This window comes from Streptomyces sp. NPDC042371, assembly GCF_056437465.1.
This window is the reverse complement of sequence record NZ_JBWKAP010000010.1, coordinates 1-57,671: the sequence shown is the minus strand read 5'-3', so window position 1 is coordinate 57,671 and position 57,671 is coordinate 1. Positions and strand designations below refer to the sequence as shown.

Annotated in this window: 40 protein-coding genes and 1 pseudogene (1 of these 41 running past the window's edge); 22 read left to right on the top strand and 19 right to left on the bottom strand. The window is 72.0% G+C overall.

All coding sequences use genetic code 11. The features are described 5' to 3' along the window. The 5 genes and pseudogenes from AC068B_RS28755 to AC068B_RS28735 all read left to right on the top strand — a co-directional run. Positions 1-814: the 3' portion of an ABC transporter substrate-binding protein gene (locus AC068B_RS28755; RefSeq protein ID WP_478674537.1), read on the top strand. Its footprint begins 554 nt before the window's first position; only the last 814 of its 1,368 coding nucleotides appear in the window; the start codon falls outside the window, past its left edge; the stop codon is at positions 812-814. Next, positions 814-1,767, top strand: coding sequence for a carbohydrate ABC transporter permease (locus AC068B_RS28750; RefSeq protein ID WP_478674536.1), 954 nt, complete (start codon positions 814-816; stop codon positions 1,765-1,767). Before AC068B_RS28755 ends, AC068B_RS28750 begins: the two co-directional genes overlap by 1 nt. 3 nt (positions 1,768-1,770) lie before the next feature. Beyond that, on the top strand, positions 1,771-2,652 hold the full coding sequence (locus AC068B_RS28745; RefSeq protein ID WP_478674535.1) for a carbohydrate ABC transporter permease: 882 nt from the start codon (positions 1,771-1,773) through the stop codon (positions 2,650-2,652). 57 nt (positions 2,653-2,709) lie between these two features. Beyond that, positions 2,710-4,272, top strand: a complete 1,563-nt coding sequence (locus tag AC068B_RS28740) for a glycoside hydrolase family 13 protein (RefSeq protein ID WP_478674534.1) — start codon at positions 2,710-2,712, stop codon at positions 4,270-4,272. Positions 4,273-4,330: 58 nt separating this feature from the next. Then, a pseudogene (locus AC068B_RS28735) lies at positions 4,331-4,603 on the top strand (hypothetical protein); the annotation flags it as partial. Between the two features lie 62 nt (positions 4,604-4,665). Here the strand turns inward: AC068B_RS28735 and AC068B_RS28730 are convergent. After that, positions 4,666-6,273 (bottom strand): alpha/beta hydrolase, encoded by a 1,608-nt coding sequence (locus AC068B_RS28730; protein WP_478674533.1) that lies wholly within the window; start codon positions 6,271-6,273, stop codon positions 4,666-4,668. Positions 6,274-6,537: 264 nt separating this feature from the next. Here AC068B_RS28730 and AC068B_RS28725 point away from each other — a divergent pair, with 264 nt between their 5' ends. Next, positions 6,538-8,850 (top strand): hypothetical protein, encoded by a 2,313-nt coding sequence (locus AC068B_RS28725; protein ID WP_478674532.1) that lies wholly within the window; start codon positions 6,538-6,540, stop codon positions 8,848-8,850. Here AC068B_RS28725 and AC068B_RS28720 read toward each other — a convergent pair. Continuing rightward, the gene (locus AC068B_RS28720) at positions 8,832-12,059 is read right to left on the bottom strand and encodes a helix-turn-helix transcriptional regulator (RefSeq protein ID WP_478674742.1); all 3,228 of its coding nucleotides are present in this window, start codon (positions 12,057-12,059) and stop codon (positions 8,832-8,834) included. The genes AC068B_RS28725 and AC068B_RS28720 overlap by 19 nt on opposite strands. A gap of 304 nt (positions 12,060-12,363) precedes the next feature. Between AC068B_RS28720 and AC068B_RS28715 the strand changes: the two genes are divergently transcribed. From AC068B_RS28715 to AC068B_RS28705, 3 genes are all read left to right on the top strand, one after another. Beyond that, a complete protein-coding gene (locus AC068B_RS28715) occupies positions 12,364-12,576 on the top strand; it encodes an EF-hand domain-containing protein (RefSeq protein ID WP_468557276.1) in 213 nt (70 codons plus the stop codon). A 532-nt stretch (positions 12,577-13,108) separates the two neighbouring features. After that, complete coding sequence (locus AC068B_RS28710; protein ID WP_478674531.1) at positions 13,109-13,792, top strand: TetR/AcrR family transcriptional regulator; 684 nt, start codon at positions 13,109-13,111, stop codon at positions 13,790-13,792. Further along, the gene (locus tag AC068B_RS28705) at positions 13,789-14,208 is read left to right on the top strand and encodes a Dabb family protein (RefSeq protein WP_478674530.1); all 420 of its coding nucleotides are present in this window, start codon (positions 13,789-13,791) and stop codon (positions 14,206-14,208) included. Before AC068B_RS28710 ends, AC068B_RS28705 begins: the two co-directional genes overlap by 4 nt. Before the next feature lie 34 nt (positions 14,209-14,242). Here AC068B_RS28705 and AC068B_RS28700 read toward each other — a convergent pair whose 3' ends face one another. Then, complete coding sequence (locus AC068B_RS28700; protein ID WP_478674529.1) at positions 14,243-15,073, bottom strand: helix-turn-helix transcriptional regulator; 831 nt, start codon at positions 15,071-15,073, stop codon at positions 14,243-14,245. A 120-nt stretch (positions 15,074-15,193) separates the two neighbouring features. Here AC068B_RS28700 and AC068B_RS28695 point away from each other — a divergent pair, with 120 nt between their 5' ends. Next, positions 15,194-16,255 (top strand): aldo/keto reductase, encoded by a 1,062-nt coding sequence (locus AC068B_RS28695; RefSeq protein ID WP_478674528.1) that lies wholly within the window; start codon positions 15,194-15,196, stop codon positions 16,253-16,255. 26 nt (positions 16,256-16,281) lie between these two features. Here AC068B_RS28695 and bla read toward each other — a convergent pair whose 3' ends face one another. Further along, complete coding sequence (gene bla / locus AC068B_RS28690; protein ID WP_478674527.1) at positions 16,282-17,268, bottom strand: class A beta-lactamase; 987 nt, start codon at positions 17,266-17,268, stop codon at positions 16,282-16,284. 167 nt (positions 17,269-17,435) lie between these two features. On the opposite strand from bla, the gene AC068B_RS28685 reads away from it, so the two are divergent. Beyond that, positions 17,436-18,095, top strand: a complete 660-nt coding sequence (locus AC068B_RS28685; protein WP_478674526.1) for an NADPH-dependent F420 reductase — start codon at positions 17,436-17,438, stop codon at positions 18,093-18,095. A gap of 286 nt (positions 18,096-18,381) precedes the next feature. Here the strand turns inward: AC068B_RS28685 and AC068B_RS28680 are convergent, their stop codons facing one another. The 7 genes from AC068B_RS28680 to AC068B_RS28650 all read right to left on the bottom strand — a co-directional run bounded on the left by AC068B_RS28680 (position 18,382) and on the right by AC068B_RS28650 (position 25,794). Continuing rightward, the gene (locus AC068B_RS28680; RefSeq protein ID WP_478674525.1) at positions 18,382-18,936 is read right to left on the bottom strand and encodes a glycoside hydrolase family 25 protein; all 555 of its coding nucleotides are present in this window, start codon (positions 18,934-18,936) and stop codon (positions 18,382-18,384) included. A gap of 90 nt (positions 18,937-19,026) precedes the next feature. After that, positions 19,027-20,292, bottom strand: coding sequence for a YncE family protein (locus tag AC068B_RS28675; RefSeq protein WP_478674524.1), 1,266 nt, complete (start codon positions 20,290-20,292; stop codon positions 19,027-19,029). Further along, positions 20,292-21,080, bottom strand: a complete 789-nt coding sequence (locus AC068B_RS28670; protein WP_478674523.1) for a polysaccharide deacetylase family protein — start codon at positions 21,078-21,080, stop codon at positions 20,292-20,294. Before AC068B_RS28670 ends, AC068B_RS28675 begins: the two co-directional genes overlap by 1 nt. A gap of 410 nt (positions 21,081-21,490) precedes the next feature. Beyond that, positions 21,491-22,099 (bottom strand): ATP-binding protein, encoded by a 609-nt coding sequence (locus AC068B_RS28665; protein ID WP_478674741.1) that lies wholly within the window; start codon positions 22,097-22,099, stop codon positions 21,491-21,493. A 168-nt stretch (positions 22,100-22,267) separates the two neighbouring features. After that, positions 22,268-23,035 carry an enoyl-CoA hydratase/isomerase family protein gene (locus tag AC068B_RS28660; protein ID WP_478674522.1) on the bottom strand — a complete coding sequence of 256 codons (768 nt, stop codon included), beginning with the start codon at positions 23,033-23,035 and terminating at the stop codon, positions 22,268-22,270. Positions 23,036-23,123: 88 nt separating this feature from the next. Continuing rightward, complete coding sequence (locus AC068B_RS28655; protein ID WP_478674521.1) at positions 23,124-24,359, bottom strand: L,D-transpeptidase; 1,236 nt, start codon at positions 24,357-24,359, stop codon at positions 23,124-23,126. A gap of 223 nt (positions 24,360-24,582) precedes the next feature. Beyond that, positions 24,583-25,794: a L,D-transpeptidase gene (locus AC068B_RS28650; RefSeq protein WP_478674520.1), complete on the bottom strand. Its 1,212-nt coding sequence runs from the start codon at positions 25,792-25,794 to the stop codon at positions 24,583-24,585. 154 nt (positions 25,795-25,948) lie between these two features. On the opposite strand from AC068B_RS28650, the gene glgX reads away from it, so the two are divergent. From glgX to AC068B_RS28635, 3 genes are all read left to right on the top strand, one after another. After that, complete coding sequence (gene glgX, locus AC068B_RS28645) at positions 25,949-28,246, top strand: glycogen debranching protein GlgX (protein ID WP_478674519.1); 2,298 nt, start codon at positions 25,949-25,951, stop codon at positions 28,244-28,246. 87 nt (positions 28,247-28,333) lie between these two features. After that, positions 28,334-29,287 (top strand): LysR family transcriptional regulator, encoded by a 954-nt coding sequence (locus AC068B_RS28640; RefSeq protein ID WP_478674518.1) that lies wholly within the window; start codon positions 28,334-28,336, stop codon positions 29,285-29,287. A 106-nt stretch (positions 29,288-29,393) separates the two neighbouring features. Continuing rightward, a complete protein-coding gene (locus tag AC068B_RS28635) occupies positions 29,394-30,806 on the top strand; it encodes a carbohydrate-binding protein (protein ID WP_478674517.1) in 1,413 nt (470 codons plus the stop codon). An 18-nt stretch (positions 30,807-30,824) separates the two neighbouring features. On the opposite strand, the gene AC068B_RS28630 is transcribed toward AC068B_RS28635, so the two are convergent. The 5 genes from AC068B_RS28630 to AC068B_RS28610 all read right to left on the bottom strand — a co-directional run bounded on the left by AC068B_RS28630 (position 30,825) and on the right by AC068B_RS28610 (position 36,068). After that, positions 30,825-31,457 carry a response regulator gene (locus AC068B_RS28630; RefSeq protein WP_478674516.1) on the bottom strand — a complete coding sequence of 211 codons (633 nt, stop codon included), beginning with the start codon at positions 31,455-31,457 and terminating at the stop codon, positions 30,825-30,827. Next, on the bottom strand, positions 31,447-32,664 hold the full coding sequence (locus AC068B_RS28625; protein ID WP_478674740.1) for a sensor histidine kinase: 1,218 nt from the start codon (positions 32,662-32,664) through the stop codon (positions 31,447-31,449). Before AC068B_RS28625 ends, AC068B_RS28630 begins: the two co-directional genes overlap by 11 nt. Positions 32,665-32,732: 68 nt before the next feature. Further along, entirely contained in the window at positions 32,733-33,506 is a 774-nt protein-coding gene (locus tag AC068B_RS28620) for an ABC transporter permease (protein WP_478674515.1), read from the bottom strand. Then, positions 33,503-34,405, bottom strand: a complete 903-nt coding sequence (locus AC068B_RS28615; RefSeq protein WP_478674514.1) for an ABC transporter ATP-binding protein — start codon at positions 34,403-34,405, stop codon at positions 33,503-33,505. The genes AC068B_RS28620 and AC068B_RS28615 overlap by 4 nt, the downstream gene beginning before the upstream one ends. A gap of 82 nt (positions 34,406-34,487) precedes the next feature. Continuing rightward, positions 34,488-36,068, bottom strand: a complete 1,581-nt coding sequence (locus tag AC068B_RS28610; RefSeq protein WP_478674513.1) for a glycosyltransferase family 39 protein — start codon at positions 36,066-36,068, stop codon at positions 34,488-34,490. 237 nt (positions 36,069-36,305) lie between these two features. On the opposite strand from AC068B_RS28610, the gene AC068B_RS28605 reads away from it, so the two are divergent. The 5 genes from AC068B_RS28605 (at position 36,306) to AC068B_RS28585 (ending at position 45,407) form a co-directional block, all read left to right on the top strand. Continuing rightward, complete coding sequence (locus AC068B_RS28605; protein WP_478674512.1) at positions 36,306-38,213, top strand: ABC transporter ATP-binding protein; 1,908 nt, start codon at positions 36,306-36,308, stop codon at positions 38,211-38,213. Then, the gene (locus AC068B_RS28600; RefSeq protein WP_478674511.1) at positions 38,210-40,102 is read left to right on the top strand and encodes an ABC transporter ATP-binding protein; all 1,893 of its coding nucleotides are present in this window, start codon (positions 38,210-38,212) and stop codon (positions 40,100-40,102) included. The genes AC068B_RS28605 and AC068B_RS28600 overlap by 4 nt, the downstream gene beginning before the upstream one ends. Positions 40,103-40,106: 4 nt before the next feature. Next, positions 40,107-40,907 carry a hypothetical protein gene (locus AC068B_RS28595; RefSeq protein WP_478674510.1) on the top strand — a complete coding sequence of 267 codons (801 nt, stop codon included), beginning with the start codon at positions 40,107-40,109 and terminating at the stop codon, positions 40,905-40,907. A gap of 486 nt (positions 40,908-41,393) precedes the next feature. After that, positions 41,394-43,469 carry a M4 family metallopeptidase gene (locus AC068B_RS28590; RefSeq protein ID WP_478674509.1) on the top strand — a complete coding sequence of 692 codons (2,076 nt, stop codon included), beginning with the start codon at positions 41,394-41,396 and terminating at the stop codon, positions 43,467-43,469. Positions 43,470-43,787: 318 nt separating this feature from the next. Continuing rightward, entirely contained in the window at positions 43,788-45,407 is a 1,620-nt protein-coding gene (locus AC068B_RS28585) for a M4 family metallopeptidase (RefSeq protein ID WP_478674508.1), read from the top strand. Between the two features lie 93 nt (positions 45,408-45,500). Here the strand turns inward: AC068B_RS28585 and AC068B_RS28580 are convergent, their stop codons facing one another. From AC068B_RS28580 to AC068B_RS28570, 3 genes are all read right to left on the bottom strand, one after another. Further along, a complete protein-coding gene (locus AC068B_RS28580) occupies positions 45,501-46,055 on the bottom strand; it encodes a hypothetical protein (protein ID WP_478674507.1) in 555 nt (184 codons plus the stop codon). A gap of 33 nt (positions 46,056-46,088) precedes the next feature. Next, the gene (glgP, locus tag AC068B_RS28575; RefSeq protein ID WP_478674506.1) at positions 46,089-48,719 is read right to left on the bottom strand and encodes an alpha-glucan family phosphorylase; all 2,631 of its coding nucleotides are present in this window, start codon (positions 48,717-48,719) and stop codon (positions 46,089-46,091) included. A gap of 76 nt (positions 48,720-48,795) precedes the next feature. Next, positions 48,796-50,097, bottom strand: a complete 1,302-nt coding sequence (locus AC068B_RS28570) for a carboxylesterase/lipase family protein (protein WP_478674505.1) — start codon at positions 50,095-50,097, stop codon at positions 48,796-48,798. Positions 50,098-50,186: 89 nt separating this feature from the next. Between AC068B_RS28570 and AC068B_RS28565 the strand changes: the two genes are divergently transcribed. The 3 genes from AC068B_RS28565 to AC068B_RS28555 form a co-directional block, all read left to right on the top strand. Beyond that, the gene (locus tag AC068B_RS28565) at positions 50,187-53,075 is read left to right on the top strand and encodes a protein kinase domain-containing protein (protein WP_478674504.1); all 2,889 of its coding nucleotides are present in this window, start codon (positions 50,187-50,189) and stop codon (positions 53,073-53,075) included. Positions 53,076-53,163: 88 nt separating this feature from the next. Then, positions 53,164-55,479 (top strand): protein kinase domain-containing protein, encoded by a 2,316-nt coding sequence (locus AC068B_RS28560; RefSeq protein ID WP_478674503.1) that lies wholly within the window; start codon positions 53,164-53,166, stop codon positions 55,477-55,479. Between the two features lie 266 nt (positions 55,480-55,745). Then, on the top strand, positions 55,746-57,671 hold a 1,926-nt coding region (locus AC068B_RS28555; protein ID WP_478674502.1), incomplete at its 3' end, for an alpha-1,4-glucan--maltose-1-phosphate maltosyltransferase.

Sequence of the window (57,671 nt, the reverse complement as noted above, 5' to 3'; positions counted from 1 at the left end):
CGCCGCCAAGAAGATCGCCGCACTCGGCGACAACACCGTGGGTTACGCCGACTTCTCCAAGAACAACCAGGGCGGCTGGCACTACACGGCTGAGCTGTACTCCCGCGGCGGCCGGATCGCGACGGAGAGCGACGGCAAGTGGAAGGCCGCGTTCAACACCCCCGAGGGCAAGGCCACCTTCCAGGACCTCTCCGACATGCGCTGGAAGGACGGATCGATGGGCAGCAAGCAGCTGCTCCAGGTCGAGGACGTCCAGCGGATGATGGGCTCGGGCAAGCTCGGCATGTATGTGTCGGCCGCCGACAACATCACCGTCATCGCCAAGCAGTTCGGCGGGAAGTACGAGGACTACGCGCTCGCCCCGGCGCCGGACGCGAAGGCCACGCTGCTCGGCGGGGAGGGCTACATGATGAACCCCAAGGCGTCCCCGGCGAAGATCAAGGCGGGCGTCAAGTGGATCCAGTGGCGCTACCTCAACCCCGGCCTCATCGAGAAGAACGTCGCCGACTACGCCGACGCCAAGCTCCCGGTGGGCATTCCAATGCCCACCGTCCCCGACGTCTTCCAGGGCTCGGTCCGCGACCGGATCGAGAAGGTCAAGAAGGACAACGCCAACATGCCGACCGGCAACTACCAGGCGTTCATGGACTCCGCGCCCAAGGTGCCCGGCGTGATCGAACCGCCCAGGGCGCAGGAGGTCTACGCGGTGCTCGACTCGGCGATGCAGTCCGTCCTCACCAAGAAGGACGCCGACATCGACGCGCTTCTCGACGACGCCGAGAAGAAGGTCAACGCGATCTACAGCGCCTCCTGATGAGCACGTCGCTGAGGACCGCACCCCGGCAGGGCGCCGCCACGGCCCCGCCGCCCCCACCACCCGGCAAGCCGCGGACGGCCCGCCGCCGCGCGCTGCGCGAGAACCTGACGGCATACGGCTTCCTGAGCGCGGCCGTCGTGATCTTCGCGCTGTTCTCGTGGTGGCCGATCATCCGCAACGTGCTCCTCGGCTTCCAGCGGGTCAACTTCGCCACCGGCAACACCTGGGCCGGTACCGCCAACTTCGAGAAGCTGTTCAACGACCCGCTGTTCCTCACCGCCTGGAAGAACACCGGCCTGTTCACCCTGTACGCGCTGGTCCTCGGCTTCGCGGTGCCGTTCCTGACCGCGGTGCTCCTCAACGAGTTCCGGCACGCGCGGGCGTACTTCCGGGTCCTCGTCTATCTGCCGGTCATGCTGCCACCGGTGGTGGTGGCGCTGATGTGGAAGTGGTTCTACGACCCGGGCCCCGGCCTGTTCAACGAGATCCTCCGCACGCTGCACCTGCCGACCTCGGCCTGGCTGGACTCCTCGTCCACCTCGCTGATCTCCCTGGTCACCGTCTCGACCTGGGCCAACATGGGCACGACGACCCTGATCTACCTGGCCGCGCTCCAGACGATCCCCGGCGAGCTGTACGAGGCGGCGGAGCTGGACGGCGCCAACGTGTGGCAGCGGCTGCGCCACGTCACCATCCCGCAGACCCGGTTCGTGCTGCTCGTCCTGCTGCTGCTCCAGATCGTCGCGACGATGCAGGTGTTCACCGAGCCGTACGTGATGACCGGCGGCGGCCCGGAGGACTCCACGGTGACCGTGATGTTCCTCGTCTACCGGTACGCCTTCGTCTACAACGACTTCGGCACCGCAAGCGCACTGAGCCTGCTGCTCCTGATCGCCCTGGGCGCCTTCTCCGCCCTCTATCTGCGGGTCACCCGCACCGCCAAGGAGTGACCGATGTCCGCCTCGATGCGCACACTCGTCCGCCCCGCCGTCCTGAAGACGCGCAAGGGACGACTCGTCTACTGGTCGGTCCTCACCCTCTCGCTCGTCCTGTTCACGGTGGCCTTCATCGTGCCCCTGTACTGGGCCGCGACCGGCGCCATGAAGTCGTCGACGGAGCTGGCGCAGAACCCGCCCACGTACGTCCCCGAGAGCTGGCACCCCGAGAACTACACGAAGGCGTGGCGGGAGATGGACCTCTCCCGCTACTTCCTGAACACCGTCGTCCTGGCAGGCGGGGCCTGGCTGGTGCAGCTCGCGGTGCAGATCCCGGCCGCCTACGCGCTGTCGAAGCTGCGCCCGCGGTTCGGGAACGTGGTGCTCGGCCTGATGCTCGTGACGCTGATGATGCCCGCCACCGCGCTCCTCGTGCCGGTCTACCTCACCGTCGTGGACGTCCCCCTGTTCAACCGGAACCTGATCAACAGCCCCAGCGCGATCTGGCTGCCCGCCGCCGCCAACGCCTTCAACATCTACATCCTGAAGAACTTCTTCGACCGGATCCCCGACGAGCTCCTCGACGCGGCGAAGGTGGACGGCGCGGGGCCGCTGACGACGATGTGGCGCGTGGTGCTTCCGCTGGCCCGGCCGATCATCGCCGTGGTCTCCATCCTCTCCATCGTCACGGCCTGGAAGGACTTCCTCTGGCCGCTGCTCGTGCTGCCCGACCCGGCACAGCAACCGCTGAGCGTCTTCCTCCAGCGCGTCGCCCAGGACACCCCGCTCAACAGCCTGGTGGCCGGGCTCGTGATGGCCTCGCTGCCCCTGGTCGCCCTCTTCCTCGTCTTCCAGCGGCACATCATCGCCGGGCTCGGCGCCGGCAGCCTCAAGGGCTGAGCTCTCCGGAGCGGCTCTCTGGCGCACGTCTTCGGAGCACGTACGAAAGGACTCCCCTTGCCCAGCACGGAGTGGTGGCGCAGCGCTGCCATCTATCAGGTGTACGTCCGGTCCTTCGCGGACGGCAACGGCGACGGCACCGGCGACCTGGCCGGTGTCCGGGCCCGCCTGCCCTATCTGGCGGAACTGGGCGTGGACGCCCTGTGGTTCACCCCGTGGTACCTGTCGCCGCTCGCCGACGGCGGTTACGACGTCGCCGACTACCGCACCATCGACCCGGCGTTCGGCAGCCTCGGCGAGGCCGAGAAGCTGATCGCCGAGGCCAGGGATCTCGGCCTGCGCTGCATCGTGGACGTCGTGCCGAACCACGTGTCCGACCAGCACGAATGGTTCAAGGCGGCGCTGGCGGCGGGGCCCGGCTCACCGGAGCGGGAGCTGTTCCACTTCCGGCCCCACTCGCCCGAGCCGCCCAACGACTGGGTGGGCGAGTTCGGCGGGGTGCCGTGGTCCCGCACCGAGGACGGCGAGTGGTACCTCCACCTCTTCGCGCCCGAGCAGCCCGACCTCAACTGGAGCCACCCGAAGGTCCGTCAGGAGCACGAGGACGTGCTGCGCTTCTGGTTCGAGCGCGGCGCCGCGGGGGTGCGCATCGACTCGGCGGCGCTGCTCGCCAAGGCCGAGGGGCTGCCCTCGATGGACCGGGACCGCCCGCACCCCTTCCACGACCGGCCCGAGCTGCACGACATCTACCGCTCCTGGCGGCGGATCGCCGACGAGTACGGCGCGGCGCTGATCGGCGAGATCTGGCTGCCGGACGCGGAGCGGTTCGCCCGCTACCTGCGCCCGGACGAGCTGCACACTGCCTTCAACTTCGACTTCCTGTCCCGGCCCTGGGACCCGGCACAGCTGTGGGAGTCGATCGACCTGACGCTCTCCACGCACGCCCCGGTCGGCGCGCCCGCCACCTGGGTCCTCGCCAACCACGACGTGACCCGCACGGTCACGCGCTACGGACGGGCCGACGACACCGGCTTCGCCTTCGAGCGCAAACGGTTCGGCGTCCCCACCGACCTGGACCTCGGCACCCGCAGGGCACGGGCCGCGGCGCTGCTCACCCTGGCGCTGCCCGGCTCGCTCTACCTCTACCAGGGCGAGGAGCTGGGGCTGCCGGAGGCGGAGATCCCCCGGGACCGCATCCAGGACCCGATGCACGCGCGCTCGGGCGGCATCGACCCGGGCCGGGACGGCTGCCGGGTGCCGCTGCCCTGGGACGACGCCCCGGAGCGGAGCTGGCTGCCGGTGCCGCGGGACTGGTCCGGGTTCGCGGCCGAGCGCCAGGCCCACGAGCCGGACTCGATGCTCTCCCTGTACCGCACGGCGCTGCGGCTGCGGGGTGCCTTCACCGAGGCGGGACCGCTGCGCCGACTGCGCGCCGACGAGCCGCGGGTGCTGTCCTTCGCGCGCACCTCCGAGCGGGACGGCGCCACCTTGATCTGTCTGGTCAACTTCGGGCCCGACGACGCGGCGCTGCCCGCGGACACCGAACTCCTGCTGGCCAGCGGTCCCTTGTCCCCGCGGGGGCGGTTGCCGCAGGACACCGCGGTCTGGCTGCGGGCCTGAACGCCCGCAGCCGGACCGCACACCCCCCACGGCTTCACCTCCCCACTCCCCCCACTCCCCCCATGCGGGCGTCACCATCCGGGACACCGACATCCACGACTCGACGTACGACGACATCCAGTTCAAGTCGGGCGGCGGCGCCACACCCGACGTGAAGATCGACAACGTCAAGATCTCCAAGTCCGACAACGGCGCGGGCGTCCGCGCCCACGGCGGGGCCCGCGGCAACGCGGCGCTCTGCAACGTGACGATCACGGACTCGGCCGACGGCGACGTGCTCGTCGAGCCCGGGTCCCAGTTCGCGGTGAAGGAGGGCTGCGCCGCCAAGTAGCCCGTCCGTCCGGAGCTCCGGCGGGTGCCATGGGTCCCCGGCGGAGCTTCTGACGGCCCGCGTCAGCAGGTCGTGTCGGCGCGGACCCGCTTCAGGCCGATGAGGTAGTCGTCCACCGCGTCCTCGACGCAGGCGTTGCTGCGGCCGTAGGCGGTGTGGCCGAGGCCGTCGTACGTCAGGAGCATGCCGCCGGGGAGCTGGTCGGCCAGGCTCTCCGCCTCCTCGTACGGGGTTGCGGGGTCGCCGGTGGTGCCGACGACCAGGACCGGGGGCACGCCGTCGGCCTCGACGCGGTGCGGGCGTGCGGTGCCCGCGGGCCAGTTCTTGCAGGGGAGTTCGTCGACGACGCTCGACGTGCCGTAGACACCCGCACGCTTCTCGGCGGCGCCGAGCGCCTTCCAGTAGGGGCCCGCGGTGCGCGGATGCGGTACGTCCAGGCAGCTGACGGCGACGATGGCCTCGTCGTCGTTCTCCGCCGAGCGGGCGCCGCGTGCGGCCCGTGCGGCCCGGTGGCCCGCGCCCGCCGTGGCCGGGTCGTCGGACTCCGCCAGCGCGGCGAGCTCCGTCCCGTCCCCCTCCGCCGCCGCGTCCAGCGCCCGCGACAGGTCCTTCCAGTCGTCCTCCGGGCTGTACATCGCGGCCGTCACGACATCGAGGAGCGTGCGGGAATCCACCTCGTACGCGTCCTCGTCCGTGACCGGCAGCGGCTCGCGGGCCGTCTGCTCGTACAGGTCGTCGAGCAGCTCCGAGATCTCCTCCGGAGTCGAGCCGGGGCAGTCGTCGCCCGCGATGTCCGCGCAGTACTCGGCGTAGTCGTCGACGGCCCTGCGGAACCCCGTGCCCTGGCTCAGCGCGCGCTGCCGCCAGTCCAGGGACGGGTCGACCCCGCCGTCCAGGACGAGGGCGCGGACGCGGTCCGGGAACTGTTCGGCGTACGACGTCCCGAGGCTCGTGCCGTACGACCAGCCGAGGTAGGTCAGCTGCCGGTCGCCGAGGGCCGCGCGCAGGACGTCCATGTCACGGGCGGCGTCCTCGGTCCCGACGTGGGGCAGGACGGCGCGGCTGCTCCGCACGCAGGCGGCCGCCTCTCCGTCGGCGTCCGCCAGGGCCCGGGCGCGTTCGGGACCGGTGCGAGGGGTGATCGGCTCGGGGCCCTCGCCGCCCTCTTCCTGGTCGGTCTCCTCGTCTTCTTGGTCGGTCGCCTCCCCGTCCGTCTCCGCGCACTTCACCGCCGGGCTGCTGCCCCCGACGCCCCTCGGGTCGAAGGAGACGATGTCGAAGCGGGCGCGCACCGCGTCGCCGAAGGCGTCACCGCCGTCCGCCTTCAGGTCGCTCACCCCGGAGGCGCCCGGGCCGCCGGGGTTGTAGACGAGCGAGCCGATGCGCCGGTCCGGATCGTCGGCGGCCGCCTTCACCACCGGCAGGACGAACGTCTTGCCGTTCTCCGGGTGCGCGTAGTCCCGCGGAACGGTCAGGCGGGCGCAACGCAGCTCGTCGCCGCACGCCTTCCAGGTGAGCTCCTGCCCGTAGAACCGCTTGAGCTCGGGCCGCCGGTTCCCGGCCGCTTCCTCACCCGCGCCGCCCGTCGTGCAGCCCGCGAGCAGGACGGCGGCGAGGGCGGCCGGGCCAAGGCGGAAGGGTCGGCGTCGTTGCAGGCCGGGGCGGTTCAACGGGGCTCCAAGGATCGGTGGGCAGCACCCAGCTTGCCCGAACGCCGCCGACGATGTCGGCCGTCCGCTCGCCTTCTCTCCCTGGCTGGTTTGCGTAGCCGATTGCGTAGTTCTACGGATGCCGGGGGCCGCCCGGATTTGAGAGGGTGAACCAGGATGTATGCGCATCCATGGCGCGTACGCAGGGCCATGGTGGAGCCGTGACCTGCTCCCCGTGCCGCATCCGCACCTCACCCGGACCGTCCCGAACTAGGAACACACCACATGGGCCCGCAGGGCGCGATCAGGAACCTCCACGCCCGCCCCCGCCACGAGATCCTGGCCGACATCCACCGGCTGGACGCCGAGCCGTACGGCAGGGCGCGCGGCGCCCGCGCCGAAGCGCTCGCCGACGAGGCCGCCGCCACCGGCGACCGCCCGCTGCTCGTGGCGGCGCTGACCCTCCTCGTCCACTCGTACAGTTTCGGCGCCGAGTGCGCCAGGACGTTCGAGCCCTTCGCGCGGCTGCTGCGCCTGTACGACGAGCACCCGGCGGACTTCGGCGAGGACGACGTCCGCCGGGTGCACTGGATGTTCAAGTGGGTGGTGACCGACGCGCGGCAGCAGCCCGACGTCCCGCTCGCCGAGGCCGAGGAGTGGCTGACCCGGATGCGGCGCCGCTACCGCGCCGCGGGGTACTCCGAACGGGCCGTGCACGTCAGCGAGTTCAGGCTCGCCCGGCATCTGGGCGACACGGCCCGCGCCGCCCGCGCGTACTCCGCGTGGACGGCGGCCGCGCGGGACGACATGGCCGACTGCCTCGCCTGCGAGTACGCGACGCAGGGCCTGCGCCAGCTGGACCTCGGCGACGACCGGGCGGCCCTGGAGGGGTGGGAGCCCGTCCTCGGCGGCACCCACAGCTGTCACCGCGAGCCGCACGAGACCCTCGCCCGGTCCCTGCTGCCCCTGGTGCGCGAGGACCGCACGGCCGAGGCCCGCACCCACCACCTGCGCGGCTACCGGATGGCGCGCTCCGACGAGGCGTTCGGGCCCGTCATCGGGCTGCACGTCGAGTTCTGCGCGCTCACCGGCAACGAGCCGCGCGGCCTGCGGATCCTCGCCGAGCAGAGCCGGCGCTGGGCCGAGACGGGCGACCCGCTCGACCACCTGGAGTGGCTGGGGAGCGCGGCGCTGCTGATGCGCCGCCTGGTGGAGACGGGGCACGGCGAGCGCCCGGTGCCGGGGCCGCCGGGCGGCACGTGGACCGCGGCGACCCTCCTCGACCACGCCCGGGACACGGCCCTGGACCTGGCGGGCCGCTTCGACCGCCGCAACGGCACCACGGCGGTCTCCGACCGCGCCCGAGCACGCATGGCCGCACACCCCCTCGTCGACGAACTGCCGTTGGGGATCCGTCCGTACGAGGCACCGCCGAAGCCACCGACTCGCCTGCGGCCGCAACCCCTTGACGGAGCGTCACACTTCGCAGCCCTCGACCGGCTCTCGCCGCCCGAACAGGCCCGCCTGTGCCTGACCCTCGCCCAGTCCCTGCCTCCCGCCGACGACGGGACCGGCCCGCAGGCGGAACGGCTCCTGATCGACGCCGCGCGCTTCGCCGACCTGCCCGGCGGGAGCCCGCACCTCGGCGCGCTGGCCCGGCTGCGGCTCGGCGGGCTCTACTGCGAGGCGGGCCGCCACGAGGATGCCGCGGCCGTCCTGGAGGGCGTACTGCCCGACCTCGGGGACGCCCACGAAGCCGACGACCGCGCACAGGCCCACACCTGGCTCGCCCGCAGCTACCTCCGACTGGAGGAACCCCGCCTGGCGGCCGAGCAGTTCACCCTCGCCGCCGACCTCGCGCGGGACTCCTCCGACGGACCGTACGAGGCGTCCCTCACCCAGCGGGCCGCGCAGGCACTGAGCCTGGCCGGACTGCGCGCGGAGGCCGCACGCGCCTACGAACGGGCCGAGGGACTGTGGCGCGCACTCGGCGAGCACGGCGCCCTGGTCCGCACGCTGCGGGCGCGGGCCTGGGAGACCCTGTACGCGGAGGGACCGGCCGCGGCCGACGCGGTCATGGCCGAGGCCCTCGCCACCAACCGGCGCCGCGCCGAGGAGGCGGAGCAGGACCCGGAGCGCACGGAGCTCTGCGTCGAACTGGGCCGCACCCACGTCCAGTTGGGGCGCCTTGCGATGGAGCAAGCCGACGGTCCGCCGCTCGCCGAGCGGGGCACCCATGACCAGTACACCGCCAACGTACGCGCCTTCGAGGCCGCCCTCGGACACGCGGAACGGGCCATCGAGGCACTGCGGGCCTGCGGCGGCCCCGGCCTCGCCGACCTGCACCCCATCGAACTTCTCGCCGCACGCCTGGCGTTCGTGCTCGGACGACGCGAGGAGGCGGCGGACCGGGCCCGCCGCCTGAGCACCGCCGTACGCGAACGCCCCGACCCCGACGGCACGTTGGCCACCCTCGCCGAGGAATGCGACCTCCTCGCCGGGTCGGGCGGTGCTGTGCCGCGCGCCCCCGCCCCGCTACGGAAGCCCGACGACCCCGCCCCGGGCCCGGGCCCGGCCCCTCACTCGCACGAGGGCTGACCGGGCCCGGGTCCGGGTCCGGTGGCGCAGCGCGTCACCAGGGAGGCCAGAGCCGCGCGTGAGGCCACGCCCGTCTTGCGGTAGATGCGGCCGACATGGCTCTCTACCGTGCGCGTGCTGAGGCAGAGCCGTTCGGCTACGGCCTGGTTGGTGAGCCCCTCGGCTACCAGCCAGGAGATCTCACGCTCACGCGGCGTCAGGGCCACGAACGGGTCCGCCGGTACCGGCGGGGCGTCGGCGCGCGAACCCGGCGCGGTCGAGGCGGGTGTCGGGAGGTGTGGCGCGGGGGCCGCGAGCGGGGCGGGCGGGCGGGTCGTCGGCGTGCCGGTCCGCGCGGAGGAGGGCCACTGACCGACGGGGCCTCCGTCCGCCCGACCCTCTTCCCTGCGGCGCCGACCCGCGTACTCCTGACCGGCCCCGCCTTGGTCCCGCCGCCCCCGGCCCGCACGGGCCGCCACGTCGAGGAGCAGGCGCGCCCCGCCCGTCTCGGCGAGGCGGCGGCCCCGGCGGGCCATCGCGGCGGCCCGGGCGCCGTCCCCCGTGGCGGCCACGAAGGGCGCGCCGAGCAGCAGGCTCTGCGCCTCCCGCAGCACCGCCCCGGCCCGCCCGCACTCGCGCGCCGCCTCGGTGAACGCCCTTGCCGCGGCGGCCTGTTCACCGCGCTGCGCCGCGACAAGACCGGCGCTGCGCAGCGCCGCGCCCCGCTGGACGGGCAGGCCGAGCCGGTCCGCGTCGGCGAGCGCGCGGGCCGCCCAGCGCTCCGCGTCCAGGACGTCCCCGGTGGCCAGCGCCGAAGCGACGAGCAGCTCGAAGAAGTTGGGCCGCATCGAGGGCTGCACCCGGGACAGGTCGCAGTCGCCGCCCGCGTCCAGCAGGACGTCCCGCACGCGGTACGGATCACCGGCGCCCAGAGCCGCGTACGCGAGCAGGCACCGGGACACCGTCGCCCACCAGCCGTCCACCGTCCCCACGGTGGCGGCCGCCTCCTCGGCCGCGGCCAGCACGTCCGGGTCGCCCGCCGGGCGCGCCTGCATCAGGATCATGGCGCGGACGCCGCGGCTGAAGCCGAGGAGCTCGCGACCGCCGAGGGCGCCCGCGACCGCCACGGACTCGTCGGCCCACTCCAGGGCCTCGACCACGCGTCCCGTCGTGAGGCGGGCGTACGCGCCGATGAGCAGCAGCTGCGACAGCGCGAAGGGGCGGCCGGTGCGCCGGGATATGTCGACGCCGCGTTCGGCGTGGCGCAGCGCGGCGGCGCAGTCGTCGAGGAACACCTCGCTCCACGCGAGGCGCACCAGGGACTCGCACTGTCCCGCGAGGTCGGCGTCGGTCGTCGCGTCGGTGAGCGCGGCGGCCTCGGCGGCGTGCCCGCGCGCCGTGGCGATCTCCCCCTCGTACGCCTCCCCCAGCGCGGACAGCGTCAGGACCTCCGCGACGCCGAGCTCGTCACCGCGCTCCCGGGCGTCGGCCAGGGCCTGCGCCAGCTCGTCGCGTACTTCGGGGTAGCGGTTGGCGAACAGGGCGCGGGCGCCCCACTCGACGACGAGGCCGGTGCGCTGGGCGGGCGGCGGCCCCGGCCGCCGGTCGAGTTCGCGGCGGAGCAGGGCGCCCGCCGCCGCGTACCGCCCCAGATGACGCTCCATGAAGGCGCACTGCACGACGGCGGACGTGCGCAGCGCGTCCCCGCCCGCCGGGTCGGGGCGGTGTGCCGCGATCAGCCGGTGGAGGAGGTCCCTGCTCTCCATGACGGCACCGGTCATGCCGAGCGCAGTCGCCCGCCTGAGCATCAACTCGCTGCGGGTGTCGCTGTGTTCGGGTGTCTCGGGCAGGACGCGGAGGACCGCGCCGAGGAGCCGGGCGCAGACCGCGGGGGCGGTGGCGGCCGCCTGCTCGGCGGCCTCCGTCAGGATCGCGGCCGCCTTGGGGTCCCAGCGGGACAGGGACTCCTCGACGTGGTGGGCGCGGTCGGCGAGGGGCGCGCCGGTCCTGGTGAGTTCGGCGGCGGCCGCGCGGTGCAGCTCGTGGCGGCGCCAGGGGTCGACGGCGTCGCGCAGCCGGGCGCGCAGGAGCGGGTGGCGAGGGGCGAGGCAGCGGGCCCGCCGGTCCGGCCTGAGCAGGTCGCGGTGGAGCAACTCGCGCAGCGCCGTGATGAGTTCACCCCGGTCGGCTCCGGTGACGGCAGCGATCAGATCGGTGTTCGCGTGCTCGCCCAGCACCGCGACGGCCTCCACGGCGGCGCGCTCCAGGGGGGTCAGTGACGCGAGCTCGTCGAGGAGCGGCACCGCGTGGTCCCCGCGGAGGAGGGCGAGGAAGTACAGCGGGTTTCCCTCGCTCGCCTCGTACAGCTCCGCGGCCCGCTCGCGCGGCGAACCGACGACGAGCCGCCCGTCACCCGCCTCGCCCGGTCCTGCCGCCCCTGCTGCTCCTGCCGCCCCAGCCATCCCTGCCGCCTCGGCCGCCGCTGCCAGCTCGCCCAGCTCCCGCCTGCCGAGCGGGCCGAGCGCGGTCCGCAGTACGGCCCCGGAGTCGCGTCCCCGCAGGAGTGCGGCGGACAGCGCGGACGAGGACTGCCGCTCGCGCCGGGCGACGGCCAGCAGGAAGGGGGCGCGCACGGGGTGGCGTACGAGGTGGTCGAGGAGCTCGACGGTCGTCTCGTCCGCCCAGTGCAGATCGTCGAGGACGACGACGAGGCCCCGCCCGCCCAGACCGCCGAGCGCCTCCGCGGTGTCCCGGCACAGGCCGAACAGATCCCCGGCCGCGTCCGCGGCCCCGTCGCCCCGCACGGCCGCGGGCAGCCCGGCCAGCGAGGGGAACGCGCTCCGTGCGCGGGGGTCCAGCTCGGTGAAGGCGTCGGTGAACGGCCGCAGCGGATGCTCCCGCACCCGCTCCGACGCCCTCCCCCGCAGCACGGTCACGCCCCGGGCCCGGGCCATCGCCCCGAACTCGGCGAGCAGTCTGGTCTTGCCGATCCCCGGGTCCCCGACGACGTCGATGACGGTGGCGAGGGCTGGGACTGGGACTGGGGTCGGGACTGGGGTTGGGACTGAGGCGGAGGCTGGGGCTGTGTCAACGTCCGCGCCCGCCGCGCCCGCCGCGCCCATCGCGCCCATCGCGCCCATGTTCTCCAGGAGCGCTTCGAGGCGGCCGAGTTCAGCGGCCCTGCCCACGAACGGCGCCCGCTGCGTCTGCCCCGCCGAGCCTCCGGCCATCTCCACCACGTCCCGTCCCCACGTACCCACGTCCCCACAGGAGACTCGCGGCCCCCTCGGTGACGTTGTACCGCACCGGTCCCGTGCGCGACGCGGCCCCGGATCTCAGTTCGCGCACAAGAAACGGAAGAAGATCTCGGTTCGGACACGACGCCCGCGAGGAACGGAACCTCCGCCCCCGCCACCGGCCGGATCTCCCTGGCGCGGCGGAAGCGCTGGCCATGGGCGTACGCCTTGTCAGTCGGTCCCGGAACGGCCGTTACCCTAACCCCCGTCAGTAGTGCACCAAGAAGGGGTGGATCCGGTGGCGGACATCGAGGAAGCGCGCAAGACGTTCGAGCAGTTCGACGCGGACGGCGACGGCTTCATCACGGCGGCGGAGTGGAAGAGCGCCATGGCCAAGATGGGCGACTTCTACCAGACCGAGGCGGTGGCCGAGGCCGTGATCGCCGCGAAGGACAGCAACGCGGACAAGCGTCTCTCCTTCGACGAGTTCTGGGCGAGCCTGAACAAGTAGTCGACGCGGGAAGGGCCCGGCACACCTGGTGTGCCGGGCCCTTCTCACGTCTTCCGCCTTCCGCCTCCCGGGCCGCGTGCTCAGGCCTCGCGGACGGCATCGATGTCGGAGAAGTCGACCATGGGGTCGACGCCCTGCGCGTACAGGTTCAGGGCGAGGGTCACCAGGTCGACGTTGCCGGTCCGCTCGTACGCGCCGAGGACGCGGCGCGGGTGGCGCAGGCCGAACTCCAGTCGACGCTGCGCCTGCCGCTCTCCCGTGACCGCGCCGAGGACCCTGCCGATTCGGCGCGGAGGGTGCCGACCCGCTCGTCGTAGCGGGCCGACATCCTCCGCGGCAGAGCGGAACGCCGAGAACGGTCAGCGCTGCCGCGAAGCGCACCGAGACGTCGATGACGTCGATGGCCTCGCGTTCGAGGTGATCCGAACCGCCGGTTTCGAGGCGCCAGGCACCGCCGACCATGACGGCTTGACAGGTTCGGGAGCGCGCACAACACTAACGGTGTTAGCTTTTCTAACGCCGTTAGGAGTTCATGGTGGGGAAGCGGGAAGAGGTACGTCAGCGGACGTTCGCCGAGATCCTGGAGACAGCGGGCCGGATGGCCGAGGCCGAGGGCTGGCGGGCGGTGACGATCCGGCGGATCGCCGCCGAGATCGGCTACAGCGCACCGGTGATCTACCAGCACTTCCCGAGCAAGGACGCCGTACTGCACACGCTGCTGGAGCGGGTCAACGGCGAGTTGGCGGAGCGGATGCGGGCCGCGGTGGCCGGTGAACCGGCCGCACAGGGACCGCACTTGGCGGCGGCGGCGTACCTGGAGTTCGCCCGGTCACGGCCCGGCCTGTACCAGCTCATGTCGGGCGCACCGGGCACGGACGTCGACGCCTCCACCCGCCGCGCCGCCGCAGCCGACGTGATCACCTTCACCAGGCAGCTCATCGGCGCGTGGGCGGCCGAGACCGCGGCAAGGATCGCGGCCGAGCCTGCCGGTGTCGAGGACGCCTGCGACCTGCTGTGGGGCACGCTGCACGGCCTCGCGTGCATCGGATCGATCGACGACATCGGCTTTGACCGCGCCCTGCGCCTCGCCGACCAGGGAGTGACAGCGCTGCTCGACTCCTGGTCATCCGCGACCGCGAATCCCGAAGCCCGCCCGCAGACCACCACCCGCCCCCAGACCTCCATCCGCACGCAGACCACCGAGGGAGAGAAATGATCTACCACCACAACCGCTTCACCTTCAAGACGACCGTCACCGCCGAACAGCGCGAGGAGGCCCTCGCCAGCCTGCGCAACCAGGGCGAGTCGATCGATGCGGTCGCACGGTACGTCGTCGGCAGGGACATCGGCGGCGAGTTCGAGTACGGCGCCGTCTTCGTCATCGAGGACCTCGACGGCTACTGGGAGTACCTGATGGCGCCCTCACACGCCCACACCGACCGGATCGGTCTGCCGCTGCTGGAGTCCTTCGTCTCCTACGACACCACCGACAGCGACGACCCCGACATAGCCCAGAGGATCGCCGACCTGCATACGCGACGCTACGCGGGCGACCCGGCCCTCACCAAGCTGGTGGCCGACCTCCCCTCCTACACCGGCAGCAGCGCGCCGACCCCCACCAACTCCGGCTGACGGAGCGCACGGCGGACGAACAGGCTCCTCGGCATCACCGTGGGCGCAACCGGTCCAGTGCCGACTGGCTCTCGTCGTCCGCGGCGCGGTAGATCACCAACAGCTGGTCCGGATCCTGAAGTGGCATGAGCACTTCGAAATGTACGGAGACCACCCCGACGTCGGGATGCCGCAGCACCTTGTGCCCGCGGCCGTTGACCTTGACGTCCCGCTCTCCCCAGAAGTGCGCGAACTCCTCGTCACGGATGGTGAATTCGGCGATGCGGTCGGCCAGCTCCCGGTCCTCGGGATGCGCGGCCCACGCCGCGCGCAGGTGGGCGACCCCCTCCCGTACGACGCGTTCGCGGTCGACGTAGAAGTCGCGCATGCCCGGATGCATCAGGCACAGCCACATCGCATTGCGCTGCGGCTGGGGCAGCGTGTCGAAATCCAGGAGCAGACGCGCTATTTCGCCGTTCCAGGCCAGGATGTCGTAGCGGTGGTTCATCAGCATGGCGGGCAACGGCGACAGGTCGGCGACCAGCCGGGCCAGCTGTGGCGGCGCGGTGGTGGCGGACTTGCCGACGTTGCGGGGGCGTTGCCGGGCCAGGTCGAAGAGGTAGGTGCGTTCGTCGGGGGTCAGGCGCAGCGCTTGGGACAGCGCCTCCACCACGTCCGCCGAGGGCCGCAGCCCGCGGCCCTGTTCGAGGCGCACGACGTAGTCGATGCTGACCCCGGCCAGTTCGGCGACCTCTTCGCGGCGCAGGCCCGGGGTCCGCCGGGGCTTCCGGCGCGAAGCCAGACCGAAATCCTGCGGATCCAGGCGCTCGCGCCGGGTCCGCAGGAAGGCGGCAAGCTCCTGTGTGGCGTCCACGGTGCTGGTCATCGCGTTCGATGCTACTGCCAGGGTAGGACCGGCTTTCCCAGGAACTTCTCTCCCTTACCCCCGGCTCGCGGCAGTCACAGGCTTGGTTCCGGCAACGGATCACAAGCACAGGAGGACACGATGTCGCTCACTCTGGACACCTACCGGCTGCTGGGCCGCTCCGGGCTGCGGGTCTCACCGCTGGCGCTGGGCGCGGCGACCTTCGGCACCGAGTGGGGCTGGGGCGCCGAGCGGGACGAGGCGCGCAAGCTGTTCGACCTCTACGTCGAGCGCGGTGGCAACTTCATCGACACCGCAAGCACCTACACCAACGGCAGCTCCGAGCGGCTGCTGGGCGAGTTCACCCGCGGAAGCCGCGAAAGCCTGGCGCTTGCGACGAAGTTCTCGACGCTGCGCAGGCCCGGCGATCCGAATTCCGGGGGAAATCACCGCAAGGCCCTGTTCGGCTCGGTGGAGGACAGTCTGCGCAGGCTGCACACCGACTATCTGGACCTGCTCTATCTGCACGTGTGGGATGCCATGACGCCGGTCGAGGAGATCCTGCGCGCCATGGATGATCTGGTCCGCCAGGGCAAGGTCCTGTACGTCGGGATCTGCAACGTCCCGGCCTGGCAGGTGTCGCGCATGCAGGCGATCGCCGATCTGCGCGGCTGGTCACCGCTGGTCGCGCTGCAGACCGAGTACAACCTGATCGAACGTACCGGGGAGCGTGACCTGATCCCCATGGCACGCGAGATGGGACTGGGCGTGGTCCCGTTCTCACCGCTGGCCGGCGGGGTGCTCACCGGCAAGTACCGCCGCGACGACCTGACCGCGACACAGGCCGGGGCCGACGGCACCCGCAAGGAGTTCAACGTAGCCAATGGCGCGCTCACCGAGCGCAACCTCGCCATCGCGGACGTCGTGAAGGAAATCGCCGCGGAGCAGGGCAGGACCCCCGGCCAGGTCGGGCTGGCGTGGCCCCTGCAGAACCCGGGCGTGACGGCACCGATCATCGGCGCCCGCACCCCCGCGCAGCTGGCGGACAATCTGGGCGCCCTGGAAGTCGAATTCCCCGCCTCCCAACTGGCCCGCCTCGAAGGGGCCAGCGCGATCGGGCTGGGCTCCCCGCACGACCTCCTCGCCAGCGACAGGGGCCGCGCGTTCAACAGCGGCGACCTGAAGATCGAGCCGCGCCGCTGAGACCCGTCCGAGCGTAAAGGTGGTGTCTAGGCCAGCTCGGCCACGATCAGTTCCGTGGCCTCCGCGATGAAGGCGTTCACGGGTGGCGCGTCGCGGCCCGGGCGGTCCGTCATGACGGCCAGTACGAGGGGGTCGGCGTCCGGGGGCCAGAGCACGGCGATGTCGTTGGCCCGGCCCCAGTTGCCCGTGCCGGTCTTGTCCGCCACCCGCCATCCCTGGCTCTTGCCCTTGCCCTGGTCCTTGCCCTGGTCCTTGCCCTTGGGGAGTCCCGCCCTGATCCTCCGCTCGCCCACCTCCGTGGCGTTGCGCAGGAGCCAGTCCTCCAGGAGGGCGCGCTTCTCGGCAGGCAGCGCGTCGCCGAGGACGAGAGCGCGGTAGTCGGCGGCGACGGCCCGTGGCGTGGTCGTGTCGCGCGGGTCCTTCGGGCGTACGTCGTTCAGTTCGGGCTCGTAGTGGTCCATGCGGCTGGTCTTGTCCCCGAGTCCGCGCAGGTAGGCGGTCAACCGCGCCGGGCCGCCGATCTCACGCATCAGCAGGTTGCCCGCGGTGCCGTCGCTGTACCGGACGGCGGCGTCGCACAGCTCCCGGAGCGTCATGCCGGTCGCGATGTGCTTCTCGGTGACGGGCGAGATGGAGTCGACGTCGGCGGCGGTGTAGGTGACGCGCTCGTCCAGGCGGTCGAGCGGACGGTGGTGCAGGACAGCCGCCGCGGCGAGCGTCTTGAAGGTGGAGCAGAACGCGAAGCGCTCGTCCGCGCGGTGGGTGAGGGTGGCTCCGGTGCCGGTCGCCAGGGCGTGGACGCCGAGGCGGCCGCCGTGCTTTCGCTCCAGCGCGGCGAAACGGGAGGCGAGGCGGGAAGCGGGGCGTGAGCTGTCCGGCGCAGGGTCCGGGGCGGAGCGTGTGGCGGAGCGCCCGGAGCCGGGCCGGTCGTCCGTGCCGCACGCGGCGAGCGGCAGGAGCGCCGCGGCCATCAGGAGGGCGCGGCGGGGCGGACCGGACTGCTCGATGCTCATCGACCACTGCTCGCTTCACTCGATGGACGCGTCGCCGCGGCTGTTCCGGCGTACCCGCACCCTACAAACAGAACAGTTGGTCGACCTTGGTGCGCGATCCGGAATACCCTCGCCGTTCCGGAGGTTGCCTCCGTTAAGACAGCGGAACACTGGAAGGGCAGTCAGTCATGAAGATCGGCATCATCGGCGCGGGCAACATCGGCGGCAACCTCACCCGCCGCCTCACCGCCATCGGCCACGACGTCTCCGTCGCGAACTCGCGCGGCCCGCACACCCTGACCGCCCTCGCCGAGGAGACCGGCGCGAAGCCCGTCACCGTCGCGGAGGCCGCGCTCGGTGCGGAGGTCGTCGTCGTGACCATCCCGCTCAAGGCCGTCCCCGGCCTGCCCGCGGGCTTCCTCGACGGCGCGGCGGAGAACGTCGCCGTCATCGACACCGGCAACTACTACCCGCAGCAGCGCGACGGAAAGATCGCCGAGATCGAGGACGGCCTGACGGAGAGCCGCTGGACGGAGCGGCAGATCGGCCACCCCGTCATCAAGGCCTTCAACGGCACGTACGCCCAGGACATCCTCGACAAGCCCCTGCCGAAGGGCGCCCCCGGCCGCGTCGCCCTGCCCGTGTCCGGCGACGACGAGGCCGCCAAGAAGACCGTGCGCGACCTGATCGACGAGATGGGCTTTGACACCGTGGACAACGGCGGCCAGGACGACTCCTGGCGCCAGCAGCCCGGAACTCCCGTGTACGGCAACGCCGGCGGGACGGACGAGATCCGCAAGGCGCTGGACGCGGCGTCCCGGGAGCGTACGGCGGAGTGGCGCGCCTGAGCACCTGACAGCCCCTAGGACGTGGCCGACTCCCGCAGCACATCCTCGCCGCCGGAGTCGGCCACGCCCTTGTCCCGGTCACGCGGCGAGGCGGACCCACCCGAGGTCACCCCGCGACCCCACCCTCCCCGTACAGCCGCGCCGAGTCATCCACATGCGCGAGCCTCCGCATGGTACGAAGCACTCCCACTTCACCTGCGTACATTCGACCTGCTGAACACCTACATCACCGACCCACCCGCGCGGCGGCTCCGCGAGGAACCACCGCCGGGCATGAGGTGAGCGGTCAAGCGGACGTCGCCCACTCCCGCAGCGCGTTCTCGCTCGCGAAGGCGGCCACGTTCTTGTCCAGCGGCGTCGACGTGTGCTGGTGGATCTTCCACTTCGCCTGGATGCGCGGCTTGCCCGCCGTCACGTAGTCGGCGATCCACAGTCCATCGCCCGCGTAGGACGTGTCATCACGGTTCAACCAGAAATCTCGATTCGCGTACAACATGACCCGGTGCGAGGGCCTCAGTCGCTTTACCTCACGAATGAACCGGTCTTTCTCCGCATTCGACGCGGCCGTGTGCTCCCCCGTCCACTCCCAGTCCGCCGCCAGCAAGTCACCCGCCTTTTCGGGCGCCTTGCTCACGAAATACTCCGCCTGTGCCTTGATGTTGCCCGGCCACAGGAAGTGGTAGAAGCCGACCACGCAGCCGCCGTCGCGGGCGCGCTTCGTCTGGGCGGACAGTTTCGGGTTGATGTACGAACGGCCCTCCGTCGCCTTTATGAAGACGAAGGAGAGGCCGTCCGTGTCGAAGTTCGACTGGTGCGAGCTGACATCGATGCCACGGATCACGGGCGCCTCCAGAGTGGGCGGAAGGCAGGTATCTGAACTGCCCGTCTGGTGCCCGCTGTCGGCTGTGGCCAACCGTCAACCATCAACCGTTCAACGGAAGATTCCGGTGTGCCCGAGCGAATACCGGCCCGGCTGGGGATAGACCGCGAGGCCGTGCGGACCGTTGCCGACCGGGATGCGGGCCAGCTGCACTCCGGTCCGGGTGTCGATGGCGTAGACCTCGGAGTCGTAACGTCCGGAAAGCCAGAGGGTGTTGCCGTCCGCCGAGACGCCGCCCATGTCGGGGCTGCCGCCCTGCGGGAGCTTCCACTTCTTGGTGAGTTTGTTCTTCGGGAAGTCGAAGACGGAGATGGTGCCCTCGCCGCGGTTGGAGACGTACATCTCCTTGGAGTCGCGGCTGACGTACAGGCCGTGGCAGCCCTTGCCGGTGGGCAGCAGCTTCGGTGTCGTGAACTTGTCGCCGTCCAGGACCCACATGCCGTGCGCCATCATGTCGGCGATGTAGAAGGTCTTGCCGTCGGGGGACATCTTCACGTCCTGCGGCATCGCTCCCTTGAAGGGGATCTTCTGCTGGCCGACGACCTCCATCTTCTCCGTGTCGACCTTGAGGAGTTCGCCGGAGAACTCGCAGGACACGATGAAGTAGCGGCCGTCCATGGAGAAGTCGGCGTGGTTGACGCCCGCGCAGGTGACGGGGACGGTCTTGACGCGGTTCATGGTCTTCGGGTCGCGGAAGACGAGCTCGCGGTCCATGGAGGCCATCACGATGGCGTGCTTGCCGTTCGGCGTGAAGTAGAGGTTGTACGGGTCGGAGACCTCGACGGTCCGGCCGGTCTTGCCGGTGACGGGGTCGATGGCGGTGAGGCTGTCGCCGAGGTCGTTGTTGACCCAGAGCGTCTTCAAGTCCCAGGAGGGGACGACGTGCTGCGGCTGGTTGCCGACCTTGATGGTCTCGACGACCTCGAACTTCTTGGGGTCGATGACCGACACCGTGTTGGAGCCGGTGTTGGGGACGTACACCCGCGGCAGGAACTTCTTGGCCACGGGCTGGAGGGCGTTGGGCCGGTCGGCGGCGTAGACGTCCTTCGGGTCGAGGACGGGCGGCATGCCGGGCAGGCCGGGTGCCGCCTTCGGCTTGGCGGGCTTGCGGACGCCCTCGGTGCCGAGCGCTTCGTTGGCGCGCTCGTCGGTGCCGCAGCCCGCGAGGACGGCGAGGGCGGCACCCGCGACGAGCACGGCCGTGGTGCGCTTGGTGAGGTTGAGCCGGGAGGTCGCCGACCGCGGGGCCCGGGTGGGGATCGGTCCTGGATTCGGGCCGGGGTTCGAGCCCGGGATCTCGTTCGGGTTCAGGGACATCAGGTCAGCAGCTCCGTGGTCGTGACCGCGCGCAGGCCGCGGCGTTCCAGTTCGGTCAGGACGGCGGGCAGCGCGGCGACCGTGTCCGCGTACCCGAAGTGCAGGCTCACCACGGATCCCGCGCGGATCTCACCGGCGACGGTGCGGGTGACGGCCGGGGCGCCCGGCGACGTGAAGTCGAGGGAGTCGACGTCGTACGAGAGGACGTGCGGGTAGCCCGCGCGGCGGGCGAGCCGCTCGACGAGGGGGCTCGCCGTCGGGGTGCGCGAGGGGCGGAACCAGGTGCCGACGGAGCCGGTGAGGCGGCGCAGGCGGTCCGCGCAGCCGGTGATCTCGGCGTAGGCGTCGGCCTCGGACATGGCGTTGATGTCGAGGTGGTGATGGGTGTGGTTGCCCAGGTCGTGGCCGCCGTCGAGGATGCGGCGCGCCAGGTCGGGGTGGTCGTCGAGCCAGCTGCCGACCGCGAGCACGGTGACGTGGGCTCCGGCCTTCTCCGCCTGGGCGAGCAGGGCCTTCGCGGTCGCCGGGTCGCCCTGGCCGTGGAAGGTGAGGGCGACCTGGGGGCGGGTGCGGGGGCCGTGGGTGATCTGGGCGGGCTGGCCGGGGAAGCGGCGGGGTGCGGGGGCGGCGGCCGGGGCGGGCCGGGCCGGGCGGGGGGTCGTGGCGGCGGGCGGGCGGTCGCGTGCGGGGGCGGCGGGGCCGGTGGCGGCGCACCCGGTGGTGAGTGCGCCCGCGGCGACCAGTCCGGCGCCCGCGCGCAGGACTCTGCGGCGGTCGGTCTCGATCACCCGACCATTTAATGGGGTAAACGTGGAAAAGGTGCTGATTGCCTGCTTTGGGGCCGCCACGGGTCGGGGGGTCCGGGGGCCGAGATCACTCCCTCGCCCCTTGCTTATCGCCTGTCACAGCGTCCACTTAACCAGCGTTTACCAGGCAGGTGTCCCATCTCACCAAGGATTCACCTCTAAACTGTCATGATTTGCCCACGTATGGACGGATAGAGGCTTTTGGATCAGTCGCGCCCGTCTGCCATAGTCGGGGACACGACCCCCATTGACCCGGGCTCAGGTCGTCATCAGCGGCTGTGGATCACACCCCAATATCCACGGCGCTTCACGAAGGCCCCCTTCGCGCCGACCACGGCCGCCGGGGGCTTTCGCGTATCCACACCGGATCACCCTCCGGACCCCCCGCCTGCTCAGCGGTCGGCGGCCCGCATCTCGAACCACGTCGTCTTGCCGCGCGGCAGCAGGTCGACGCCCCACCGGTCGGACAGCTTGTCGACGAGGAAGAGGCCGCGGCCGCTCAGGTCCATCTCGCCGACGGGCAGCAGACAGGGCAGTCCGCGCGACGGATCGCGGACCTCCACCCGGATCCAGCCGCGCCGCCGCTGCATGCGCAGGCCGAAGACGCGGGCGCCGGTGTGCCGCACGGCGTTCCCGACGAGTTCGGAGACGAGGAGGACGACGTCCTCGGTGAGCTTCGGGGAGAGTCCCCAGTGGCGCAGGACGACGACCTGGGCGAGGCGGCGCGCGATGGCGGCGGACTCCGGGCGCGACGGCAGCGGAACCTCCGCGTCCGTGGGATTGCCGAACAACTCGAGCGCCTTCAGCGCATGTTCGTCCTCAACCGCCGGCGACCAGCGCGCCGCGGTCGCACTGCCGTGCCGCCGCGGCCGTTCGTCACCCTCCAGCCCCGCCATGCCCCCATCATGGCCGCCCAGCGCACTCTCTGTGGCCGTTCCGGCGGAATAGGCCCCCCGGAACCAACCATTCCGGGGGACCTCTTTGGCATATGCCGGTGGCAGTTAAGGGCCGCTGGAGCTGCTGTGACCTGCGATGACTTCCCGCTCATACATGATCACTTACAGCTCCGGAACAGTCTCGCTTAAGCCTCCGTTAAGTCGGCCATAATCCGCTCCTTCGGGGGACGCCGATGCTGACGTACGTTCAACAGCGCGCCCGGGGAGCTCAGTTCAGACGAACTTGGCCTTGCCGGGCCCCTCCTCGACGAAGCTCCGCATGCCCCGCTCGCGGTCCTCGGTCGCGAACAGACCCGCGAACCAGGTCCGTTCGATGGCGAGGCCGGTGTCGAGGTCCGTCTCCAGGCCCGCGTCGATGGACTCCTTGGCGGCGCGCAGCGCGATGGCCGGGCCCTTCGCCAGCCGCGCGGCCCACGCGTGCGCCTGCTCGTACACCTCGGCGGCGGGCACGACGCGGTCCACCAGGCCGATGGTGAGTGCCTCCTCGGCCTTCACGTGACGGCCGGTGAAGATGAGGTCCTTGGCCTTGGACGGGCCGACGAGGCGGGCCAGGCGCTGGGTGCCGCCCGCGCCGGGGATGACGCCGAGCAGGATCTCCGGCTGGCCGAGCTTGGCGTTGTCCGCGGCGATGCGGAAGTCGGCGCAGAGCGCAAGCTCGCAACCGCCGCCCAGCGCGTAGCCGGTGACGGCGGCGACGACGGGCTTGGGGATGCGCGCCACGGCGGTGAAGGACTCCTGGAGAGCCCCGGAGCGCACGATCATGGCCGCGTGGTCCATGTCCTGCATCTCCTTGATGTCCGCGCCCGCCGCGAACACCTTCTCCCCGCCGTAGATCACCACGGCGCGCACGTCGTCGCGCCGGGCCGCCTCCTCGGCGAGCTCCTTGAGGCGGTCCTGGGTGGCGATGTCCAGGGCGTTCATCGGGGGACGGTCGAGGCGGATCGTGCCGACGCCTTCGGCGACTTCGAGGGTTGCAGTCATGGCAGCAGGTTAACGGGGACTAACGCACCGGGGCCCGGTGCACTTGGTCACAGTGCGCCGGGCCCCGTACGGGAAGTGGGGGTGGGGCCTATGCCTTCCACTTCTCCCACGACATGTTCCAGCCGTTGTAGCCGTTCTCGGGCTGGATCTTCTTGTCCGCGGAGTTCTTCACGACGACGAGGTCGCCGATCATCGAGTTGCCGAAGAACCAGCCCGCGGGCGTCTCCTTGCTGTAGCCGCCGCGCACGTCGCTCAGGCCTATGCAGCCGTGGCTGGCGTTGGTGTTGCCGAAGGCGCCGCCCGACCAGTAGTTGCCGTGGATGAACGTGCCGGAGGTCGACAGGCGCATGGCGTGCGGGACGTCCTTGATGTCGTACTCGCCGCCGAAGCCGACGGTCTCGCCGTTCATCCGGGTCACCTGCAGCTTCTCGCTGATGACCATCTCGCCGTTGTACGTGGTGGTGCCGGGGGCGCCCGCCGTGATCGGGATCTTCTTGATCTGCTTGCCGTCGCGGACGACCTTCATCTGGTGCGTCTTGACGTCGACGGTGGAGACCTGGCTGCGGCCGATGGTGAACTTCAGGGTCTTGGCCTGCTTGCCGTAGACCCCCGGGCGGCCCTCGACGCCGTCGAGGTTGAGCTTGACGGTGACCTTCGTCCCGGCCTTCCAGTACTTCTCCGGGCGGAAGTCCAGGCGGTCGTTGCCGAACCAGTGGCCCTCGACCGGCACCGACGGCTCGGTCTTGATCTCGATGGCCTTCTCGACCGCTTCCGGGTCGGTGATGCCGCGCGTGAAGTTGACCGAGAACGGCATTCCCACGCCGACCTTCGAGCCGTCCTCCGGATTGAACTGGCCGACGAAGGTGTTCTTCGGCGTCAGCGTCGTGAAGACGGAGTCCTTGGCGGAGGCACGGCCGTCGGAGTCCTTCGCCACCGCGTGGACCTTGTACTTCGTGGCGGCCGCGAGGTGGTGGGCGGGCGTCCAGCTGGCCCCACCCGAAGTGATCTTGCCGGGGACCGGGTTGCCCTTGCTGTCCTCGACCTTGACCTCGGAAAGCTTGCCCTTGTCGGCGCCTATCTTCAGTGCGCCGCTGGTCGCCACCGCGTCCGCGCCGTCCTTGGGGGCTATCGAGACGACGGCCGCCGAGGGGGCGTTCTTGTCCGCCCCGCCCTTGCCGTCGCCGCCCGAGTCCGAGCCGCCTCCGCATGCCGCGACGAACAGCAGCGTCGCCCCCGACACCACCGCCGTTGCCGTTCTGGCGCCCCGCCGTCGCGCGCGCAGACGCGCGCCAACCGACGTCCCCGATATCGGTCGCCCGTTCAAGATGTCGTCTCCCCTCGCCGAGCCCGGACTGGTCCAGGCCCGCACCCCAGTGCACCTGCGCGTTTCGGACACGCGCCAGCGATAGATAACCACACCGTTCCCGGCGAACAGTCCCCGCCAATGTCACTGTTCAGTTCCAACTGCCCAGGGGCGCGGGCAGACCATGATCACCTGGTGGTCCACCGCCGGTCACCCGGTGACCACCTGGCGATCACCTGGGGGATCAGCCGGACTTCACCCAGTCCTTCCACTCCATGTTCCAACCGCTGAGGCCGTTGTCAGGAGCGACTTTCTTGTCATTGCTGTTGATGACCTCGACGACGTCCCCGATGAGGCTCCGGTCGAAGAACCAGCCCGCGGGCGTCTGTGAGCTGCCGCCCTTCACATCGCGCAGGCCCACACAGCCATGGCTGACATTCGTGTTGCCGGGAGCGTCCGGGGACCAGTAGTTGCCGTGCAGGAACGTGCCGGAGGTCGTCAGGCGCATCGCGTGCGGCACGTCCGGGATGTCGTACTCCCCGCCGAAGCCGACGGTGCGGCTGTTCATGCGGGTCACCTCCAGCATCTCCGACACCACCATCTTCCCGTTGTACGTGGTGGTCTTGGGGGCGCCCGCGGTGATCGGCACGGTGGAGAGCAGCTCGCCGTCCCTGCGCACCTCCATGGTGTGCTCGGCGGCGTCGACCAGGGACTCCTGGTGGCGGCCGACCGTGAACGCGAAGCTCTTGTCCTGGAGGCCGTACACGCCGCGGTCGGCCTCGACGTCGCGCAGCCGCAGGCCGACGGTGACCTTGGTGCCGGGCTTCCAGTACTTCTCGGGGCGGAAGTCCACACGGCTCTTGCCGAACCAGTGCGGGCGGATCTCGACGTCCGGGTGGGCGGTGACGTGGATGGCGCGCTGCACGGCCGCGCGGTTCTCGATCTCCCGGTTGAACTCCAGGGAGACGATCATGCCGGTGCCGACGGTGGCGCGGTTCTCCGGTGTCACGTATCCGATAAAGCGCTCGTCGGGGACGTAGGTACGGAAGGTGGTGTGCCGGGCCGAGCGGCGGCCGTGGCCGTCCATGGCGACGGCGTCGACCTTGTACGTGGCGGCGAGCGCCAGCGGGCCCCGGTCGATCGGCCGCCAGGTCATGCCGTCCTCGTCGATGCGGCCCGGCACGTCGAACTCCTGCGCGTCCTGCGTCCGGACCACCTTCACCGACTCCAGACGGCCGTCGGGGACCTCGACCTCGATGCGTTCGTCCGCCCTGATCCCCTTGCTGTCGTCGTCGGGCGTCACCCGGATCGCGTCCGCCGGGGAGCGCGGCTTCCCCATGAACCCGTCGACCCCGCCGGAGGAGCAGCCCGCCGCCCCGGCCAGCAGCCCTGCCCATGTCAGTACCGCGGCCAGCGCCGCCCCTGCGCGCCGTGCGCGCCTCGCATCCTGTCTCACGTGGGTCCCAACGACCGTCCCCCTGCCGGGGAAACGTGAGTGCGACGCGCACGGTGGGCAGAACCATGGGGAGGACGACGTATGGGGAGCCGCGGCCGGGACGCCGCACGCCCTTCTTCGCGCGTCGACCGACGGAGCCGCAGGAGGCCGACAGGTGTCGAGCGCACCCGAGCAAGGGGCAGTGCAGCAGGCGCGGGCGATGGGGCGCGGCACGACGGAGCGGCCCGCCCCGACGGTGAACGGGAACGGAAGGGCGGCGCCCCGTGCGGCACCGGCCCGGCCCGTGTGGCCGGGGGCGCCGACACCGCTGGGGGCCCGCTTCCGGGTGGGGCCGGACGGGGTGGCGGGCACCAACTTCGCGCTGTGGGCGGGCGGGGCGGAGGCGGTGGAGCTCTGTCTGTTCGACGCCGGGCAGGTGGAGACGCGCTGCCCGCTGACCGAGCTGACGCACGAGATCTGGCACGGCTTCGTGCCGGGCGTGCGGCCGGGGCAGCGGTACGGATACCGCGTGCACGGCCGCTGGGACCCGTGGACGGGGGCCCGCTGGAATCCGGCGAAGCTGCTCCTCGATCCGTATGCGCGCGCGGTGGACGGCGGCCCGGGACATGACTACGGACGGCTGCCCGCCGAGGTGTACGGACATGTGCGCGACTGGCCCCAGCAGCACGTGGCGGACACGGTCCGCGACGACCGGGACTCGGCGCCATTCGTCCCCAAGGGCGTGGTGGTGCACGACGACGCGCCGGACGACGAGTGGACCGACGACCGCAGGCCGAAGACGCCGTGGGCGGACTCGGTCATCTACGAACTGCACGTGCGCGGCTTCACGAAGCTGCATCCGGGGGTCCCGGAGGAACTGCGCGGTACGTACGCGGGGTTGGCGCACCCGGCCGCGCTCGACCATCTCGTACGTCTGGGAGTGACGGCGGTCGAGCTGTTGCCGGTGCACCAGTTCGCGCACGAGGACCATCTGCTGCGGCGGGACCTGCGCAACTACTGGGGCTACAACTCGATCGGCTACTTCGCCCCGCACGCGGCCTATGCGGCGTCCGGGACGCGGGGCGAGCAGGTCGGCGAGTTCAAGCGGATGGTGCGGGCGCTGCACGAGGCCGGGATCGAGGTGATCCTCGACGTGGTCTACAACCACACGGCGGAGGCCGGGGAGCTCGGCCCGATGCTGTCCCTGAAGGGCATCGACAACCGCGGCTACTACCGGCTGCAGCAGAACGACGCACGGCGGTACGCGGACTACACGGGCTGCGGGAACACGCTGCAGGTGGTCCAGCCGCACGTGCTGCGCCTGATCACCGACTCGCTGCGGTACTGGGTGTCGGAGATGGGGGTGGACGGGTTCCGTTTCGATCTGGCGGCGGCGCTCGCCCGCTCCTTCCACGACGTCGACATGCTCTCGCCGTTCCTCGCGGTGATCGCGCAGGATCCGGTCCTGCGGCGCGTGAAGCTGATCGCCGAGCCGTGGGACGTGGGGTCCGGGGGCTATCAGGTGGGGGCGTTCCCGCCGCTGTGGACGGAGTGGAACGACCGCTACCGGGGCGCGGTGCGGGACTTCTGGCGGGGTGCGCTGCCGGACGTACGCGATCTGGGGTACCGGCTCTCGGGGTCGAGCGATCTGTACGCGTGGGGCGGGCGCAGGCCGTACGCGTCGGTGAACTTCGTGACGGCGCACGACGGTTTCACGCTGCGGGACCTCGTCAGTTACGGGCGCAAGCACAACGAGGCCAACGGGGAGGGAAACCGGGACGGCACGGACGACAACCGGTCCTGGAACTGCGGCACCGAGGGCGAGACGGACGACGCGGACGTCACGGCGCTGCGGCGGCGCCAGCTGCGCAACCTGATGACGACGCTGCTGCTCTCCACCGGTGTGCCGATGCTGGTCGCGGGCGACGAGATGGGCCGTACGCAGCGCGGCTCGAACAACGCGTACTGCCAGGACAACGAGATCAGCTGGGTCGACTGGGGGCTGCGGGAGGAGCCCGGCTGGCGGGAGCTGTTCGCGCTGACGTCCCGCCTGATCGGGCTGCGGCTGCGGCATCCGGTCCTGCGCAGGCGGGCGTTCTTCTCCGGGCGTGCGCACTCCGCGGACGGACTGCGGGACCTGGCGTGGTTCACGGCGGACGGCAGGGAGATGACGGAGGCGGACTGGTACGCGCCCGCGGCGACGCTCGGCATGTATCTGTCGGGGCGGGACATACCCGGCCGGGACGCGCTGGGCATGCCGATCGTCGACGAGAGTTTCCTCGCGGTGCTGCACGCGGACGGGGAGCCGGTGACGTTCGTGCTGCCGGGTCCGCCGTGGGCCGAGGCGTACGAGGTCGTGGTGGACACGTCCCTGGAGGACCAGAGCGCCGCGCCCGGCACGGTGCACGGGGCGGGTGAGGCGGTGACGGTGGCGGGGCGGTCGGTGGTGCTGCTGAGGGTGACCGGTAACTGACGGCGGCGCCGTGGCGGTCCCCGAATGCGCAGTCTTGGTCCGGACCTGAGTCTTGCCCCGGCCCTTGGGTGACCCCAAGCTCACCTTATGGACCTGGAGTTGCGGCACCTCAAGACGATCCGGGCGATCGCCGACGCGGGCAGCCTGACCAAGGCCGCCACCGCGCTCGGGCTGGCCCAGCCCGCCCTGAGCGCGCAGTTGAAGAGGATCGAGCGCGCCCTGGGGGGTGAGCTCTTCGAGCGCGGGCGGCACGGTGTGCGGGCCACCGCGCTCGGCGAGTTCGTGCTCGCGCGGGCCCGGGTGGTCCTGCCCGCGGTGAGCGGGCTTCGGGAGGAGGCCCAGCAGTTCGTGCGGGCGTGGGAGGGCGGGGCGGGGTTCCGGCTCGGCGGCATCCACGGGCCGCTGCTCGGCGCGCTGGTGGACCGGCTCGCCGCGGCGTACCCGGGGGTGCCGGTGACGACGCACACCTCCTGGTCGGAGCGGGACATCGCGTCGCGTACCGCGGAGGGCAGCCTCGACTTCGCGCTCGTCGGCACGTGTGGGCCGAGCGCGCCGCCGGAGAACGAGCTCCTGGTGTGGCGCGAGGTGGCCCGCGACCCCGTCTTCGTCATGCTGCCGACCGACCATCCGCTGGCCGGTCTTCAGGAGATCGACCTGGGGCAGCTCGCGGAGGAGGCGTGGACGGACGTGCCGGGCGACGGCTGTTTCGCGGACTGCTTCTCTGCGGCGTGCGCGCGGGCGGGGTTCACGCCGTCGCGCGTGTACGAGACGGATGTGGCGTCGTGCGTGCATCTGGTGCAGGTGGGGCGGGCGGTGGGGCTCTGCCGGGCGACGTTCCCGCCGACGCCGGGCCTGGTGACAAGGCCGCTCGCGGGGGCGCCGCTGTACTGGCGGCATCTGCTCGGCTGGCACCCGGCGGCACCGGCCCACGACACGGCGGCGGCGGTCCTCGCCCAGGCCCGTGCGGCCCACACGGAGGCGGCGGCCCGCAGCGACAGCTACACGGCCTGGCTGTCGGCCCCGTCGCCGCCGGCCCTGTGACCATAACGTCGCCACCCGGGGTCGAATGACAGCTGGGTGGGGGCTGTTGAGGCTTCTACCGTGTGGGCGATCCCCGCTCGTCCTTGGCAGATCGAGGAGACCTCGTATGCTCCCCACCCATCACAGACGTGTCGCCGCCGCGTGTGCCGCGGTCGCCGCGGCAGGTGCGCTGGTCTTCGCCGGGCTGCCCGGCGCCGCGTCCGCTTCCCCCTCCGCTTCCTCCGCTTCCTCCGCTTCCTCCGCTTCCTCCGCTTCCCCCACCTCCCCCCGGCTCTCCCCCGCCGAGAGCGCCGCCGTCGACAAGACCTCTCCCGGAGTCTTGAAGGCCATGCAGCGCGACCTCGGCCTCACGTCGGCGCAGGCCGAGGCCCGTCTGGTCAACGAGGCCGAGGCCGGCGCCGTCGCGGGAGCCCTGCACAACGCGCTCGGCCGTGACTTCGCGGGCGCCTGGGTGCACGGCGCCACCTCCGCGGGGCTCACCGTGGCGACCACCGACTCCGGCGACGTGCCCGCGATCGAGGCGCGGGGCGCGCGGGCCGCGGTCGTCGATCACTCGGTCGCTCAACTGGACGCGGCCAAGGCCCGCCTGGACCGTGCGGCACGCAGGGCGGCGCCGCGTGAGGCGCCCGTCTGGTACGTCGACGTGCGCTCCAACGCGGTCGTGGTGCGGGCCCTGAGGAACAGCGCAGCGAAGTCACTCGTCTCGGCGTCGGGTGTGGACGCCTCCCTCATACGCGTGGAAAGGAGCGCGGAGCGGCCGCGTCCGCTGTACGACCTCGTGGGCGGCGAGGCGTACTACATGGGCGGCGGCCGCTGTTCCATCGGCTTCCCGATCACCAGGGGCACCCAGCAGGGCTTCGCCACGGCGGGGCACTGCGGACGTGCGGGCACGGCGACCAGTGGGTACAACCAGGTGGCCCAGGGCACGTTCCAGGCCTCCATCTTCCCCGGCAACGACATGGCCTGGGTCGCCACGAACACGCAGTGGACCGCCACCCCGTACGTGAAGGGCCAGGGCGGCCAGCGGGTCGGCGTCGGGGGCTCGACCCAGTCCCCGGTGGGTGCGTCGATCTGCAGGTCGGGCTCCACTACGGGGTGGCACTGCGGCACGATCTCGCAGCACAACACCAGCGTCACCTATCCCGAGGGCACCATCAGCGGGGTGACCAGGACGACGGTCTGCGCGGAGCCCGGCGACTCGGGCGGCTCCTTCATCTCCGGGAGCCAGGCACAGGGCGTCACCTCGGGCGGTTCGGGCAACTGCTCGAGCGGCGGCACGACCTACCACCAGCCCATCAACCCGCTCCTGCAGCAGTTCGGTCTGACGCTGAAGACCACGGGCGGCGGCGACCCGGGCCCCGGCGACCCCGAGCCGGGCGGCACCTGGGCGGCGGGCAAGGTGTACGCCGCGGGCGACACGGTCACCTACGGCGGCTCCACGTACCGCTGCCTCCAGGGCCACCAGGCGCAGCCCGGCTGGGAGCCGCCGAGCACTCCGGCGCTCTGGCAGCAGGCGTAGCGGACCCGGGCTCGCGGGTCAGCCGAGGATGCCGCGGCCGTACGCCGTCGCCACGGCCGCGGCACGGTCCTTGACGCCCAGCTTGCCGTAGATGTGGGTGAGATGCGTCTTGACCGTGGCCTCGCTGATGAAGAGTTCGGCGGCGATCTCACGGTTCGACGTGCCCTTGGCGACGAGCGCGAGCACCTCCCTCTCACGGGTGCTCAGCGGCTCGTTGCCGGGGGCACGCACGCGTGAGACGAGGCGGGACGCGACGGCGGGCGAGAGGACGGTGCGCCCTTCGGCCGCCGCCCGGACCGCGGTGAACAGCTCGTCGCGCGGGGCGTCCTTGAGCAGATAGCCGGTCGCGCCCGCCTCGATCGCGGGGAGCGTGTCGGAGTCGGTGTCGTACGTGGTGAGGACCAGGACGCGGGCGCGGGCGCCGCGGCGGGTGAGCTCGGTGATCGCGTCGACGCCGCTGCCGCCCGGCATCCGCAGGTCCATCAGGACGACGTCGGGGTCGAGTTCGGCGGCCAGGGCCACCGCCTCCACGCCGTCCGACGCCTCGCCGAGGACCTGGAAGCCGGGGGCCGACTGGAACATGCCGCGCAGGCCGTCGCGGACGACGGGGTGGTCGTCGACGACGATGAGAGTGATCACTTCAGTGCTCATGGCGCACCAACGGTACGCGAGCGGACACCGCGGTGCCGCCGCCCGCCTCGGACTCCACGGTGAGCGATCCTGCGATGCGTTCGGCGCGGGCCCGCATGCCGTCGAGGCCGAAACCGCCGGTGCCGGTGCGCTCCACGGTGGCGAGGGGGTCGAAGCCGCGGCCGTCGTCGCGCACGTCCAGGATGACCTCGTCGCTCATGAAGGACAGGGTGACGCCGAGGCGGGCCGCGCCCGCGTGCCGGGCGGTGTTGGAGAGGGCCTCCTGGACGATGCGCAGGAGGGTGGCCTCGATCTCGTCGTGGAGGTGTTCGGCGGTGCCGGTGACGGTGAAGTCGGCGCGCACCCCGGTGCGTTCCGCCCACTGGGCGACGGTCTTCTCCAGCGCCTCGGGGAGCCTGTCGTGCTCCAGGGGCGCGGGCGACAGGTTGTGGACGGAGCGGCGGGCCTCGCCGAGGCTGTGCCGGGCGAGGTCGGCGGCCCGGTCCAGGTGCTCGCGGGCCAGCTTCTCGTCGCGGGCGCCCGAGACGACCTGGAGCTGGGCGATGATGCCGGTGAGGCCCTGCGCGATGGTGTCGTGGATCTCGGCGGCGAGCCTGCGCCGCTCGTCGGCGACGCCCGCCTCCCGTGCCTGGACGAGGAGCTGGGAGTGCAGGGCGGCGTTCTCGTCCATCGCCTGCTGGAGCGCGGTGTTGGTGCGCTCCAGCTCGGTGATGGTGGCGGCCGCGTCGAGGGCGCGCCGGTCCTCCTGTTCCGCGAGGTGGGCGAAGACGATGAGCAGGGCGATGTTCACCGCGAGCAGTCCGCCGAAGACTACCCAGCCGAGTTCGTCGTCCGGCGGCAGCCCGCCGGACTGGGAGCCCGCCATGATGACGGCGGTGGCGAAGCGGCCGAGCTTGACCAGGCGCGGGGGCAGCATCCGCTCGGTGCCGAAGTAGCCGACCACGGCGTAGAACGCGAAGAACGGGTTGAGCCAGGTGAGGACGAAGGCGATCGCCCAGCGCAGCCCGTAGTAGACGACGGACGCGGGCGTCGGGCCCCGCTCGGAGTGGACCTTCCTGCCGCGCCACACCTGCAGTACGGCGCCCGCGGCGACCAGGGACCCGGCCACGTACCAGTCGCGCCGGTCCATGCCGACGACGCCGCTCGTGGCGATCGACATCAGGAGGCCGAAGCCCAGGAGGGCGTACGGCCCCCAGCGGTGGAACATTCCCCAGCGCTGTTCGATCAGTTCCGTGGCGTCTGCCGTGCTCGTGCTCACGGGCCAAGTGTGGTCGGTCACTCCCACCGGAACCAACGCGCGGCCCCCGCCGTCAGGAGCACGGCCCACAGGGCGAGGACGCCCAGGTGGGTCCAGCCGGGCCAGTCGCCCGCGGCGGCCTCACTGAGGGCCTGGGAGGCGGCGCCGAGCGGGGTGACCTCCATGATGTGGGCGAGCGTGTCGGGCATCGCCTGCACCGGCAGCCAGACGCCCGCGCTGAACATCATCGGGAAGAAGACGGCGGAGCCGATCGCGGACGCGGCCTTCGTGGTGCGGGCGAGCGCGGAGACCAGGGCGCCCAGGGCGAGCCCGCACAGGATGGCCAGGAGCAGCGCGAGGACGTACCCGAAGACCTGGCCCGGCAGGGCCACGTCGAAGGCGAGCCGCCCCACGGCCAGGGAGAGCAGCGAGGAGAAGAGGGCGGCCCCGCCGTGGATGCCCATCTGCGCGCCGAGGACGGCGGAGGGTCGCACCGGGGTCGCGGACATCCGGCGCAGGATGCCGCGCTCGCGGTAGCCGGTGATGAGCGGCGGCATCGCCTGCAGCCCCGCCATGATCAGGCCGATCAGCACCGTGACGGGTACGTACGCGTCGACCATCCGGTTGCCGCCGAGCGAGTCGGTGGGGTCGCGGAAGGAGGGGATGGAGCCGAGGATGGCGAGGAGGATCGTGGGGAACGCCATGATCCAGAAGAGGGCGCCGGGTTCGCGGCGGAAGAGGCGGAACTCCGCCTTGAGGACGGCGGAACCACCGCTGCTGCCGGTGGCGTGCGGTGCAGCGACGGCGGTCATGCCGATACTCCCGTCAGGTCGAGGAACGCGTCGTCCAGCGTGGCGTCGGCGACGCGGAGCTGGTGCGCGGTGATGTGGTGGCGGGCGAGCAGGGTGATGGCGGCGTCGACGGTCTCGTCGGTGCCGTTCAGGGTGTAGCGGCCGTCGTGCTGCTCGACCGAGGTGACGGCGGGCAGTCCCGCGAGGGCTCGCTCGTCCAGCGGCGCGGACGGCGTGAACGACATGACGGTGGAGCTCGCGGACCGGCTGATCAGTCCGGCGGGCGAGTCGAGGGCGGCGACCCGGCCCTTGTCGATGACCGCGATGCGGTCGCAGAGGCGCTGCGCCTCCTCCATGAAGTGGGTGACGAGCAGGACCGTGACTCCCCTGCCGCGCACGTCCTCGATGAGCTCCCAGGTGTCGCGGCGGGCGCGCGGGTCGAGGCCGGTGGTCAGCTCGTCCAGGACGACGACCTTCGGGTTGCCGATGAGGGCGAGCGCGATGAACAGGCGCTGCTTCTGGCCGCCCGAGAGCTTGCCGAAGCGGCTGTCGAGCTTCTCGGTCAGGCGCAGGCGTTCGGCGAGCGGCCGCCAGTCGGCGGGGTTCGGGTAGAACGCGGCGTACAGCTCAAGGGCCTCGCGGACGGTGAGCTTCGGCTGGAGCTCGCTCTGCTGGAGCTGTGCGCCGAGGATGCGGGTGAGGCGTGCGTGGTCGGCGGCGGGGTCGAGCCCCGCGACGCGGACGACACCGGAGTCGGGGGTGCGCAGGCCCTCGACGCACTCCACGGTGGTGGTCTTGCCCGCGCCGTTCGGGCCGAGTATCCCGAAGATCTCGCCCTCCTCGACGGCGAAGGAGACACCGTCGACGACGGTGCGTCCGCCGTAGGCCTTCTTGAGTCCGTGCACTTCGATGAGGGGCATGCGTCGAGAATCGCCGGTGGGCGGGGGTGCGGGCATCGCCCATCGCGCTCGAAGAGACATCAACCGATCGGTTGATGGGGGACTACGACCCCGCGGGTCCCGCGGCGCAGCTCCGGCCGCGCTCGTAGGCCTGGACGCGGCGGCCGCGCACCTCCGTGTCCGCGCAGCGGGTGAAGTGGTCGACCAGGACCCGGCGCTTGACGGTGTCGCGCGCGCCGCCGGAGTCGCCGTGTCCTTCGGCATCCGTGACGACCACGATGCGGTGCTTGCCGAGCATCGCCCTGCGGATGTGCGCGGGCGCGGCCTCCCTGCCCTGGAGCGTGCCGGAGGCGGTGGGGCTCTGGGCGAGCGCCAGGTCGTCGAGGCCGATGAAGGAGCCGGGCGACACCTCGGCGGTGTCGCGGCGCAGGGAGGGGATGAAGAGCACGCCGTCGCCGGGCCGGGCCGCCTTGGCCACCGTCTCGGCGGGGGCCAGGACGTCGTCGACGCGGCTCTGCGGGGAGCGCAGGTCGAGCTGGAGCGGCAGCAGCGCGGCGAAGACGGCGAGGACGAGTGCGGTGAGGGGCCGCCAGGAGCGTACGAGTGCGCCGGTCGCGGCGCCGACGAGCAGGCCGAGCCCGAGGTTGGCGAAGAGGACGTAGCGGTCGATGTAGAGCGGCTTGACCAGTGAGACGAGCATCAGGGCGAGGACGGGGAACGCGAGGAGGGGCAGGCCGACGGAGGCGACGGAGACCGCGGGGACGACGGAGACCGCGGGGGTGGTCGACGCGGTACGGGGCGCCGCCGCGGCCCCCGCACGCCGTCGCGACAGGCGCCCGCACAGCAGCCCCAGGGCCAGCACGAGCAGCGGCGCCAGTGCGGTCGACCAGGTGAGCGGGCGTATCCAGGCGATCTGTTCGGACTGGGAGCGGCTGATCAGGACGATCGGCAGCGCACCGGTGACGACCGCCGCGGCCGCCGTCAGCCAGCGGGTCAGGAGCGGGGCCGTGCCGCGCCGGTGCGCCATGAGGACGGTCACCGCATGGGCCGGAAGGGCGAGCAGGGAGAACCAGTTGAGCAGCGCGGCGACGAGCATGGCCGCCGCGTACCCGACCCAGCGGCGAGCGGCCGTGCCCGGTCCCCCGCGGCCGTCCACCAGGGTCACGAGAAGCAGCGTGGCCACCGCCACCGCGGCCACCACCAGGGCGTACGAACGTCCGTCCTGCGCGTAGTGCTGGGTGCTCGGCACGAGGGCGAAGGCGATACCGGCCGCGACGCCCGTGCGGGGCCCGGCCAGCCTGCGGGCGATCGCGGCGACCGCGGCGGCGGCACCGGCCATGGCGAGGACGGAGGGCAGCCGCAGGGCGACGAGGCTGTCCCCGAAGACGGTGAAGACGCCGTGCACGAACAGGTAGTAGACGCCGTGGACGACATCGGTCCCGTCCAGCATGTGCGCGAGGTCGGGCAGCGATCTGTGGGCGGCTTCCCAAGTCGCGGCCTCGTCGCGCCACATGCTGTTCTCGCGGGTGATGCCCCAGAGGCCGAGGAAGAGGGCGAGGACGGCCGGGCCGATCGTGCCGAGCGCGGGCGTCGGCACGGACGCGGGCAGGGGCGGGCGCGGCAGGGGGCTGGGCTCGGGCCCGGACACGGGGCTGGGGCCGGGGCTGAGGACGGTCGCGGTCACGTCTCAGACGCTAGGCAGCGGCGGGATCAAGGTCGTCACCAGCGGTGACGAGGTGTCAGGTCCGTCGTGGGAGTGACCACGGGCGGGCATCGGCCTTAGGGCGTAGCACTTCAGTACCTGAGGTGCAGGCGTGCTCGGCGGCACCGGCTCGGGCCCCGGGCCTAGGCCCAGCGCAGTACCTCGTACGGTCCGAAACTCGGTGGGTTCTGTCAGTGGCGATCCGTAGGCTCGCTCCTGATGTCGAAATCAGATGCCCCTGCCAAGGATCGGTCCACCGTACGGACGCTGCTGCGGCTCTGGCCGTATGTGCGGCCGGTGCGAACTCGCCTGATCATCGCGGCACTTGTCGCGATCGTCGCCTCCTGCACGGGGCTCGTCTTCCCCCTCGTGCTGAAGTGGATGGTGGACGGCCCGGTGGCCGACCGGGATCCGACGGGGGTGTGGCTGGGAGCCCTGCTGCTCCTCCTGCTCGGCGTCACGGAGGCGCTGCTGTTCGGGCTGCGGAGGTGGCTGGTCGCCCGGCCGCTCGCGAGCGTGGAGGCGTCGATGCGGGCGGACCTCTTCCGCCATCTGCAGCGGCTCCCGGTGGCCTTCCACGACCGGTGGGCGTCCGGTCAGCTGCTCTCGCGCGGCACGACGGACCTGATGCTGATCCGCCTGTTCCTCGCCTTCCCGATGACGTTCCTGCTGGTCAACGGCGCGACGATCGTGGTCGGCGTGATCATCCTGCTCGCGCAGGACTTCACGCTCGGGCTGGTGCTGCTCGCTCCCGTGGTGCCGATGGTGATCGCGACGGCGTACTTCGAGGGGCGTTACGCCGCCGTGGCGCGGCGGGCGCAGGACCAGGTCGGCGATCTGACGACGGTCGTCGAGGAGAGCGTGCTCGGCATCCGCATCATCAAGGGCTTCGGCCGCCACCGCACGCAGGCGCGGGCGTTCCGTGAGCTGTCGCGCACGCTGCGCGGCACCGAGATGGTCAAGGCGCGGCTGCTCGCCGCGATCTGGGGCGTGATCGTGACACTCCCCGAGATCGCCATCGGGGCGGCGCTGGTGCTCGGCACGGTGCGGGTCGCGGACGACGGGCTCTCGGCGGGCACGCTGGTCGCCTTCTTGTCGACGGCGCTCGCGCTGCGCTGGCCGGTGGAGTCGATCGGCTTCCTGCTCGCGATGAGCCAGGAGTCGGCGACGGCCACGGAACGGTACTTCGAGGTGATGGACGCGGAGCCGGAGAGCGACACGGTGGCCGAGCCGCGGGAGGGGGATGCGGCGGACGGCGGCGGACTGCGGTTCGACGGCGTGGAGTTCCGGTACCCCGACGCGCCCGCGGACGCCCCCGCGGTCCTCGCCCGCGTCGATCTGCACGTGCGCCGCGGCGAGACCATGGCGCTGGTCGGCGCGACCGGCAGCGGCAAGACGACGCTCACCGCGCTGGTGCCCCGGCTGCACGAGGTGACCGGAGGCCGCATCACGCTGGACGGCGAGGACATCACCGCGATGGACCGCGCGCACCTGCGCACCCTCGTGGCCGTCGCCTTCGAGGAACCCACCCTGTTCTCCGCGACGGTCGGCGAGAACGTGCTGATGGGTGCCGAGGAGAGCGCGGGCGACGTCGAGTTGGACCGCGCGCTCGACGTGGCGCAGGCCGGGTTCGCGCACGCCCTGCCGCAGGGCACCGGCACCCAGGTCGGCGAGCAGGGCCTGAGCCTGTCCGGTGGCCAGCGCCAGCGTCTCGCCCTGGCCCGCGCGGTCGTGGGACGCCCCCGCTTCCTGGTCCTCGACGACCCGCTGTCCGCGCTGGACGTCCACACGGAGGCGCTGGTGGAGGCGGCGCTGCGGCGGGTCCTCGTGGACACGACCGCGCTGATCGTCGCCCACCGCCCTTCCACGGTGCTGCTCGCCGACCGTGTCGCCCTGCTGTCGGGCGGCCGCGTCGCCGCCGTCGGCACCCACCAGGAACTGCTGCGGGAGAACGCGGAGTACGCCTGGCTGATGTCAGGAGCAGGGACAGAGACAGAGACAGAGCCAGGGACAGGGACAGGGACAGGGACAGAGGGACAGCCAGAGACCGAGACCGAACCCGGGGCCCCGTCCACCCCCACCACTGGCCACCCCACCGGCCGTCCCACCGAGGAGGCCACCCGATGACCGTGTCCGCGTCCGGATCCGTCCAGGAGAAGCCCCTCGGCCCGGAGGGAGACGACGAACCCGACCTCCCCGACCCGTCCGCCGGGGCGGACGACCCCTTCGACAAGGACGAGCTCCCCGCGCCTGCGGGCGCCACCCGCGCCCTGCTGTTCTCGCTGCTCTCGCCGCTGCGCCGCCGCGTCGCGCTCGCCGCCGTCCTGCTGCTCCTGCAGCAGGCCGTCGTGCAGGCGGGGCCGCTGCTCGTCGCGTACGCCATCGACCGCGGCGTGCCCGCCGTGCGCGCCGACGACTACGGCCCGCTGACAGCCATCGGCGTCGGCTTCCTGTGCTGCGCGGCCGCGTCCGGCGCGCTCCAGTACGCGTTCATCATCGCCTCCGCACGCGTCAACCAGGACGTGCTGCTCGATCTGCGCGGCCGCATCTTCCGGCACGCGCAGGCGCTCAGCGTCGACTTCCACGAGCGGTACACCTCGGGCCGCCTCATCTCCCGCTCCACCACCGACGTCGAGTCGCTGCGCGAGCTGCTCAGCGAAGGACTGCAGGAACTCCTCACGGTCATCCTGTCCTTCGTCTACATCTCGGCGATGCTGCTCTGGCTCGACCTGGGGCTCGGCGCGGTGGCGGTTGCCTCCTTCGTCCCGCTGTACCTCCTCATCCGCCTCTACCAGCGGCGCGCCGGAGTGATGTTCCGCAACCGGTCGACCGCCATCGCCGCCGTCATCGTGAAGTTCGCGGAGACCATGAACGGCATCCGGCCGGTGCGGGCCTTCCGCAGGGAGCGGGCCAACGACGCGGAGTTCGGTGTGCTCAACCACCGCCACGAGCGGACCAACGGCGACGCGATGCTGGAGATGGCCCGCTATGTCGTCGGCTCGCGGCTGGTCGCCAACACCGCGGTGGCCGCCATCGTGCTGTGGGGCGCCCACCGTGTCGCGGACGGCGGACTCGCGCTCGGCGTGCTGGCCGCCGCCGTGCTGTACCTGCGGCGCCTGTATGACCCGATCGACCGGCTCGGCATGTTCCTCAACTCCTACCAGTCGGCGGCCGCGTCCCTGGAGAAGGTCGCGGGGCTGCTCGCCCAGACCCCGACCGTGCCCGAGCCCGACGCCTCCGTCGCGCGCCCGCTGCCCGCCCTGGAGACCGACCACCCGGGCCGCGAGGTGCGCTTCGCAGGGGTGCGGTTCGCCTACCGCACGGGCGGCGAGATCCTGCCCCGCTTCGACCTGACGCTGCCCGCCGGGCAGACCGTCGCCGTGGTCGGCTCCACGGGGGCGGGCAAGTCCACGCTGGCGAAGCTGCTCGCCCGCTTCTACGACCCGACGGAGGGCGGCGTCCTCCTGGACGGCGTCGATCTGCGGGACCTCGCCCATGCCGAACTGCGGCGCGGGGTCGTCATGGTGACGCAGGAGGCGTTCCTGTTCTCCGGCACCGTCGCGGAGAACATCGCGATCGGCCGCCCGGACGCCACCCGCGAGGAGATCGAGCGAGCCGCCAAGGCCATCGGCGCCCACGACTTCATCATGCAGCTCCCGGACGGGTACGACACGGACGTACGCAAGCGAGGCGGCCGGATCTCCGCGGGCCAGCGCCAGTTGGTGGCCTTCGCGCGGGCGCTGCTCGCCGACCCCGCGGTGCTGATACTCGACGAGGCGACCAGCTCGCTGGACATCCCGGGCGAGCGGGCGGTGCAGCGCGCGATGCACACGGTGCTGCGCGGCCGCACGGCCGTGGTGATCGCCCACCGCCTCTCCACGGTGGAGATCGCCGACCGGGTCCTGGTCATGGAGCACGGCAGGATCGTGGAGGACGGCAGCCCCGACGAACTCATCGCGGGCACGGGAGCGTTCGCCGACCTGCACCGGGCCTGGCGGGACAGTGTGGTGAGCTGACGGGATGAGCGACGACACACGCACAGACGTGGAGCAGGACCCGAGCGGAGCCCTTGACGTGCTCACCGTGCCCACGAGCCATCAGGGATACCCGGGCGTCGCCTTCGGCGGGTACGTCGCCGGGGTGCTCGCAGGGCGCGCGGCGGCCCGCACGGTCCGGGTGGACTTCCGGGCCGCGACCCCGGTGGACGCTCCCCTCCTGCTCGGGGGCCTCGCGGGCGGCGGGGCCAGGCTGACCGACGAGAAGGGTGCCGTGCTCGCGACGGCGACGCCCGCGCCCGACCTGCCCGTGTCCGGCGCCCCGGACGCGCCGTCCTGGGAGCAGGCCGCGGCGGCCACCGAGGCGTTCCGCACCACCGGTCTTACGGGGCTCGCCGAGGACGGGACCGTGGTCGACTGCTTCGGCTGCGGGCCGCGCCCACCGGGCCGGGGCCTGCGCCAGCACTGCATGCCGGTGCCCGGCCGCGACGTGGTGGCGACGGCGTGGACCGCGCATCCCGCGTTCGCCGACGCACGCGGGCTGCTGCGGGAAGAGCTGCTCTGGGCCGTCCTCGACTGCCCGACGGCCTGGGCGGGCGTGCACGCGGGGAGCCTTCGGCCGGGCGCGGTCACGGCCTCGCTCACGGCGACGCTGCTGCGCCCCGTGGCCGCGGGCGAGGAGCACATCACGCACGCCTGGCCGATCTCCACGGCGGGCCGCAAGCACACGATGGGCGTGGCGGTGTCGACCGCGGGCGGCCAATGGTGCGCCCTGGGCGAGGCGTTGTGGATCGATCCGCGGGAGGAGCGCGGGCGCCGCGGATGAACTCGGCGCGAACACCTCCCACTCCGGCCCCCATGGGTATCAATCGCCACTATTCCTCCCATCCGCCACAGAACTGAGCCACCGGCGAAATACGGCCACACATCACCGATCACGGCGTCGCGCAGCACTTTCGAACAGGACTCCGCAAGACACCCGTGTGAGAGCGTGACCCTCACACGTCCAGGCCCCGCACGGCCTCCGGGCGCTCCGCCCCAGGCCCCCCGCCGCGACTCCGGATACCGAACGCGCGCCACCGGCCAACGGACTGAATCCGGCCAACTACTGATGCGCACCTGACAACAGGTGCCCTCCGGTGCCACTCTTCCCCTCGACCGCCGCACGGCTTTCAACAAGGCGACGGTTTCTCTTCACGCAATACCCGTTGTGCACCGCCCAGTTCTGCGTTCCGCCTTGCTCTGCCCGGACGGCGATCCAGCCGCCCGGTAGCTCTGGCCGCGCACCCCCGCGGCCGCGCAGAAGGAGTCCGTGTTGAGAAACACCTCCCACAGACACACCCCCCGCACTCGTTCGGTCCGCACTCGTGCGACCGCCGTCGGGGCCCTCTCCGCCGTCGCCGCCCTTCTGGCGGTCGCCGTTCAGGCAGGCCCCGCCTCGGCCGATGACCCGGCCGTCAAGGCGAGCCCCGCGGCGGCCCAGAAGCTCGGCAAGGTCGACCCCGGCGCCCTGGCCGCCAAGCTCTCCCCCGCCCAGCGCGCGGAGCTCATCCGCGACGCCAACGCCACCAAGGCGGACACCGCCGAGGACCTGGGCCTGGGCGCCAAGGAGAAGCTGGTCGTCCGCGACGTCGCGAAGGACCGTGACGGCACGGTCCACACCCGCTACGAGCGCACCTACGACGGCCTGCCCGTCCTCGGCGGCGACCTGGTGGTCGACACCGCCAAGTCCGGGAAGACCGAGAGCGTCACGAAGGCCGCCAAGGCGCAGCTCAAGGGCGTCGACACGAGCGCGGACATCAAGGCGTCGGCCGCCGAGAAGCAGGCGCTCGGCGCGGCGAAGGCCGAGGGTTCGAAGAAGACCGACGCGGACCGGGCGCCGCGCAAGGTCGTGTGGATGGCCAAGGGCAAGCCGACCCTCGCGTACGAGACCGTGGTCGGCGGGCTGCAGCACGACGGCACCCCGAACGAGCTGCACGTCATCACGGACGCGGCCACCGGCAAGAAGCTCTTCCAGTGGCAGGGCGTCGAGAACGGCACGGGCAACACGCAGTACAGCGGCCAGGTGACGGTCGGCTCCGTCCAGTCGGGCTCCACGTACAACCTGACCGACTCGGGCCGCGGCAACCACAAGACGTACAACCTGAACCACGGCTCATCGGGCACCGGCACGCTCTTCTCCGGTCCCGACGACGTCTGGGGCAACGGGCAGGCCTCCAACGCGGAGACCGCGGGCGCGGACGCCGCCTACGGCGCGCAGCTCACCTGGGACTACTACAAGAACGTGCACGGCCGCACCGGCATCCGCGGCGACGGTGTCGGCGCGTACTCGCGGGTCCACTACGGCAACAACTACGTCAACGCCTTCTGGCAGGACTCCTGCTTCTGCATGACGTACGGCGACGGCTCGGGCAACGCCGCGCCGCTGACGTCCATCGACGTGGCGGCCCACGAGATGACGCACGGCGTGACGGCGGCGACCGGCAACATGACGTACAGCGGCGAGTCCGGCGGCCTGAACGAGGCCACCTCCGACATCTTCGCGGCGGCCGTGGAGTTCAACGCCAACAACGCCTCCGACAAGGGCGACTACCTCGTCGGCGAGAAGATCGACATCAACGGCGACGGCACCCCGCTGCGCTACATGGACAAGCCCTCCAAGGACGGCGGGTCCAAGGACTCCTGGTACTCGGGCATCGGCAACATCGACGTGCACTACTCGTCGGGTGTCGCCAACCACTTCTACTACCTGCTGAGCGAGGGCAGCGGCAAGAAGGAGATCAACGGCGTCCAGTACGACTCGCCGACCTCCGACGGGCTGCCCGTGACCGGCATCGGCCGGGACAAGGCCTCGCTGATCTGGTTCAAGGCGCTCACCACGAAGTTCACCACGACCACCAACTACGCGGCGGCCCGCACCGGGACGCTCGCGGCGGCCGGTGAGCTGTACGGCACCACGAGCAACGAGTACAAGGCCGTCGCCCACGCCTGGGCGGCCGTGAACGTCGGCAGCCGCCCCGGCGGCGAGGAGCCCCCCGGCACGTCCTTCGAGAACACCACGGACGTGAACATTCCGGACGCGGGCGCCGCGGTGACCTCGTCGGTCAACGTCACCGGACGCAGCGGAAACGCGCCGAGCGCGCTGAAGGTCGGCGTGGACATCGTGCACACCTGGCGCGGTGACCTGAAGGTCGACCTGCTCGCCCCCGACGGGTCGGTCTACCCGCTGAAGGCGGCCAGCTCCTCCGACTCGGCGGACAACGTCAAGGAGACCTACACGGTCAACGCCTCGTCCGAGGTGGCCAACGGCACCTGGAAGCTGCGCGTTCAGGACGTGGCCAGGCAGGACACGGGTTACATCAACAGCTGGAAGGTGACCTTCCCGTAAACCCGTACGTCCCTTTCGGACACCGAGCACGGACCGCCCTCGCGGCTGAGGGCGGTGACAGACGGCGCCGCCCCGGGTGGATCAACTCCCCGGGGCGGCGCGCTCGTTCATACCCGTACGAATTCACGATCTGTTCGCATTGCGTACTTCGACCCTCGCTCAACGAACGATTTCCGGCCAACATGCGATCAAGTGATGACATGTACCTGGCTCGAATGACACTCTTCCCTCGCACCACACACGAGTCACACCCGCACCGCATCTTTCATGCCCGGGCAGTCACCCACGCCGCCCGGGCCCCCCACAGAAGGAGCCTGCGTGACCCCCCACATATCCCGTAAGCGTTCGATGCTGGCGATCTCCACCGCGGTTGCCGCCGGAGCGCTGCTGGCCGCCGGACTGACCACCGGCGCCTCCGCCCAGCCCGCCGGGCCCTCCGGCGCGCCGGTCGCCCTCTCGTCGACGGCTCGCGCCGGGCTCCTCCAGGACGCCAACGCGGACAAGGCCGCCACCGCCGAGAAGATCGGCCTGGGCGCCAAGGAGAAGCTGGTCGTCCGCGACGTCGTCAAGGACGCCGACGGCACCACCCACACCCGCTACGAGCGCACCTACGAGGGCCTGCCCGTCCTCGGCGGCGACCTCGTCGTGCACACCGCCAAGAGCGGCAAGGTGAAGAGCGTCACGAAGGCCACCAAGGCCACGGTGAAGGTCGCCTCCACCGACGCGAAGCTCGGCAAGTCCTCGGTCGCCAAGTCCGCCGAGTCGACCGCCGCCAAGGCCAAGACCAGCAAGGCCGACGCGCAGTCGCCGCGCAAGGTGATCTGGGCCGCCGAGGGCAAGCCCGTCCTCGCGTTCGAGACCGTCGTGACCGGCATGCAGAAGGACGGCACGCCGAGCCGACTGCGCGTCGTCACGGACGCCGCCACCGGCAAGAAGCTCTTCCAGCAGCAGGAGATCGAGAACGCCACCGGCAACAGCCAGTACAGCGGCAAGGTCGAGATCGGCTCGAAGAAGGGCTCCAACGGCTTCGACCTGACCGACGACTCGCGCGGCGGCCACTCCACGTTCAACCTGGAGAACGGCGAGGGCGAAGGCAAGATCTTCACGGACGACGACGACACGTGGGGCAACGGCAAGCCGGACGACGCCCAGACCGCCGGTGTCGACGCCGCCTACGGCGCCCAGGTCACCTGGGACTACTACAAGACCGTCCACGGCCGTGAGGGCATCAAGGGCGACGGCAAGGGTGCGACCTCGCGCGTCCACTACGGCGACTCGTACGTCAACGCCTTCTGGGACGACAGCTGCTTCTGCATGACGTACGGCGACGGCGAGGGCAACAAGAAGCCCCTCACCTCGATCGACGTCGCGGCCCACGAGATGTCGCACGGCGTCACCTCGGCGACCGGCAACATGGAGTACAGCGGTGAGTCGGGCGGCCTGAACGAGGCCACCTCCGACATCTTCGGCTCCTCCGTGGAGTTCAACTCCAAGAGCCCCGAGGACATCGGCGACTACCTCATCGGCGAAGAGATCGACATCAACGGTGACGGCTCGCCGCTGCGCTACATGGACAAGCCCTCCAAGGACGGCCAGTCCCTGGACAGCTGGAGCGCCGACGCGGGCAACGTCGACGTCCACTACTCCTCGGGCATCGCCAACCACTTCTTCTACCTGCTGTCCGAGGGCAGCGGCGCGAAGGAGATCAACGGCGTCAAGTACGACTCGCCGACCGCCGACGGCTCCAAGGTCGAGGGCATCGGCCGTGACAAGGCCGAGAAGATCTGGTTCAAGGCGCTGACGTCGTACTTCACGACGACCACGGACTACAAGGCGGCCCGTGAGGGCACCCTGAAGGCTGCGACGGACCTCTACGGTGCGGACTCGGCCGAGGCCAAGGCCGTGGGCGCCGCCTGGACCGGCGTCGCGGTCAAGTAACACCTCGCGACTAGCGGTTCCTGCCGCTCAGTTGCACCCGCTCCACCCCAATGGGCGGCACCCGGAGGCACCTTCCTCCCTCCGGGTGCCGCCTCATTGCGTTCTCAGCCCGCGGCTGCCGGTCCGGTTCTGCGCGATGTTCCGTGTCTTCCTGGTCCGGGCCGCCCCGGCGACCACGGCGAGCACCTCCGGCGACGCCGACACCTCGGCGAGGAAGCGCTGCATCCAGTCGGTGACCTCCGCCAACTCGACCGGTGTCGGCACGTGACCGCCCTTGACGGACAGGTACAACAGCCAGTCGTGGACGCGACGGCGGATGAACTCGCGGAACGACTCCACCGTGAGCCGCTCGGTCTCCTGCAGCACTCCGGCCGACCACTGCCGGAACTCCGCAGGTCCGGCCGCCTGCATCGCGATCTCGTCCACGAGGGCGACCACCGCTGTCTTGGCCGCGCTCTCGTCGGGGTCACGCAGGATCGTGGCCACGAGCGCGCGGTCCCGGTCACGGCCCGGCGAGGCCGCGACCGCCGAGACGAGGCGCAGGTACGCGGCCAACCGGACGTGATCGTCCGCCATGGCATCGTCCATGTCCACGTCGACGATGCCTGCCTCCCCCAGCAACTCGGCCACATCGGAACGCAAGGTCATCGCATCATCCTGCCGTAACAGGGTGCGCGTGCCTCACCGCATCAGAACCCCCGCCTCCTCCCCCGTCGCCTCGGAAGGAACCGCCACGAGCCCCAGCTCCGCGGCCCTGCCGCCCAGCAGGCGGTGGGCCGGAAGGATCCGGACCGTGTAGCCGAACGGTCCCGTACGGTCCAGCGCGAGCGGTCCCTCGTACACCCGCCGTCCCTCCCCGTCGGGCCCGCTGACCGGCTTCAGCGGCATCGGGGAGGGGTCGGTGAGGTGGTCCTCCGGGTCGACGCGGCCCGCTACGGCCTGCACTTCCACGTCGTCCGGGGTCAGGTCGCCCAGGTGCACCCGCACCCGCAGGGAGAGCGTCGCGCCCAGTTCGGCGGTGGTGCCGCTCGCCGATGCCTCGACGTGGTCGACGGCGACCCGCGGCCAGGCGGACCGGACCCTGGCCTTCCAGGAGGCGAGCTCGGCGGCGGCCGTGATGTCCAGGGCGCGGTGGGCCCGCGCGGCGGGGGCGTACAGCTTCTCGACGTACTCGCGCACCATGCGGCCCGCGAGGACCTTCGGGCCGAGCCGGGTCAGGGTCCTGCGGACCATCTCGATCCAGCGGTCGGGGAGGCCGCCTGGGCCCTGTTCGTAGAAGCGGGGTGCGATGCGGCGCTCCAGGAGGTCGTAGAGCGCGGCGGCCTCCAGGTCGTCTCGGCGGTCGTCGTCGGTGGCGGAGCCATCCGCCGTGGGGATGGCCCAGCCGAAGTCCGGCTCGAACCATTCGTCCCACCAGCCGTCCAGGACCGAGAGGTTGAGGCAGCCGTTCAGGGCCGCCTTCATCCCGGAGGTCCCGCACGCCTCCAGGGGCCTGAGCGGATTGTTCAGCCACACGTCACAGCCGGGGTAGAGCTTCTGCGCCATCGCCATGCCGTAGTCCGGCAGGAACACGATGTGCCTGCGCACCCGCGGGTCGTCGGTGAACCTGACCAGCTCCTGGATGAGCCGCTTGCCGCCGTCGTCCGCCGGGTGCGCCTTGCCCGCGACGACGATCTGCACGGGCCGCTCGGGGTGGCGCAGCAGCTCCATCAGCCGGTCGCGGTCGCGCAGCATCAGCGTGAGGCGTTTGTACGAGGGGACGCGGCGGGCGAAGCCGATGGTGAGGACGTCCGGGTCGAGCACGCCGTCGATCCAGCCCAGCTCCGCCGTCGCGGCACCGCGCTGGCGCCACGAGTCGTGCAGGCGCCGCCTGACCTCGTGGACGAGCTGCTCGCGCAGGGTGCGGCGGAGCTCCCAGATGTCGGCGTCCTGGATGTCGGCCACCGCGTCCCACCGGTCGGAGCCGCCGACGGAGAGCGCGTCCTCGGTGCGCCGCTCGCCGATCTGCCGCGCGCCGAGCCGGAAGACCTCGGGGGCCACCCAGGTCGGGGCGTGCACGCCGTTGGTGACGGAGGTGATCGGGACCTCCTGGGCGTCGAAGCCCGGCCACAGGCCCGCGAACATCTCGCGGCTCACGGTGCCGTGCAGGGTGCTGACGCCGTTGGCGCGGCTGCCGAGCCGTAAGCCCATCACCGCCATGTTGAAGAGGTTGGGCTCGCCTCCCGGATACGTCTCCATGCCGAGCCGCAGGACGTCCCCCACGTCGATGCGGGGCAGCTCGGCGCCTGCGCCGAAGTGGTGGGCGACCAGCTCGCGGTCGAAGCGGTCGATGCCCGCGGGCACGGGCGTGTGGGTGGTGAAGACGGTCCCGGCGCGCACGGCTTCGAGCGCGGCGTCGAAGCCGACGCCCTGGTGGGCGAGTTCGTGGATGCGCTCCAGGCCGAGGAATCCGGCGTGGCCCTCGTTCGTGTGGAAGACCTCGGGTTCGGGGTGGCCGGTCAGTCGGCAGTACGCACGGACGGCGCGCACTCCGCCGATGCCGAGCAGCATCTCCTGGAGCAGCCGGTGCTCGCTGCCGCCGCCGTAGAGCCGGTCGGTGACGTCGCGCTCGCCGGGGTCGTTCTCCTCGACGTCGGAGTCGAGCATCAGCAGCGGGACGCGGCCGACCTGCGCCTGCCAGACGTGGGCGCGCAGCCACCGCCCGCCGGGCAGCGCGAGCGCCACGATGGCGGGGGCGCCGTCGGCCTCGCGCAGCAGGGCGAGGGGCAGCTCGTTGGGGTCGAGGACCGGATAGTGCTCCTGCTGCCAGGCGTCGTGGGACAGCGACTGGCGGAAGTAGCCGTGCCGGTAGAGCAGTCCGACGCCGATGAGGGGGACGCCGAGGTCGCTCGCGGCCTTCAGGTGGTCCCCGGCGAGGATGCCGAGGCCGCCGGAGTACTGGGGCAGGGCGGCCGTGATGCCGAACTCGGGCGAGAAGTAGGCGACGGAGCCCGGCAGGTGGCCGTCGCCGCGGGACTGCTCCTGGTACCAGCGCTCCCCCTCGACGTACTCGCGCAGGTCGTCGGCGGCCGCGCCGAGCCGCTGCAGGAAGTCGGCGTCGCCCGCGAGCTCGTCGAGCCGGGCGGGCGGCACCTCGCCGAGGAGCCGCACGGGGTCGCAGCCGGATGCCTCCCAGAGCCGTGGGTCGACGGACGCGAACAGGTCACGGGTGCGCGGATGCCAGGACCAGCGCAGATTGCGGGCCAACTCGGAGAGCAGGCCGAGGGGTTCGGGCAGGACGGGACGTACGGTGAATCGACGGATGGCCTTCACAGCGACTCCACCTCTACGGGGAATACGTTACGAATCGACCTACGCGTCGACGGTAGCGGCGACCGGCCCCCGACAACTACGGCGCGCGGGCGGGCGCAAAGGACGCGGGCTCGGCAGGGGCGTGGCGCGGCCAGGTGTCGCCCGGGTCGAGGTCGCGGACGAAGGCGACCCAGGCGGCGTGCATCGCGTCGGCCAGGGACTGGGGCGGGGCGTCGCCCGCGGCGGCGGTGACGCCTTCCGCGTCGAGCAGGTCGAAGACGAAGGGCAGGTCGAGGCAGTGGAAGGCCAGCCCTTGTCGGCTCCCCGGCACGGGTGAGGGCCATGCGAACTCGTAGAGCCACGTGGGGTGTTCGCGTGCGGCGCGGGCCCGTGCCACCGCGAGGGCGGGGTCCCGGAAGACGAGGTCGGTCAGCTCCTGGCCGCCGAACTCGTGGAACTCGTGCCGGGTGTACCCGAGGAGCAGCGGCACCCCGGCCGCCAGATCGCCCTCGGTGAGCTCCGTGAGCACGGGGCGCGGGACCAGCTCCCCGTCGGAGACCGGCCCGAGCAGCGGGCCGGGCAGCCGCTCGCGGCCGGGTCCCGGCGCGCTCAGCGCGTCCTGGAGCTCCAGCAGGCGCCCGTCCGGGAGGTCGCGGAGCGCCGCCGCCGTGGCGGGCAGCCCCGTGCGCCGTGTGAACAGCTCGGCCACGGCCGGGCCGACCCAGTGCTCCTGCGGCTCGATCAGCGAGCCGGACATGGATATCGCCGCCCGGAAGAGACCGCGGGCGCCCGGTGTCGCGAGCAGCGCCTGGACGGCGCCGCCGCCCGCCGACTGCCCGGCGACCGTGACCTTGGCCGGGTCGCCGCCGAACGCCGCGATGTTGTCCCGCACCCACTCCAGGGCGGCGATCCAGTCGCGTACGCCGCGGTTGTCAAGGGCGTCGGTCAGGTGCAGGAAGCCCTCGATGCCGAGCCGGTAGCCCACCGACACGAGGACGACGCCGTCCCGGTTGAACGCGGCCCCGTCGTACCAGGGGCTGGCCGCGGACCCTCCGACGTAGCCGCCGCCGTGGATCCAGAACAGGACGGGGAGCGCCGCGTCCCGGTCCGGGGCGGGCGTGAAGACGTTCAGGTTGAGGATGCCCTCGCCGGGGACCGAGTGCTCCGGAATCGTGGCTCCGTCGCCCAGGCCGCGGCGCTGCGCGGTGGGCCCGTACGCGGTGGCGTCCAGCGGCGCGGTCCACGGCTCCGGCGGGACGGGCGGCGCGAAACGGAGGGGGCCGACGGGCGGCGCGGCGTAGGGGATGCCGAGGAACCGGGTCCCGGTGGCGCGGTGTTCGCCGCGGACGGGGCCGTGGGTGGTGGTGACGGTCGGGTGCGGACGGTCTGCGTCGGCCATGGCCCCACTCGACACCACATTCGGCCCGCCGGGCAACGCCCGCGACTCTCCGGCCGCCCCGCCGCACTCGCTGTAACCTGCAACCTGCCGTGCAGCCACGGCACTTGACGGTCGACAACTGCGACAACCACGGCAACTGCGGCAACGGGGGCGGACGGATGATCGGGCAGCTGCGGGATTCCTCCCCGCCGCGGACAGGGCCGTACGAGACGCTCGCCCGGCTCGGCGCGGGCGGCATGGGCGAGGTCTTCCTGGCGGCGCCCGGACCGCACGACCCCGGCCGCCCCTACGATCCGGACACGCTCGTCGCCGTCAAGGCGATCCGCAAGGACCTCGCGGGCGACGCCGCCTTCCGCGCCCGGTTCCGGCGCGAGATATCCGTCGCGAAGTCCGTGGACAGCCCCTTCGTGGCCCGGCTCGTCGCGGGCGACGCGGACGCCGGACAGCCCTGGCTCGCCACGGAGTACGTCGCCGGGCCGAACCTCGCCGACGCGGTGCGGCGGCACGGGCCGCTGCCGGTCGCCTCCGTCGCGGCGCTCGGCGCGGGAACGGCCCGCGCGCTGGCCGCCGTGCACGCCGCGGGGGCCCTGCACCGCGACCTCAAGCCCGCGAACGTCCTGCTCGGCGCGGACGGGCCCAAGCTCATCGACTTCGGTGTGGCGCGGGCGCTCGGCGCGACCACGATGACCTCGACGGGCCTGCTGGTGGGCACGCCCGGCTTCATGTCCCCCGAGCACGTGGCGGGCGGCCGCCATGTGGTGGCCGCCTCCGACGTGTTCTGCCTGGCGTCGGTCCTCGCCTATGCGGCGTCGGGCGACGATCCGTTCGGGGAAGGACCGGTGGCGGCGGTCCTGTACCGCGTGTCCCGTGCCGAGGCCCGGCTGGAGGGCGTCCCCGAGGAGCTGCGCGAGCTGCTCGCCGCCTGCTTGTCGCGCGATCCGGGCGAGCGGCCGGGACCCGAGGAGGTGGCGGCGGGGTTGGAGGCGCTGCGGGGGGACGGTGGCGGTGGCGGCGCTGGCGATCGGCGTGGAGGAGAAGACCTCGACGGTCCGCGTACCGCCGGGCGTGAGGCGGCGCCGCGCGGCGGCCGAGACGGGAGCGGAGGCGGCGCTGGCGGTGACGGTGGCGGCGCTGGCGGTGGCAGTAGTGACGGCAGCCCTGGCGTGTCCGGGAGCGACTGGCCCGACGGCGTCCTCGGCCTCATCGCCGAAATCCAGCGCGACGTAACGCAGTTGTGCGCCTCGGGGCGCCCGCTGCTGCCCCTGCCTCCGATGCCGACAGGACCCGCGCACCCGGCGACGCAGACCCCCACGCGCACCCCGACGGCGCTCGACGCCTCGGCGCCCACCCCGGCACCCGCCCCGGAACGGTCCGGCCTGCCCGCCCACGGCCTCCCCACCATGAGCTCGGCCGCGCCCGTCGCGCCGCCCCGCCGCGGCATCAGCCGTCGCGGCGCCGTGCTGACCGTGGCCGCCGTGGCCGTGGCGGGGGCAGTCGTCGGCGGCCTGCTCGCCGTGCTGGGCCCCGACTCCGGGGCGGACTCCGGCTCCGGCTCCGAGGCGGGCGGCGGCAAGCCGGGCGGCGACGCCACGGGCGGGCCCGCGGTCCCAGGGGCCGCGAAGCCGTCCCTCTCCCCCGCCCGGCTGGTCGCCACCGCCGGGGTCGACGCGGGAGGCACCGACGACCGCAGCGGCCAGGTACCGCAGTACAAGGCGCAGCGCCCCAAGGGCTGGCAGCCGTGGCGGGCCAGGTTCGGGCATGCGCCGATGAGCTGCGCGGCCGACACCGAGGCGGTCGTGTGCCTGCTGACGAACGGCACGTACGAGGCACGCAGCGCCGTCGACGGCCACCGCCTGTGGACCTCGGACGGCCGCTCGGCACAGGACGCCGAGGTGGGCGGCGAGGCCTACATCAGCCCGTCCGGCGCGCTCTTCATGCCGGGCGACGAACAGGCTCCCGCGGTGCGCGGCGGGACGGCCGTCATCGCGTACAAGGGGCGCGTGCAGGTCCGCGACTCCCGCAGCGGCGACGTGCGGTGGACGGCCGATGCCCCGGCGGGGAAGAAGGCCACGTCCGCCCTGCTCACCGACGACCACCTGATCGTCTCCTCCGAGGGCACCATGGACGGCACGGACGGCCCGACGGGCGCCACGGTCCAGGCGTTCCCCGTGCGGCGCGGGGGCGATCCCGTGTGGACGTACGACCTCAGCGACAAGACCCTCTCCATGGCCGAGGAGGGCAACTACACCGCCTCCCTCGTCCACAACGGCCTGGTCTACGCCGACTCCCGGGACGGCGTCGTCGCGATCGACGAGAAGAAGGGCGACCGCGTGGGCGGCACCTTCGACGACGGCCAGTGCCGCTCCCTCATGGCGGACACGCGCGCCACCGCGGACCCTGACGACGACCAGATCCTCTGCACCCATGTGCTCGGCGACGCCGGGGACCTCGACGATCCGACCGCCGACCCGCAGACCCGGGTGACCCGCATGAACCCCCGCACGCTCGCCGTCGAGGGCAAGTTCGGCTTCAAGGCCCCGCCGGTCGGCTCCGACGGACACCCCGGTCAGGACATCGTGGTGAGCGCGGTCTCCCCCGGCGCGGCGCTCGCCTACGACACGACGGGCGGGAAGCTGCTCGTGGCCGACCCGAAGAACGGCAGGCTCACCCGCAGGGAGCCGCTCTCCGTGGTCGACTACGACATCGAGCGCCCCGTGTCCTCCGGCGCCCTCGTCATCGGCGGCCGCGCCCTGACCGCCGACAACTCCACGCTGCGGACGGTGCCGTTGACGGCGAGGGGCAAGGTCCGCACCGTCCGGGTCCCCGGCGCCCCCGGCAACCGCGTCGCGAAGCCGTCCGAGGACAACGGCACGGTGATCGCCGACCAGCCGAAGCCGCCGACGGTGCTGCCGCTGGGCGGGGTCGCGACGATCGTGTACGACCAGGGGACGGTCGTCTCGGTCAGGCTCCCTTCCTGACCCCCGCCCCACGTTCCTGCCCCCCACCGCCCTACCGACTCTCCCCCTGTCTTCAACTTCCTTACACAGGGCGCCCCTTGGAGGACTCGTGCTCGACCCCCTGCCCGGTCCGCCGCGCCAGGTCGGCCCGTACCGGCTGCTCGCTCTCATCGGCACGGGCGGCATGGGCGAGGTCTACCTGGCCCGCGAGCCGCGGACCGGCGCGCCGCTCGTCGCGGTCAAGACCGTCCGGCCGGACCTGGACATCGACCGGGAGTTCCGGATCCGGTTCCGCCGGGAGATCGCGGCGGCGCGTGCGGTCTCGGGCGAGGGCACGGCGGCCCTGCTCGACGGGGACGCGGACACCGAGGTGCCGTGGCTGGCCACCGAGTACGTCGCCGGGCCTTCGCTCGCGGACGCGGTGCGCCGCTGCGGGCCGCTGCCGACGGAGGCGGTGCGCGCGCTGGGCGCCGGGCTCGCCCGCGCGCTGGCCGCCGTGCACGCGGCCGAGGTCCTGCACCGTGACCTCAAACCCGGCAACGTACTCCTCACCCCCGATGGCCCCACCCTCATCGACTTCGGCATCGCGCAGGCCTTCGACGCGACGGCGCTGACGACGGCCGGGATGGTGGTGGGCACGCCCGGGTTCATGGCGCCCGAGCAGTTGGAGGGCAGCCATGCGGTGGTGCCCGCGTCGGACGTCTTCACGCTGGGCGCGGTGCTCTGCTTCGCGGCCACGGGGCGCGGTCCCTTCGACGACCAGGAACTGGCCTCGGTGATCTTCCGCATCGCGCAGGGCGACGCGGACCTCTCCGCGGTCCCCGACGACCTGCGCGAGGTCATCGCCGACTGCCTGCGCCCGGCGCCCGACGAGCGGCCCACGGCGGCGGGGCTCGCCGAGCGCCTGACGGACGGTGCCGGGCCCGCCGTGCCGTGGCCCCCGCCGGTGCTCTCGCTCTTCGCCGAGCACCGGGAGGCGGTGGCGCGCCGCGAACGGGCGGCGGACCGGGAGTCGTTGGCGAACGCGGCCACGGCGTCCGGGGCCACCCCCTCTCCGCCCCCTCTGGCTCCTCCGACCCCATCGACCCCACCCGACTCACCGGCCCCCCGGCGCCGCGCATGGTGGTTCATCGCCGCCGCGGCGGTGGCGGCCGCGGTGACCGTGGCGGCGGTGCTGATACCCGGGGACGGCGAAAAGGAAGGCACAGGCGGGGGCCCGTCGGCCTCCGACGGCAGCGCCCCCGCCAGCCCCACGGCCCCTACCGCCCGCATCGTCACGGAGTACGGAAACCGGGCCCACTCCGGCGAGTTCGGCGCGGCGAAGAAGCCCGCGTCCGCCCGGCCCAAGGGCTGGAAGCCCTGGTCGGTGAAGCGCCCGAAGGGCCTGGACGACCGGGGCAACGGCTGCCTGCTGGCCGCATCGACGCTCGTGTGCCGGGACGGCAAGGGCGCCGCCACCGCCCTCGACGCGGCGACCGGCGCCCACCACTGGACGTCCCGCGGCTTCCCGGTCACGGCCGACGGCCTCCAGGGCATCCAGGAGCTGCCGCCCGAGAGCGACAGCAAGCGCGTGTACGTGCCGAGCGAACGCGGCGTGATCGCGGTGGACCTGTCCTCAGGCGCCGAGCGCTGGCGCAAGCCGACGGCGCCCGACACGGTCGTGATGGCCCTGACGTACGCGAACGGGGTGGTCTACACCGCCGAGTTCGGCTTCGCGGACGAGACGACGGGCCCGAGCCACGCCCAGGTGCGCGCCCGCCGCGCGAAGGACGGCCGCGAACTGTGGAAGTCGCCTCCGCTGTCCACCAAGGTGCAGTCCTCGCTCCTCGTCGAGGACGGCAAGGTGTACGCGGCCGTCGAGGGCAAGGGCGTCCTGGCCCTCTCCACCGCGAACGGCAAGGTCACCCGCCGCGCGCCCGGCCAGTCCTGCTACGGACTCCTGGCCCACCGCGGGTCGATCCTGTGCTGGGACCACGGCACGCCGGGCGTCCGCGAACTGAACCCCGGAACCCTCGCCACGCGCCGCACCCTGGCACCCGGCCTGGAACCCGCGCTGCCACCGGTCGTCGGCGACGCGGACGTCCTCGTGGTGGCCACCGGGAACCCCGACCCCGACGACCCGGTCACCCACACCATGACGGCCTTCGACTGGCGCACCGGCAAGCGCCTGTGGCGGTACGGCGGCCCGCAGGACACCGTGTCCCTCGCCCTGACGGGCCACCGGGTCCTCGCCGTCGGGCTGTACGAGATGTGGGGCCGCTCCACCGAGGACGACATCAACTCCTACCGCAGGAAGGACATCCCCCTGGCGGACGGACAGACGGAGTACGACGACCCGCCGTCCCTGCGCTTCCCGCTGTACGTGGGCGGCACCCTGTTCACCGCAACGGACGACGGCAGAATCCTCTCCGGCTACGCCCCTTAGGCGTACCGGCTGCCCGGCTCACCCCTCCGCACGGGCGGGGACGTTCAACAAGCCATACGGCATATGCGAATTCGGTCCGCTCTTGCCATTCATGGTGAGGCCGGTCTTGCATGCGCCCTTACGCACTAGTAGTTAACAAAGCGCCGGATTGCTCACCCGAAGGGCGTGGGAAGGCTCTTCCGGTAGGCAATTCGGCCCACAGGCCGACACGCACCGCGGAACCCTCCACACCCCCGTATCCGTGCAGCGGACAGGAGCGGTCAGACATGCCTCTAGGCTCAACCCCGCCGGGCTCGCCCTCGCAGCCCACCATCCCCGTCCTGGATGTGCGGCCCGCCGTCCACGGCGGGCGAAAACCGGCGAAGGCGGTGCCGGGAGAGACGTTCCAGGTCACGGCCACGGTCTTCCGCGAGGGACACGAAGCGGTCGCCGCCAACGTCGTCCTGCGCGACCCCGGGGGGCGCCCCGGCCCGTGGACCCCCATGCGGGAGCTCGCGCCGGGCACCGACCGGTGGGGCGCCGACGTGACGCCGGACGCCGAAGGGCGCTGGACCTACGCCGTGGAGGCGTGGGGCGATCCGGTCACGACCTGGCGCCACCACGCGCAGATCAAGATACCCGCGGGTATCGACACCGATCTGGTCCTGGAGGAGGGCGCGAGGCTCCACGAGCGCGCCGCCACCGGGATACCCCGCACCGACCGGGCCGCCGTCCTCGACGCGGTCCGGGCACTGCGCGATACGGGCCGCTCACCGGCGGCCCGTCTTGCTGCCGCCCTCACCCCGGAAGTGCAGGACACGCTGGCCCGTCATCCGCTGCGTGAACTCGTCACGTCCTCGGAGGAGTTGCCGCTCCTCGTCGAGCGGCGCCGGGCGCTCTTCGGGTCCTGGTACGAGTTCTTCCCGCGGTCGGAGGGCGCCCGCGTGGAGGAGGGGGCACCGCCCGTTCCGGGGACCTTCCGCACCGCGGCCGCGCGGCTGCCCGCCATCGCCGAGATGGGCTTCGACGTCGTCTATCTGCCGCCGATCCACCCGATCGGCACCACCTTCCGCAAAGGGCCGGACAACTCCCTCTCGGTGGGGCCGAACGATGTCGGCGTGCCCTGGGCGATCGGCTCGCCGGAGGGCGGCCACGACGCCGTGCACCCGGATCTGGGGACGCTCGACGACTTCGACGCGTTCGTGCGCCGCGCCGCCGACCTCGGCCTCGAAGTCGCCCTGGACTTCGCGCTGCAGTGCTCGCCGGACCACCCGTGGGTGGAGAAGCACCCCGACTGGTTCCGTCACCGGGCGGACGGCACCATCGCGTACGCGGAGAATCCGCCGAAGAAGTACCAGGACATCTATCCGCTCGCCTTCGACAAGGATCTGCCGGGGCTGATCGCGGAGACCGTGCGGCTGCTGCGCTTCTGGATGGGGCACGGCGTACGCGTCTTCCGCGTCGACAATCCGCACACCAAGCCCGTCGTGTTCTGGGAGCGGGTGCTCGCGGACATCAACGGCACGGACCCCGACGTCATCTTCCTCGCCGAGGCGTTCACCCGCCCCGCGATGATGCAGACCCTCGCGGCCGTCGGCTTCCAGCAGTCCTACACGTACTTCACCTGGCGGAACGGGAAGGACGAACTCACCGACTACCTCACTGAGTTGTCGCGGGACACCGCGCACTTCCTGCGTCCCAACTTCTTCGTGAACACCCCCGACATCCTGCACGCCTACCTCCAGGAGGGTGGCCGTCCCGCCTTCGAGGTGCGGGCCGTGCTCGCCGCCACGCTGTCGCCGACGTGGGGCGTCTACAGCGGATTCGAGCTGTGCGAGAACACCGCGGTACGGCGAGGGAGCGAGGAGTACCTGCATTCGGAGAAGTACCAACTGCGGCCACGCGACTGGGCGTCGGCCGCACAAAGAGGCGACACGATCGCCCCGCTGATCACCGCGCTCAACCGCATCCGGCGCGCGAGCCCCGCGCTCCGGCAACTGCGCGACCTGCACTTCCACCAGACGGATCAGGAAGCGGTGATCGCGTACTCGAAGACGGCCGTCGGCGAGCACGGCTCGAACATTGTTCTCGTCGTCGCCAACCTCGACCCTCACCACACCCAGGAGGCCACGGTCTCGTTGGACATGCCGCAACTCGGCCTGGAATGGCACGAGTCCGTGCCGGTGCGCGACGAGCTCACCGGCGAGACCTAC

Bases quoted from the DNA above. Each gene is read 5' to 3' on its own strand.
- AC068B_RS28750 (WP_478674536.1), top strand. From the start codon at position 814: ATGAGCACGTCGCTGAGGACCGCACCCCGGCAGGGCGCCGCCACGGCC.
- AC068B_RS28745 (WP_478674535.1), top strand. From the start codon at position 1,771: ATGTCCGCCTCGATGCGCACACTCGTCCGCCCCGCCGTCCTGAAGACG.
- AC068B_RS28725 (WP_478674532.1), top strand. From the start codon at position 6,538: ATGGGCCCGCAGGGCGCGATCAGGAACCTCCACGCCCGCCCCCGCCAC.
- AC068B_RS28720 (WP_478674742.1), bottom strand. From the start codon at position 12,059: ATGGCCGGAGGCTCGGCGGGGCAGACGCAGCGGGCGCCGTTCGTGGGC.
- AC068B_RS28710 (WP_478674531.1), top strand. From the start codon at position 13,109: ATGGTGGGGAAGCGGGAAGAGGTACGTCAGCGGACGTTCGCCGAGATC.
- AC068B_RS28705 (WP_478674530.1), top strand. From the start codon at position 13,789: ATGATCTACCACCACAACCGCTTCACCTTCAAGACGACCGTCACCGCC.
- AC068B_RS28700 (WP_478674529.1), bottom strand. From the start codon at position 15,073: ATGACCAGCACCGTGGACGCCACACAGGAGCTTGCCGCCTTCCTGCGG.
- AC068B_RS28695 (WP_478674528.1), top strand. From the start codon at position 15,194: ATGTCGCTCACTCTGGACACCTACCGGCTGCTGGGCCGCTCCGGGCTG.
- bla (WP_478674527.1), bottom strand. From the start codon at position 17,268: ATGAGCATCGAGCAGTCCGGTCCGCCCCGCCGCGCCCTCCTGATGGCC.
- AC068B_RS28685 (WP_478674526.1), top strand. From the start codon at position 17,436: ATGAAGATCGGCATCATCGGCGCGGGCAACATCGGCGGCAACCTCACC.
- AC068B_RS28675 (WP_478674524.1), bottom strand. From the start codon at position 20,292: ATGTCCCTGAACCCGAACGAGATCCCGGGCTCGAACCCCGGCCCGAAT.
- AC068B_RS28660 (WP_478674522.1), bottom strand. From the start codon at position 23,035: ATGACTGCAACCCTCGAAGTCGCCGAAGGCGTCGGCACGATCCGCCTC.
- AC068B_RS28640 (WP_478674518.1), top strand. From the start codon at position 28,334: ATGGACCTGGAGTTGCGGCACCTCAAGACGATCCGGGCGATCGCCGAC.
- AC068B_RS28635 (WP_478674517.1), top strand. From the start codon at position 29,394: ATGCTCCCCACCCATCACAGACGTGTCGCCGCCGCGTGTGCCGCGGTC.
- AC068B_RS28630 (WP_478674516.1), bottom strand. From the start codon at position 31,457: ATGAGCACTGAAGTGATCACTCTCATCGTCGTCGACGACCACCCCGTC.
- AC068B_RS28625 (WP_478674740.1), bottom strand. From the start codon at position 32,664: ATGTTCCACCGCTGGGGGCCGTACGCCCTCCTGGGCTTCGGCCTCCTG.
- AC068B_RS28620 (WP_478674515.1), bottom strand. From the start codon at position 33,506: ATGACCGCCGTCGCTGCACCGCACGCCACCGGCAGCAGCGGTGGTTCC.
- AC068B_RS28615 (WP_478674514.1), bottom strand. From the start codon at position 34,405: ATGCCCCTCATCGAAGTGCACGGACTCAAGAAGGCCTACGGCGGACGC.
- AC068B_RS28605 (WP_478674512.1), top strand. From the start codon at position 36,306: ATGTCGAAATCAGATGCCCCTGCCAAGGATCGGTCCACCGTACGGACG.
- AC068B_RS28600 (WP_478674511.1), top strand. From the start codon at position 38,210: ATGACCGTGTCCGCGTCCGGATCCGTCCAGGAGAAGCCCCTCGGCCCG.
- AC068B_RS28595 (WP_478674510.1), top strand. From the start codon at position 40,107: ATGAGCGACGACACACGCACAGACGTGGAGCAGGACCCGAGCGGAGCC.
- AC068B_RS28580 (WP_478674507.1), bottom strand. From the start codon at position 46,055: ATGACCTTGCGTTCCGATGTGGCCGAGTTGCTGGGGGAGGCAGGCATC.
- AC068B_RS28570 (WP_478674505.1), bottom strand. From the start codon at position 50,097: ATGGCCGACGCAGACCGTCCGCACCCGACCGTCACCACCACCCACGGC.